Genomic DNA, 55,602 nt, shown 5'->3' on the forward strand with positions numbered 1-55,602 from the left:
ATGGTGACGTTCGTCTCCAGGTCGCCCTTCCACCAGCCCTCGGCGTCCTGCCGGGCGAGCAGGAAGTCGGTGGCGCGCTGCATCGCGCGTGCGGCGGCTTCTTGTACCCCGGCCGCCACGGGGACGGTGATGTCGGTTTCGCTGGCCGCGGCAGCGCGGGGCGGCAGGGCCCCGGTGCTTCCGTCGGTCGTCGCTGTCATGGCTTCCCCTTCGTGCAGTGTGCATGGCGTTGCGTCTGCTGTGGGTCCGCCGTCGGCCGGTGTCCTCTTCCTCGCACACCGGCCGGCGACTACGCGAGGGCTATTCGACCGATAGTGATCATCTCTTTCGTACGACGACGAAGTCCGCGAGGGCCGTGAACCGGTCCCGCACCTGCTCGGGCATGTCGACGGCGTTCAGGGCCTCGACCGCGACGGTGTGCTGACGGCGCGCCTCGCCGGCGGTCCAGTCACGGCCGCCCGCCTCCTCGATGAGGGCCGCGCGCGCCGCGAACTCCTCCTCGGAGAAGTTCTCGAAGTCGTTGCTCTTGGCGTCGGCGGCGAGCATCTCGCCGAGCCGCTCGGAGGCCGCGCCGCCGGCCGCGAGGGCGGCCACCACCGGCAGGGACTTCTTGCGCTGGCGCAGGTCGCTCCAGGTCTGCTTGCCGGTGGCCTCCGGGTCGCCCCAGATGCCGAGCAGGTCGTCGACGGCCTGGAAGGCGAGGCCGAGGTGGTAGCCGTACCTCTCCAGCGCGTCGGCGGTGGGGTCGTCCGCGCCGCCGAGCACCGCGCCGATCGAGGAGGCGCAGGCGAGCAGCGCGCCGGTCTTGTTGCCCTCCATCTCCAGGCACTCCTCGACGCTGACGCGGTCGCGGTGCTCGTAGGAGATGTCCTGGGCCTGGCCGTCGATGAGGGCGCGGCTGGCCGTCGTCAGGCGGCGGGTGGCGCGGCCGGCCGCCACCGTGCCGAGTTCGAGGAGGACCTCGTTGGCGAGGGCGAACAGCGCGTCGCCGACCAGGATGGCCTGGGCCGGGCCGTGCACCTTCCAGACGGTGTCGCGGTGGCGGCGCTGCTCGTCGCCGTCCATCAGGTCGTCGTGCAGGAGGGAGAAGTTGTGGACCAGTTCCACGGCGACCGCGCCGGGAACGCCGACCTCGGGGCCGGCCCCCGCGACCTCGGCGGAGAGCACGGCGAGTGCCGGACGCACGGCCTTGCCGCCGTCGCCGTCGGTGGGGTTGCCCTGGGCGTCGATCCAGCCGAAGTGGTAGGCGGCGACCGTGTCCATGGGCGGGGCGAGTCGGTCGACGGCCGCCCGCAGCACCGGTGTGGCCAGGGTGCGGCCGCGCTCCAGGAGCGCGGTCACGTCCACCGCGGTCCGCCGAGCGGCCGGTGAGGCCTGGGGCACAGTGGGCACATTTTCTCCTCTTGTCGCGGTGCCGGAGGGGGTGCGGCGGTGTGCCGGGCCGTGCTGATCGAACGTCACCGGGCGCCCCCTCGCAGGGGAACGCCGGTTCCCTCCGGCGCGCGGCCGGAGGCGCGGGGGGTGTCCCCCGCGACGATGCAGTAGGCCGTCTCCTCGGATGCGAAGCGACGGCGGGGTCGGGGCCGGCCGAGGGCGCTCAGCGCGGCGTCGGCCGCGTTCACGCCGCTGCGGACCGCACTCTCCATGGTCGCGGGCCACCCGGTGGCGGTCCACGCTCCGGCCAGGTACAGGCCGGGGGCTTCGGTGCGGGCGCCGGGGCGCAGGCGCCCGACGCCGGGGTCCGGGGCGAACGTCGCCGTGCGCTCCCGGGTGACGAAGAAGTCCCGCACCTCGGCGCGGCGCGCGCCCGGCAGCAGCCTGCGCAGTTCGGGCAGGTAGCGCTCGCGCAGGGCGGAGACGGGCTCGTCGATGTCGTCCTGTGCGGCGGACTGGGACAGGGCGAGGTACTGGCCCTCGCCCAGCCCCGAGGCGTGGGTGCGGTCGAAGACCCACTGCACGGGGGTGCCGAGCGCCGCGAGGAAGGGCGCGTCGAGCACCTTGCGGTCGTAGACGACGTGGACGTTGAGGATCGGCGCGGTGCCGATCTCCAGCAGCCGTCCGGCGTCGTGGAGCGCGCCCTCGGGCAGCAGGTCGTGCGCCTCGCGCTGGGGGACGGCGAGGACGACCGTGTCCGCGTGGAGCGTCTCGCCCGCGGTCCGCACGCTCCACGCCCCGTCCCCGGCGCGGGCCAGGGAGGTGACGCGGGCCCGGACCTCGGTGCGCACGCCCGCCGAGTCGAGCGCCCTGCGGGCGAGCCCGTCGTGCAGGTCGCCCAGCGGGACGTGCGCCCAGCCGATGTCGGCGGCGCCCGGAGCGGAGAGCAGACCGGTCTTGAACACCATCGCGGCGAGAGCGAGCGAACAGTCGCCGGCGACCGCGTTGAGGGTGGCGACGCCGACCAGGTCCCACAGCGCCTCGACGGCGCGCGGCGACTGGCCGTGCGCGGTCAGCCAGCCGCCGAAGTCCTGGGCGTCCAGGGCGGGATCGGCGAGGTCGAGCGCGTTGAGGGCGAGCGCGGCACGGCCGACCGCGAGGCGCTCGGCGAGGGAGAGATGGGGGTAGGCGGCGAGGCTGCGCCCGAGGTGCAGGGGCACGGGCAGCGCGTCGCGCCGCAGCCTGCCGAGCCGTCGGCCCTCGGGCTTGGCGACGTCGACGACGGGCACGTCGAGACGACGTTGCAGGGGCGCCAGCGCACTGCCCCCGATGCGGTCGAGGAACCAGCGGTAGGCGGTGCAGCAGCGCAGGTAGACGTGCTGTCCGTTGTCGACGGTCAGCTCGCCGCGCCGGAAGGAGAAGGCCAGGCCGCCGAGCCGGGGCCGGCCTTCGAGCAGGGTGACGCGCACACCCGAATCGGCGAGCGCGAGCGCGGCGGTGACGCCGGCGAGCCCGCCCCCGACGACGACGGCGGTGCGCCCCGGGGAAGGGGGCGTCTGCCCGGCGTCCGCCTGCTGCTCGTCGTTCATCGTGCACCCTCCCGTGCGGGCCCGCCATGGTGCTTGAACTGTGCACCGCGGGCCGTCGCAGTCAGGGACGCCGCGCCGCATCGGAGGGTTGCGCGCCGCTTTTCCCCGGCGGCGCCGCCCCGTCCGTGCCCGTCGCCCGCCGCGTCCATCAGGGGTGCCTCCTGACGGTCCGCCGCGACACGTGCCGGGCGTCCAGGCCCGACAGTCCGCGGACGGCGACGTAGGCCTTCTCCCGGCCGGGCAGCGAGACGCGGCCGCGCAGCACGGCCTCGGGGTCGCGCTCGATGCGGTCCAGCAGCCGGCGGTAGATGCCGGCCATGGCGGCGACGCAGGCGCCGCTGCGCCGGTCGAGCAGGGGCAGCAGCCGGTAGCCCTCGGCGAAGAGGGTGCGGGCCCGGCGCACCTCGAAGTGGACGAGGCCCGCGAAGTCGGAGCCCTCCGGCGGCTTCGGACCGTCGAACCCGGCCGAGCAGCCGAACTTGGCGAGGTCGTCGGCGGGCAGATAGGTGCGGCCGCCCTCCGCGTCCTCGCGGACGTCCCGCAGGATGTTGGTGAGCTGGAGCGCGAGGCCCAGGGTGTCCGCGTACTCCGGCGCGCGCTCGGCGCCGCGCGCCCCCGGCTCGGTGCCGAACACGCCGAGCGAGAGGCGCCCGATGGCGCCCGCCACGCAGCGGCAGTACGTCTTCAGGTCGTCCCACGTCTCGTAGGTCTCGCCGCGCACGTCCATGAGGACGCCGTCGATCAGCTCGTCCAGGCCGCCCAGCGGAACCGGGAAGGCCCGGGCGGTGTGCGCGAGGGCGACGGCCACGGGATCGGTGTCGTCCTCGTCGACCTCGCCGGACCGGACCCGGGTCAGCAGCGCCCGGGTGTCCTCCAGCCTGGCGGCCTTGACGTCGTCGTCCAGCGCGCCGTCGCCGATGTCGTCGACGCGGCGCGAGAACGCGTACAGCGCGGACATCGCGCGGCGTTTCGGTGTGGGCAGCAGCCTGATGCCGTACGCGAAGTTCCGGGCCTGCTGCCCGGTGACGGCCTCGCAGTAGCTGTAGGCGGCGAGTACCGGTGCGGACGCGTGCGGTGACGACTCCACGGTCCGGATCACCCCTCTCCTCGCAGAGTCACGCCCGCCTCGCGCAGCAGCCGGAGCTTGCCGGGCTTGGGCGGGCCGGGAAGTACGTCGTATTCGGCGGCGGCGATCGCTCGGATCGCCGCCCTTCCCCCCGCCACGAACCCCGCGAGCAGCAGCCTCAGCCTGCCGTGGACGCTACCCACCAGGGGGGCGCCTTCATTCAGGAGATCGCTCGCGCGTTGCGCCTCGAACGCGACCAGCGCGCGCACCGAGGCGCCCGCGGTCGGCTGGGCGAGGTCCGCCTCCCGGACGTGGAAGCGCTTCATGTCCGCGGCAGGCAGGTAGACGCGGTCGCGGCCGAGGTCCTCGGCCACGTCCTGCAGGTGTTCGACGATCTGAAGTGAGGTGCAGATCGCGTCGGAGCGCCGGATCCGCTCGGGGGTCGCGGCGCCGGTGACGGCGAGGACGAGACGGCCGACGGGGTTGGCGGACAGTTCGCAGTAGGCCAGCAGGTCGTCGTAGGTCTCGTAGCGGGCGACGAGCTGGTCCTGGCGGTTGGCGGCGATCAGGCCGAGGAAGGGCTCCGGGGTGAGCGAGCGGCGGCGCACGGTCGGCAGGAGGCGGCGCAGCAGGGGGTGCCGGGGCGGGCCGTCGGCGTCGCCGAAGACGCGGCGCAGGTCGGCCTCGAAGGCGTCCAGCAGCACGAGGCGGTCCTCGGCCTCGGTGGCCGACACGCCGAGCAGGCGGGCGTCCGCGCCGCCCGGGGCCAGGTCGCCGTCGCCGATGTCGTCCACGAGCCGGGCGAAGCCGTACACGGCCACGAGGTCCTCGCGCCAGGCCCTGGGCAGGAAGAACGGGGCGACGGGGAAGTTCTCGTGCGCCGCCTTGCCGAGGGTGCTCCGTTCGGGGTCGCCGGTGCGGGGCGCCGCGGCGGCCGTCACCGTCGCCCGCCCGTGGCCGGGACGGCGCGGCCCGCGTCGAGCTGGGGAGTTTCCGTAGCCATTGCCGTCACATCTCCCGTTCTACACTGCCGACCCAATAGGCACTATTTCGGACACGCCGCCCGGCGGTCCGCGCGGCCGCCCCGGCCGGGGGCGCTGCGCATTATCGCCCCACTTGCCGCGTTTCGGGACCGGTCCAGCTTACGTTGTACAACGCGGTGGGGATCTCGGGGGTGTCCCGGACATCACAACAACACACCGATTGGCGTCAAGATTCCTGGGGACAGCCCGAGTTGACGCTTCCTTTGCAGACGCGGGGCCCCGTCGGACGGTTCCGACGGGGCCCTGGCCGAAACGCGCTACTTGCCGGTGAACTTCTCGTACGCCCTGAGGACCTCTTCGGTCGGACCGTCCAGGCGCAGTTCGCCCCGTTCCAGCCACAGGACGCGGTCGCAGGTGTCACGGATGGACTGGTTGCTGTGGCTGACGAGGAACACCGTGCCGGCGTGCTCGCGCAGCTCGCGCACCCGCGCCTCGGACCGCCTGCGGAACTTGGCGTCGCCGGTGGCGAGGGCCTCGTCGATCATCAGGACGTCGTGGTCCTTGGCCGCGGCGATGGAGAACCGCAGCCGGGCCTGCATGCCGGAGGAGTAGGTGCGCATCGGCAGCGTGATGAAGTCGCCCTTCTCGTTGATGCCGGAGAAGTCGACGATCTCCTGGTAGCGCTGCTTGATCTGCTCGCGGGACATGCCCATGGCCAGGCCGCCGAGCGTCACGTTGCGCTCGCCGGTCAGGTCGTTCATCAGGGCCGCGTTGACGCCGAGGAGGGAGGGCTGGCCGTCGGTGTAGACCTTGCCGCGCTCGGGCGGCAGCAGCCCCGCGATGGCGCGCAGCAGCGTGGACTTGCCCGAGCCGTTGGAGCCGATCAGGCCGATGGCCTCGCCGCGGTGGGCGACGAAGGAGACGCCCCGCACCGCGTGCACCTTGCGCACCCCGCGCTGCGTGTCGTCGTCGGAGCCCCGCCGCACGATCCGGCTCAGCGCGGCGGTGGCGCTGCCCCGGGAGGACTTGACGCCGTTGACGCGGTAGACGATGTGGACCTCGTCGGCGATGACGGTCGGCACCCGCCCGCCCGTGCGCTGCGCCGGGAGCGACTCAACCACGGCCGTACCTCTCCTCGGCCTTCCAGAAGTACACGAAGCCGCCGACGGCGACCAGCGCCGCCCAGCCGCCCGCGACCGCCCAGACGTGGTCGGGGAGGTTCGCGGCGTCGTACTCCTCGATGAGCGCGAAGCGCATCAGGTCCATGTAGATGGCGGCCGGGTTCCACTGAAGGATGTTCGCCGCCCACTGCGGCTTGTCCGCGAGGAAGACCGGGATGGAGAACATCACGCCGGACGCGTACATCCACGTCCGCATCACGAACGGCATCAGCTGCGCGAGGTCCGGGGTCTTCGCGCCGGCGCGGGCGAAGATCAGCGCCAGCCCGGTGTTGAAGCAGAATTGCAGGGCGAGCACCGGGACGATCAGCGCCCACGACAGGTCCGGGTAGCTGCCCATGCCGATCACCACGAGGAAGAGCACGAGCATGGAGTACAGCAGCTGCTGGAGCTGTTGCAGGGCGAAGGAGATGGGCAGCGAGGCGCGCGGGAAGTGCAGGGCGCGGACCAGGCCGAGGTTGCCGGAGATCGCGCGCACGCCGCTCATCACCGAGGTCTGCGTGAAGGTGAACACGAAGACGCCGGTGACCAGGAACGGGATGTAGACGTCCTTGGGCATCCCCCTGCCCGCGCCGAGGAGCAGGCCGAAGATCATGAAGTAGACGGCCGCGTTCAGCAGCGGCGTGGCCACCTGCCACACCTGGCCGAGCTTGGCCTGGCTGTACTGCGCGGCCAGCTTCGCCCGGGAGAACGCCAGGATGAAGTGCCGGCGGCCCCAGAGCTGGCGGACGTACGCCGGCAGCGGGGGGCGGGCGCCGCTCACGGCCAGCCCGTACTTGGCGGCCAACTGCGCCGCCGTGAGGCCCTCGTCGGGCGACGGAGGCGCGCTCACGGCGACTCCGACGTCATGCGTTGTCTCACTCACAAGTAGGAACTTTCGTCTTCGGGATGCGCGGCCTGGACCGGGCCGGCATGGGCCGGAAGGCCCGCGGTGGGGCCCGGAGTGTCCTCGGGGACGAGCTTGTCAGATGACCGGAGGCCGGCCCAGTCGGGTGAGCCGCCACACCGTGCGCCACTTCATGGGCCGACGAGGTCCGCACGACGTGGTCCAGCCCTCCCGGAAGCCGCCGAACCACGCCTTGAGCGCGGCCCCCGAGGGGCGGCGGGCGAGCGTGAGCAGCAGCCAGACCCCGAGGTAGACGGGGACCAGGGGGGCCGGAAGGTTGCGGCGGGCCAGCCAGACGCGGTTGCGGGCCACCATGCGGTGGTACACCGCGTGCCGCGAGGGCGCGGTCGTCGGGTGGTGGAGCACCATGTCGGACCGGTAGTCGATCATCCAGCCCGCGTCGAGGGCCCGCCATGCGAGGTCGGTCTCCTCGTGGGCGTAGAAGAACTCGTCCGGGAGCCCGCCGACCTGCGCGAAGACCTTCGTGCGCACGGCGTTGGCGCCGCCGAGGAAGGTGGTGACCCGGGAGGAGCGCATCGGGTCGGAGGCGCGCAGCCGGGGCACGTGGCGGCGCTGGGTGACGCCGGTGTCCGGGTCGGCGATCCGGAAGCTGACGATGCCCAGCCCCGGGTCGGCCTCGAAGGCCCGGCGGCACAGTTCGGCCGTGTCCTTGTGGGCGAGGAGGCCGTCGTCGTCGAGGAACAGCAGGACGTCGACGTCGCGGCCGCCGGGGCCGAAGGCCTCGATGCCCACGTTGCGGCCGCCGGGGATGCCGAGGTTCTCGGGCAGTTCGACGGTGCGGACGCCCTCGGGGACGTCCGGGACGGGGGCGCCGTTGCCGACGACCACCACCTCGACGCGGTCGCCCTCCTGCTCGGCTATGGAGTCGAGCAGGGCGCGCAGCTCGTCGGGGCGGTCGCCCATGGTGATGACGACCGCGCCGACCTTGAGTGCGGCGCTCACTTCAGCCTGCTCGACGCGAGGATGGACACCAGGTGCAGCACGGTCTGCAACAGCGCGATGCCCGCGAGCACGGCGACGCCGAGCCGGGAGTAGAACAGGTCGCCGTGCACCTGGTCGAGGACGGCCAGCACCAGAATCAGCAGGGACGCCTCGATGCCGAGGATCAGCCGGTGGAACTTGAGCGCCGAGGCGGCCCGGCGGGCCAGCGCCATGCCGGAGGAGCGCGGCTCGGACGCCGTCTCCTTGACCGGCGGCAGGCCGCCCTGGTGACGGGCGACGCCGACGAGGTCGGTCTCGGCCTTGATCAGGATCGCGCCCAGCGCGGCCAGTGTGCCGAGGAAGGCCCACAGCCAGTCGATCCGCCCGCTGCCCCACAGGTCGGCGGCGCGCAGCCCGAACCCGACGAGGACCGCCGCGTCGGTGAGATACGCCCCGACCCGGTCCAGGTAGACGCCGCCGAGCGAGTACTGCTTCTTCCAGCGCGCGATCTCGCCGTCGACGCAGTCGAGCAGCAGGTACATCTGCACGCACACCACGCCGAGGACGGCGCCCCAGATCCCCGGCACCAGCAGTGCCGGGGCCGCGAGGACGCCGAAGACGGTCATCAGATACGTGAGCTGGTTGGGCGTGACCCTGGTGTTCACCAGGTAGCGGTCGACCCGCAGGGACACCTCGCGCATGTAGAGGCGCCCCATCCAGTGCTCACCGCTGCGCCGGTCCTTCACCCCCGGAGGGTGGACGACCGGTCTGAGTTCAGCTACCGATGGCCTTGACATAGTCGGCGTAGACGTCCTTGATCTGTTCGGTCTTGAGGTCGAGGTGTTCGAGGATCGTGTAGCGGCCGGGCCGGGTCTCCGGGGCGAACTCCACGGCCCGGACGAACTCGTCCGCCGTGAAGCCGATGTCCTCGGGCAGGACCGGCAGTCCGTGGCGGCGCAGCACCTGCGCCATGTAGGCCGACTCCTCGTGGGCGCCGCGCAGGTACATCGCGAAGGCCGCGCCGAGGCCGCACTGCTCGCCGTGGGCGGCCGCCCGCCGGGGGAAGAGCAGGTCGAAGGCGTGGTTGATCTCGTGGCAGGCGCCGGAGGACGGGCGGGAGTCGCCCGACACCGACATCGCGATGCCGCTGAGCACCAGCGCCTCGGCCAGGACCTGGAGGAAGTCGGTGTCCTGGATGCCGCCCGGGTGCCTGAGCACCGCCTCGCCGGCCTGGCGGGCGATCGCGGCGGCCAGCCCGTCGATCTTCTCGCCCTTGACGCGGTTGGCCAGTTCCCAGTCCGCGATGGCCGAGATGTTCGACACCGCGTCGCCGATGCCGGCGCGCACGAACCGCACCGGGGCCTCGCGGATGACGTCCAGGTCGATGACGACGGCGATGGGGTTCGGGACGCCGTAGGAGCCGCGTCCCGCGTCGTTGTCGAGGGTGGCGACCGGGGAGCACAGGCCGTCGTGCGCGAGGTTGGTCGGCACGGCGACGAGCGGGAGGCCCACCCGTGCCGCGGCGAACTTCGCGCAGTCGATGATCTTGCCGCCGCCCAGGCCCACGACGGCGTCGTAGTGGCCGGCCTTTATGTCGCCGGCCAGCCGGACGGCGTCGTCCAGGGTGCCGCCGCCCACCTCGTACCAGGTGGCGCCCGGCAGGGCCGGGGTGAGGCGCTCGCGCAGCCGGGCGCCCGAGCCGCCGCTGACGGCGATCGCGAGCTTGCCGGAGTGCGAGATCCGCTCGTCGGCGAGGACCCCGACCAGGTCGTCGAGGGCGCCCGGGCGGATGTCGACGACGACGGGCGAGGGGATCAGCCGGGTCAGTACTGGCACGCGATCTCCCGTCCGCGGGCGAGGTCGTCGTGGTTGTCGATCTCGACCCACGCGACGTCGCCGATCGGCGCCACGTCGATCCGGAAGCCGCGGTTCACCAGCTCCTGGTAGCCGTGCTCGTAGAACTGCTGCGGGTCGGTCTCCCACACGGTCTTGAGCGCGTCGGCCAGCTCGGGGGCCGCGTCGCCCTCGATGAGGGTGACGCCGATGTACTCGCCGGTGGCCTCGGCCGGGTCCATCAGCTTGGTGATCCTCGTCATGCCCTTCTCGGGGTCGACGACGACCTTCATCTCCTCGTCGGCGAGGGACTTGACGGTGTCCAGCGCGAGGATGATCCGCCGGCCCTCGCCGCGCGCGGCGAGCAGGGTCTTCTCCACGGAGACGGGGTGCACGGTGTCGCCGTTGGCGAGGATCACGCCGTCCTTGAGGGCGTCACGGCCGCACCACAGGGAGTAGGCGTTGTTCCACTCCTCGGCCTTGTCGTTGTCGATGAGGGTCAGCTTGAGGCCGTACTTGGCCTCCAGCGCCGCCTTGCGCTCGTACACGGCCTCCTTGCGGTAGCCGACGATCACCGCGACCTCGGTCAGACCGATCTCGGCGAAGTTGCCGAGCGTCAGGTCCAGCACCGTGGGCTCGCCCTCTATGCCCGCAGGTCCCACCGGCACCAGCGCCTTGGGCAGGCTGTCGGTGTAGGGACGCAGACGCCGTCCGGCGCCGGCCGCCAGCACGAGGCCGATCATGCGGGTTCTCCTTCGTCGTGTACGGCGGGGGCCCCTGCGGACACCCAGAAGCGGATGCTCTCCACGAGCACCACCAGGGCGACGGCCACGGCGAGCACCGTGAGCGCGACCTCGAACTGCGAGGCGGTGAGCAGCGCGGCCAGCACGGCCACGAGCAGCGTCCGCCCTTCCTGCCCCCCGACGGCGCGCACCAGCCAGGCCGGCGGCGCTCCGGCGTTGCCGCGGATGCGGTACACCGTGTCGTAGTGATGGTAGGCGACGGCGGCCACCAGGCCGAATGCCGCCGGAAGCGCCGCACCGCCCCCGCTGCCGGCCGCCAGGACGAGGACCGTGCAGTATTCGGCGGCCCGGAAGAACGGCGGGATCAGCCAGTCGAGGGAGCCCTTGAGGGGGTGCGAGAGCGCCTCGGCGGACAGGGCGACGTAGACCACCGCCGCCAGGACGAGCCACCAGCTCGGTCCCCACACCCAGGCGCCGGCCGTCATCAGCACGGCGCCGGCGGCGGCGGAGAGGGGGGCGGTGCGGCGGGGCCTGCCCGGCGCGAAGCGGATCAGCGGCTCGGCCAGCGGGCCGGTGTCCGCGAGGTCGGCCAGCGCCTGCGCCGCCCGGTCGGTGCGCCGGGCCTTGCGGGTCAGCGAGCGCAGCACGCGTCCGGCGGTGGTGTAGGTCGCCGCGAAGGCGCAGCCGATCAGCAGCACGACGAAGGTGACGCGCGGGGTCGTCACGGCGGTGAGCACGGCGATCATGGCCCATCGTTCGCCGATGGGCAGCACTATCATCCGCCGCACCCAGACCGTCCAGCCGACGCTGTCGAGCTTGTCGGAGAGGGCGGCGGTGGGGCTGGTGTTGGCGGTGGCGTCGTGGTTGGCCTCGTTGAAGGAGAAGTCCACGACGTGCCGGCAGGTCTGAAGGATCATCGCGCCCAGCGCGAGCGCCCACACGTCGTCGCCGCCGCGGGCGGCGCCGAGCGCGAGGCCGGCGTAGTAGGCGTACTCCTTAGCCCGGTCGAAGGTGGCGTCGAGCCACGCGCCGAGCGTGGAGTACTGGAGGGAGTAGCGGGCGAGCTGGCCGTCGGTGCAGTCCAGCACGAAGGACGCGATGAGCAGGACGCCGGCCGCGACGAACCCGGTGCGCGTGCCGGTGGCCGCGCAGGCCGCCGCCATGAGCGCGGTGATCAGCGACGCGGTGGTGACCTGGTTGGGCGTGAGGCCGCGGCGGGCGCACCAGCGCGCGATGTAGCGCGAGTACGGGCTGATGAAGTGGGTGGTGAAGAAGCCGTCGCGGGCCTTGACGGCCGACTTCAGCCGGACGGCCTCGTCGTCCACGGCGGCGACGGCCTGCCGTGCCTCGTTGCGGGCCTGCGGATCGGCGGGGACCTCGGCGACCAGACTGCCGAGCTCCGGGCGGTGCACGTCGACGCCGTCGGCGTCGAGGGAGGCGACGATGCGGTCGGCGAGGCTGTCGACGTCCTCCACGCTCGACGTGGTCCGCGCGAGGGCGCCGCCTCCGGCGCCGCCGCCGGAGGCGGAGTTCTCCCGGGCCATCGCGCGGGTCAGGGCCTGCCGGCCGGCCGGCTGCGCGGTCAGCGCGCCCGGGATCGCGGCGAGCGGGAAGCGGGGGTCGGTCAGGCCGAGACGCAGCGCGTGCTCGTGACCCACGAAGCGGGCGTCCACGACGGCGACGCGCCGGTCGCCCGGGACGGCGGCGAGGAGGGCCTCGGCGTCACCGGCGTCGGCGGCGGTCCGGACGTCGAAGCCGAGGGACCGCAGATCGCCCTCGATCGACGATCCGGGGACCGGCGAGCCGGTGAGGATGGCGGTCGACAACCGAACTCACTCCCTGGTCCGGCGCGCACGCCGGTCATGTACAGAATGGGGGGCGCCCCTTGGCCGCACCGGCGGTCTCACCGGTGGCCGCGCCAGGCGGGCGGCATGTCGGCTGAGGCTATCGGATGCCGACGGGGCCGTGTTCACCGCCCGTTCGGGCCCGATCGGCCCCGATCCGGCGGCCCGGGCGCGAACCCGGTCCGGCCCCGGCTTGAACCTGCCTTTGCCGAGATCATCATCGGTGATCGGCGGCCCGGCCGACAAACCCGTGCCGCGCAGAGCCGACATCGCCGACAAACCCCACCCCGGCGGGGTGCTCACGCGTCGGCATAGGGTCTCAGGCATGACGTGGCTGATCACCGGCGGAGCCGGATACATTGGGGCGCACACCGCACGGTCCATGACCGAGGCCGGCGAGCGCGTGGTCGTGGTGGACGATCTCTCCACGGGCTCGGCCGTGCGGCTCGGGGCGGACGTCACGCTCGTGCGGGGCTCGGCCCTCGACACCGCCCTGGTCGAGCGGGTGCTCGCCGAGCACTGTGTGACGGGCGTGGTGCACCTGGCCGCGCACAAGCAGGTCGGCGAGTCCGTGGCGCAGCCCACCCGCTACTACCGGGACAACGTCGGCGGTCTGGCCGCCCTGCTCGACGTGGTCGCCGCGGCCGGTGTCCGGCGGTTCCTGTTCTCCTCCTCCGCCGCCGTCTACGGCAACCCGGACGTGGACCTCATCACGGAGGACACCCCGTGCTCGCCGGTGAACCCCTACGGCGAGACCAAGCTCGCGGGCGAATGGCTGGTGCGGGCGGCCGGACACGCGCACGGCATCGCGACGACGTGCCTGCGCTACTTCAACGTGGCCGGGGCCATGGCGCCCGAGCTCGCCGACACCGGCGTCTTCAACGTCGTGCCGATGGTGTTCGACCGGCTCACCCGGGGCGAGGCCCCGCGGATCTTCGGCGCGGACTACGACACCGCCGACGGCACCTGCGTCCGCGACTACATCCATGTCGCCGACCTGGCGGAGGCGCACCTCGCGGCGGCCCGGCGGCTGTCCGCGCCGGACGCGGTGGGCGATCTCACGGTGAACATCGGCCGCGGCGAGGGCGTCTCCGTGCGCGAGCTGGTCACGCTCATCGGCGAGGTCACCGGCGACGCCCGGCCCGCGGTGGTCGAGGGCCGCAGGCCCGGGGACGCGCCGCGCGCGGTGGCCTCGGCGGAGCTGGCGGCCCGGGAACTGGGCTGGACGGCCCGGCGGGGCGTGCGCGAGATGGTCGAGTCGGCCTGGCGCGGCTGGCAGCTGCACCGCGCCTGAGCGGGCGGGCGCCCGGACCCCCGCGCCGAGCCCTCCGGGAACGCCCTGACCTGGGCATCGTTTCCGCAGGTCAGGGCACATGACAACGGTATTCGGTGCCGCGTTGCCGGATACCCCCCACCCGTAGTTGACTGTGGTCCCGGGCGGACACGACCGATCACGAAGGGGCGGCTTCCATGGGGGCTGGGCACGACCACGGCCACACCCACGCGCACGCGCCGACCACCGGCACGGCCGCGGCGGCGTACCGCGGCAGACTGCGGGTCGCGCTGTCGATCACGCTCGGCGTCATGGTCGTCGAGATCGTCGGCGGGGTCCTCGCCGACTCCCTCGCGCTGATCGCGGACGCCGCGCACATGGCGACGGACGCGCTGGGCCTGGGCATGGCGCTGCTCGCCATCCACTTCGCCAACCGGCCGCCGAGCACCCACCGCACCTTCGGACTGGCCCGCGCGGAGATCCTGGCCGCCCTCGCCAACTGCCTGCTGCTGCTCGGGGTGGGCGGTTACGTCCTGTTCGAGGCGGTCCAGCGGTTCCTCACGCCGGCCCCCACCGAGGCCGGCCTGATGGTCTGGTTCGGCGCGGTCGGCCTGGTCGCCAACATGGTCTCCCTCACCCTGCTGATGCGCGGCCAGGCGGAGAGCCTGAACGTGCGCGGGGCGTTCCTGGAGGTGGCCGCCGACGCGCTCGGCTCGGTGGCGGTGATCGTCTCGGCCGTGGTGATCCTGACCACCGGCTGGCAGACGGCGGACCCGGTCGCCTCGCTCGTCATCGGCCTGATGATCGTGCCGCGGACCGTGAAGCTGCTGCGCGAGACGCTCGACGTGCTGCTGGAGTCGGCCCCCAAGGACGTCGACATGGCCGAGGTGCGGTCCCACATCCTGGCCCTCGACGGGGTGCAGGACGTCCACGACCTGCACGCCTGGACGATCACGTCGGGGATGCCGGTGCTGTCGGCGCACGTGGTGGTGACCTCGGACGCGCTGAACGCGATCGGCCACGAGAAGATGCTGCACGAGCTCCAGGGCTGCCTGGGCGACCACTTCGACGTGGAGCACTGCACCTTCCAGCTGGAGCCCGTCGGGCACGCGGAGCACGAGGCCCGGCTCTGTCACTGAGCGTGCGCTGTCTCCCACCCGGGGTATCCGCACTGGCGTTCCGGGCGGTTCCCCGCGCCCGCGGCCGGGCAAGATCAGCTACCGGGTCCCCTGCCGCGCGCGGGACATGCGCGCGTTCGCGCGAAGTGCCGGGAGTGCCGGACGCGTACGGCAGACTGGGGACGCGAGGACCGATGCTTAAGGATGGGTATGCCGATCACACCTGCGACCGCGACACACAACTCGTCGAACGGCACCGCTGACGCGATCTTGCTGGAGCTGGTCGACGAGGACGGCGTCACGATCGGCACCGCGGAGAAGCTCGCAGCCCATCAGCCGCCGGGACAGCTGCACCGCGCTTTCTCGGTCTTCCTCTTCGACGAACGCGGCAGGCTGCTGCTGCAACAGCGGGCGCTCGGCAAGTACCACTCCCCCGGCGTGTGGTCGAACACCTGCTGCGGTCACCCCTACCCCGGCGAGGCCCCCTTCGCCGCGGCCGCGCGCCGCACGTTCGAGGAGCTGGGCGTCTCCCCCTCGCTGCTCGCCGAGGCCGGCACCGTCCGCTACAACCACCCCGACCCGGACTCCGGCCTGGTGGAGCAGGAGTACAACCACCTCTTCGTCGGGCTGGTGCAGGCGCCGCTGCGGCCGGACGCGCAGGAGGTCGGCGACACGGCCTACGTCACGGCCGCCGAGCTGGCCGAGCGCCACGCCGAGGCGCCGTTCTCGTCCTGGTTCATGACCGTGCTGGACGCCGCGCGGCCCGCGGTCCGCGAGCTGACGGGCCCGTCGGCCGGCTGGTGACGCTCAGGGCAGCCGCACCGGCTTGAGCGGCAGGGCGGCCCAGATCACCTTGCCGCCGCTCGCGGTGTGCTCGACGTCGCACACCCCGCCCGCCTCCCTGGTGATCTCCCGCACCAGGAGCAGTCCGCGGCCGCCCGTGCGGCCGTGGTCGGTCTCCAGGGCGGTCGGGCGGTAGGGGTGGCTGTCCTCGACGGAGACCCGCACCCACTCGGCCCCGACGGCGATCTCCACCGCCAGCGTGGGCGACAGCACGGCCGCGTGCCGGACGGCGTTGGTGACCAGCTCGGAGACGATCAGCAGCAGCCCCTGGGCCACGTCGTCGGTGATCGGCACGCCCTGGCGGTACAGCAGGTCGCGCACGGCGTGCCGCGCCTGCGGGACCGAGGCGTCGACGGCTGCCGCGCCGAACCGCCACACGCCTTCGTAGGGCAGTGATCGCGCTTCGGGCTCCTCGGGAAGTTCGGAAGGTGCGGCCGGTCCGCCCGCTGGGCGTGGGTCGGGCCCGCGCCCGTGATCGTCCATCGTCCGGTCGCCGCCCTCGCGCTCGATTGTCGCCACACGTCGAGTGTGGGAACGAGACGCTTGTCACCACAGCACTGAACAGAAGTCAGCGGTTAATGAGCGTTTCCGACCCCATGAGAAGGACGGCGTCGGGCGCAGGACCGTTTCTGTCGCCTCTGCGCCGTCTTCGCGCACTCTTCGGGTTGTACGGGTTCGACGGCGCCGCTCGTCCCGTCCGGCCGCTTCGCCGCCCCGCCCGCCCCGCGCGCCGGCGGCCTCGCGCGGACCGCCCGCCGGCGCCGGAGGCCGGGTGGTTAGCATCCCGGACATGGAGCCCGAACTGCTGCACGGCGTCACCGACCAGGTCGCCACCGTCGTCCTGCACCATCCCGCGAAGCGCAACGCCATGACCGCCGCGATGTGGGCGGCGCTGCCCCCGCTGCTGGACGCCCTGGCCGCGGACCCCGGCGTGCGGGCGCTGGTGCTGACCGGCGCCGGCGGCACCTTCTGCGCCGGGGCCGACATCTCCACGCTCCAGGACTCGCCGCAGGAGGCCCAGACGCTCGCCGTGCGCGCCGAGGACGCCCTCGCCGCGTTCCCCAAGCCGACGCTGGCGGCCGTGCGGGGGCACTGCGTGGGCGGCGGCGCCCAGCTCGCCGCCGCGTGCGACCTGCGGTTCGCCGAGGAGGGCGCCCTGTTCGGGGTGACGCCGGCGAAGCTCGGGATCGTCTACCCGTCCTCCGCCACCCGGCGACTGGTGTCCCTGGTGGGCCCCGCCACCGCCAAGTACCTGCTGTTCTCCGGCGAGTTGATCGGTGCCGAACGGGCGCTGCGCACCGGACTGATCGACGAGGTGCTGCCCGCCGACGAACTCGACGACCGGGTCGAGGAGTTCACCCGGATCCTGGTCTCCCGCTCCCAGCTCACGCAGGCCGCCGCCAAGGAGTTCGCCGACGGGCGCACGGACCGCGACGCCCACTGGAGCGCGCAGGCCCGCGGCAACGGCGACACGGCGGAGGGCGTCGCCGCGTTCCTGGAGCGCAGGGAGCCGCGGTTCGCCTGGTCCGCGTCGGGGTGACCGGGCCGGGCGGGCGACAGGCCGCCGAGCGGGCGGACCCCGGCACGGCGGCCGCGCCCTGATCCCCGGGTGTCGGCGCCACCTGCCACAATTGCCGCGCAACCTCAGTGGAGAAGGCGGTACGGGATCGTGACGACACCCGGGTCCATCCAAGCGGGATCCATCGAAGGCAGGATCGCCGAAGAACTCGGCGTACGGGAACGGCAGGTCAAGGCCGCCGTGGAGCTGCTCGACGGCGGCTCGACGGTGCCCTTCATCGCCCGCTACCGCAAGGAAGCGACCGAGATGCTCGACGACGCGCAGCTGCGCGCCCTCGAGGAGCGGCTGCGCTATCTGCGGGAGCTGGAGGACCGGCGCACGGCGATCCTGGAATCGGTGCGCGAGCAGGGCAAGCTCACCGACGCGCTGGAGGCGCAGATCCGGGGCGCCGAGACCAAGGCGCGCCTGGAGGACGTCTACCTGCCGTACAAGCCCAAGCGGCGCACCAAGGCGCAGATCGCGCGGGAGGCGGGCCTCGAACCGCTGGCGCAGGGGCTGCTCGGCGATCCCTCGGTCGACCCGCTCACGGCGGCCGCCGCCTTCGTCGACGCCGACAAGGGCGTCGCCGACGCCCAGGCGGCCCTGGACGGCGCGCGGGCGATCCTGACCGAGCGGTTCTCGGAGGACGCCGACCTGATCGGCGAGCTGCGCGAGCGCATGTGGGGCCGCGGCCGGCTGGCGGCGAAGGTCCGGGAGGGCAAGGAGGAGGCGGGCGCGAAGTTCGCCGACTACTTCGACTTCGCCGAGCCCTTCACCGCGCTGCCCTCGCACCGGATCCTGGCCATGCTGCGCGGCGAGAAGGAGGAGGTCCTCGACCTCGTCCTGGAGCCGGAGGAGCCTTCCGAGCAGCCCGGTCCCTCCTCCTACGAGGGCATGGTCGCGGGCCGGTTCGGCATCGCCGACCGCGGCCGCCCGGCCGACAAGTGGCTGACCGACACGGTCCGCTGGGCCTGGCGCACCCGCATCCTGGTGCACCTCGGCATCGACCTGCGGCTGCGCCTGCGCACGGCGGCCGAGGACGAGGCCGTGAACGTCTTCGCCGCCAACCTGCGCGACCTGCTGCTCGCCGCGCCGGCCGGCACGCGTGCGACGCTGGGCCTGGACCCCGGCTTCCGCACGGGCGTGAAGGTCGCCGTCGTCGACGCGACCGGCAAGGTCGTCGCGACGGACGTGATCCACCCGCACGTCCCGGCGAACCGGTGGGACGAGGCGATCGCCAAGCTGGCGCGGCTGTCCGCGGAGCACGCCGTCGACCTGATCGCCATCGGCAACGGCACCGCGTCCCGCGAGACCGACCGGCTCGCCGCCGACCTCATCGCCAGGCACCCGGAGCTGAACCTCACCAAGGTGATGGTGTCCGAGGCGGGCGCCTCCGTGTACTCGGCCTCCGCGTTCGCCTCGCAGGAGCTCCCGGACATGGACGTCTCGCTGCGGGGGGCCGTCTCGATCGCCCGCCGGCTCCAGGACCCGCTGGCCGAGCTGGTGAAGATCGACCCGAAGTCGATCGGTGTCGGCCAGTACCAGCACGACCTGTCCGAGGTGAAGCTGTCGCGTTCGCTGGACGCGGTGGTGGAGGACTGCGTGAACGGCGTCGGCGTCGACGTCAACACGGCGTCCGCGCCGCTGCTCGCCCGGGTCTCCGGCATCACCTCGGGCCTGGCGGAGAACATCGTGGCGCACCGGGACGCCAACGGGCCGTTCACGTCCCGCACGGAGCTGAAGAAGGTGCCGCGGCTCGGCCCCAAGGCCTACGAGCAGTGCGCGGGCTTCCTGCGCATCCGCGGCGGCTCCGACCCGCTCGACGCCTCCAGCGTGCACCCGGAGGCCTATCCGGTGGTGCGGCGCATGGTGAAGACCTCCGGGCAGGAGGTGGCCTCGCTGGTGGGCAACACGGCGGTGCTGCGCTCGCTGCGGCCGACGGACTTCGTGGACGAGACGTTCGGTCTGCCGACCGTGACCGACATCCTCAAGGAGCTGGAGAAGCCCGGGCGCGACCCGCGGCCCGCGTTCAGGACGGCCGTGTTCAAGGAGGGCGTGGAGAAGCTCTCCGACCTCGCCCCGGGGATGGTCCTGGAGGGCGTCGTCACCAACGTGGCGGCCTTCGGGGCGTTCATCGACGTCGGCGTCCACCAGGACGGACTGGCGCACGTCTCCGCCCTGTCGAAGACGTTCGTCAAGGACCCGCGGGAGGTCGTCAAGCCGGGTGACATCGTCAAGGTGAAGGTCCTCGACGTGGACATCCCGCGCAAGCGGATCTCCCTGACGCTCCGGCTGGACGACGAGGCGGCCGCGCCCGGCGAGCAGGGCCGGCCCTCCGGCGGCGGACGGCAGCAGCGGGGCGGCGGGGGACGTCCGCCCCAGCAGCGCCAGCGGCAGCAGCAGGGCGGCGGGCAACAGGGCGGCGGACAGCGCGGGGGCGGCTCGCGGCAGGCCGCGGCGCCGCCCGCGAACAGCGCGATGGCCGACGCCCTGCGCAAGGCGGGCCTGCTCGACCCGAAGAAGGGCCGGGGCTGAAGCACGCGGTGACGGGACGGCCCGGGCCGGCGGCGCACGCGCCGTGGCCCGGGCCGCTCGTACAGTGACCGTATGGATGCTTCGCGGGTCCTCAGTTGGAGCGTGTCGGCGAGCGGCGGGTACGAGACCGCGTGGACCGAGGCGGACGACGGCGCGCTGCGGGCCCGGGGGCGGGCGGTCGGCGCCACGCCGCAGCCCTACTGGGTGTCCTACGCACTCGACACCGCCGACGGCTTCGTAACGCGCCGCCTGCACGTCACCGTCGAGACGGCCGAGCGCACCCGCTCGCTCGATCTGCGGCACGACGGGCGGGGCGGCTGGACGGCCGACGGCGAGCGCCTGCCCGGCTTCGGCGAGGCCCTCGACTGTGATCTCGGCCTGTGCCCGCTCACCAACACCATGCCGGTGCTGCGGCACGGGCTGCACCGGTCGCCCGGCGAACGACGGCTGCTGACGGCGTGGGTGTCGGTGCCGGCGCTGACCGTGCGGCCGTCCTGGCAGACGTACACGCATGTGGGCGCGCACGCGCGGGGCGGCGCGGTGGTCCGCTTCGCGTCGGGGACCTTCCGCAGCGACATCGTCTTCGACCCGGACGGATACGTCCTGGACTACCCCGGACTGGCGACCCGGCTCGTCCCCGGCGACGACCCGGGGCGCACGGTCTAGCGCTCCGTCACCTTGCCGTCGGCGACCTCGAGCCGGCGGGTGACGTGGACGGCGTCCAGCATGCGCCGGTCGTGCGTGACCAGCAGCAACGTGCCCTCGTAGGCGTCGAGGGCGGACTCCAGCTGTTCGATGGCCGGCAGGTCGAGGTGGTTGGTCGGCTCGTCGAGGACGAGCAGGTTGACGCCCCGCCCCTGGAGCAGGGCGAGAGCGGCCCGGGTGCGCTCGCCGGGCGACAGGGTGCCCGCGGGGCGCATGACATGGTCCGACTTCAGGCCGAACTTGGCGAGCAGGGTGCGCACCTCGACCGGCTCGGTGTCGGGGACGGCGGCCCGGAACGCCTCCAGCAGCGGCTCCGTACCGTGGAACAGCGCCCGCGCCTGGTCGACCTCGCCCACCAGGACGCCCGAGCCCATGGCCGCGTGTCCGGCGTCCAGCGGGATCCGCCCGAGGAGCGCGCCGAGCAGGGTGGACTTGCCCGCGCCGTTCGCGCCGGTCACCGCGACCCGGTCGGCCCAGTCGATCTGCAGGGTCACCGGTCCGAGACGGAAGTCGCCGCGCCGCACCTCGGCGTCGCGCAGGCCGGCCACGACCGCGCCGGAGCGCGGGGCGGCCGCGATCTCCATGCGCAGCTCCCACTCCTTGCGCGGCTCGTCGACCACCTCCAGGCGCTCGATCATGCGCTGCGTCTGCCGGGCCTTCGCGGCCTGCTTCTCGCTGGCCTCGCTGCGGAACTTGCGGCCGATCTTGTCGTTGTCGTTGGCCGCCTTGCGGCGCGCGTTCTTGACGCCCTTGTCCATCCAGGAGCGCTGGGTCTGGGCTCGCTCGTGCAGGGCGGTCCTCTTGTCCGCGTACTCCTCGTAGTCCTCGCGGGCGTGCCTGCGCGCCACGTCACGCTCCTCCAGGTAGGCGTCGTAGCCGCCGCCGTAGAGGTTGATCTGCTGCTGGGCGAGGTCGAGTTCGAGGACCTTGGTGACCGTGCGGGTGAGGAACTCGCGGTCGTGGCTGACGACGACCGTGCCCGCCCGCAGGCCGGTCACGAAGCGTTCGAGGCGCTCCAGGCCGTCGAGGTCGAGGTCGTTGGTCGGCTCGTCGAGGAGGAAGACGTCGTAGCGCGACAGCAGCAGGGAGGCGAGGCCCGCGCGGGCGGCCTGTCCGCCGGACAGCGAGGTCATCGGCTGGTCGAGGCCGACGCCCAGGCCGAGCGACGCGGCGACTTCCTCGGCGCGCTCGTCGAGGTCGGCGCCGCCGAGGCCGAGCCAGCGCTCCAGGCTCGTCGCATAGGCGTCGTCGGCCCCCGGCGCGCCGTCGACCAGGGCCTGGGTGGCCTCGTCCATCTCGCGCTGCGCCTCGGCGACGCCGGTGCGGCGCGCGAGGAACTCCCGCACGCTCTCGCCGGGCCGGCGTTCGGGCTCCTGGGGCAGATGGCCGACGGTCGCGGTGGGCGGGGAGAGCCGCAGCTCGCCCTGCTCGGGCGCGGTGAGGCCGGCCAGCAGCGACAGGAGGGTGGACTTGCCCGCGCCGTTGGCTCCGACCAGCCCGATCACGTCCCCGGGGGCGACGACGAGGTCGAGCCCGGAGAAGAGGGAGCGGTCGCCGTGTCCGGCGGCGAGGTTCTTGGCGACGAGGGTGGCAGTCATCAGACGGTAGATCCTAGTGGGCGTGGGCCGCCCCCGGCGTCCGGGGTTTCCCGGCGGCGCACTCCCCGCGACGCCGTGGCCCGGCGTCGGTTACCGTCCCCCGCGTGGACATTCAGCGGGGCGGCGGGATCGTCGTCGTCGGGAGCGGGGTCATCGGCCTGACCACGGCCGTCGTCCTGGCCGAGCGCGGCCTGCGGGTACGGGTGTGGACGCGGGAGCCCGCGGAGCGGACCACGTCCGCCGTCGCGGGCGCGCTGTGGTGGCCCTACCACATCGAGCCGAAGGCGTCGGCACGCGCGTGGGCGCTGCGTTCCCTGGAGGAGTACCGCAGGCTGGCCGAGCGGCCCGGGGAGACCGGCGTGCGGCTCGTCGAGGGGGCCATGGGCGAGGTGGACCCGGCGGGCGTCGAGGGCTGGGCGGCGGGCCGGCTGCCCGTGCTGCGCCGGGCCACCGCCGCGGAGCACCCGGCGCGTGACGCGGTGTGGACGCGGCTGCCGCTGATCGACATGGCGGCGTACCTGCCGTGGCTGCGGGCGCGGTTGCTGCGGGCCGGCGGCACGGTCGAGGAGCGCGCCGTGTCGGACCTGGCGGCGGTGGACGCGCCCGTCGTGGTCAACTGCACCGGGCTGGGCGCCCGCGACCTGGTCGGCGACGCCTCGGTGCGGCCGGTGCGCGGGCAGCTGGTCGTGGTGGAGAACCCGGGCGTGGACACCTGGCTCGTGTCCACCACCGCGGCCGGGGAGCTGACCTACCTCTTCCCGCAGCCGGGGCGGCTGCTGCTGGGCGGCACGTCCGAGGACGGCGTCCACTCCCTGGAGCCGGATCCGGCGCGGGCGGAGGCGATCGTGCGGCGGTGCGCCGCCCTGCGCCCGGAGGTGGCCGGGGCGCGGATCCTGGACCACCGGGTGGGCCTGCGGCCGGTCCGGCCGGCGGTACGGCTGGAGCGGCAGACGCTGCCCGACGGACGCACGGTCGTCCACCACTACGGGCACGGCGGCGCCGGGGTGACCGTGGCCTGGGGCTGCGCACAGGAGGCGGCCGCGCTGGCCGCCCCCGGCGGCTGAACCGTTCTGCCGCTCCGACCTGCTGAACCGTCCGCCGGCCCGGCCTGCTGCCCCGTCCTGCGTACGGAGGCGGCCGGAGCCGACCGGAGGTGGCCGGAGCCGACCGGGGGCGGTCGGCCCCCGGTCGGCCCGGCTGTCGTCGGTGCACCGGTCAGGGGATCCGGACCCCGCCCTTCGGCGCGCCCGGGCCCGCGCCCGCGGGCGGGGCCGCGTGCGCGGCGGTGGCGGGCGCTCGGGCCCCGGCCGTCGCGGCGGCGAACGCCTTCGCCCCGCCCACGAACGGGACCCGGGCCGAGGTGCGGGACAGGTCCACGGTGAGCGTCGGGGTGTCGGCGGGCGGGTCGATGAGGTCCTTGTCGGTGCCCGCCACGATCAGCGCGAGGCGGTGACCGGCCGGCACGACGTGGTCGGTGGCCGCGAGGTCCAGGGTGATCGTGTACGCCCGCCCGGGTGTGAGCGGCACGCCCCTGCCGGGGTCGGCGTACGTGCCGAGGTCGGCCCAGCCCCGGCTGACGACGGTGGCGCCGACGTCGGCCGTCGTGGCCTTCGTCTCCTTGAAGCAGGCGCTGTCGCCCTCGGTGCTCTCGCCCCAGCAGGTGCGTTCGGCCAGGGTCGTGATGCCCTCTCCGCTCGCCGCGTAGTCCCGGACGGTGTCGGGGCCGAGGTCGACGAGGACGGCGCTCAGGTGGGCCGTCGCCGTGGTGGGCGTGGCGGTGACGGTGACCCGGGAGGAGCCGGACAGCCGCAGGGGGCGGGTGAGGGCGCCGGTGGCGAAGCCGGCCTTGTCCGGGGTCGGCGTGTCGATCCGGGCGGCCCAGTCGGTCTCGTCGAGCCGCGGGTCGTCGGTGAAGGTCGCGCTGCCCGTGCCCCTGCGCAGGCCGAGGGCGCCGACGCCGGGCCGTGCACCGGCGGTCGGGCGCAGGGTCGCGGTCCGGGTGCCGTGCGGCGGCCAGGACGTCGAGGTGACCCACTGGTCGGGGTGGCGTTCGACGTCGGCCATGGGTTCGCGGTCGATGCCGTTGTCGTAGCCGAGGAGTTCGTGGTCGAACCAGCGGTGCAGGGTGTCGACCCAGTGGGCACGGCGGAAGTCGAAGGGGTCGACGTGCCCGGTCTGGGAGAGCCAGATCTTGCGCTCGACGCCGTTCTTCGCGAGGGCGTCCCACCACTGTCCGAGGTGCTTGGTGCGGACGTTGAGGTCCTGCATGCCGTGCACGAGGAAGACGCTGGCCCGCACCTTGCGGGCGTCCTTGACGTAGTCGCGCTCGGTCCACAGCGGCGTCCGGTCGCCGGTGCGCGGGGCGTCGTCGACGAGGCGGCGCCGGACGGTCGTGCACCGGGCGCGCGCGTCGGGCGAGGTGACGTAGTCGGAGAGGGCGTCCGGGCCGGAGTCGTAGAGGGGCGCGCCCTGGGCGAAGTAGTAGTCGTACCAGGAGGAGATGGCGCTGATCGGCACGATCGTGCGCAGGCCGCGCACGCCGGTGGCGGCGACGGCGTTGGCTATGGTGCCGTCCCAGCTCTTGCCGATCATGCCGGTCGTCCCGTCGGTCCAGCCCGCGGTGACGGTGGTGCCGCCGGTGCGCGTGGTGTACGCCCTGGCACGGCCGTTCAGCCAGTCGACGACGGCCTTGGCGGACTGCACCTCGAAGCGGCCGCCCACGTCCTCGCAGCCGTCGGAGCGGCCGGTGCCGGCCAGGTCGACGCCGACGACGGCATAGCCGCGCGGGACGAAGTAGTTGTCGTAGAACAGCGGCATCCGGACGACGTTGCCGGCCGCGTCGTACGTCTTGAGCTGCCCCTCGTTGCCCCGCCCGCAGCAGGAGTAGTAGGGGCTCGCGTCCATGATCACGGGCACCTTGCGGCCCCGGGCGGCGGGTTCGCGGGGGCGGACGATGTCGGCGGCGACCCGGTCCGTTCGGCCGTCGCCGTCGGCGTCGAGCCCGGTGTCGACCCAGACGGCTTCGCGGACGGCGTTCGCGTAGGAGTACACGGGCCGGCTCTCGCGGGGGGCGCCGTGGGCCGCTGCCGGGGTGAGGAAGGCGGCCACCAGGAGGGTGATGACGGCGGTCGCGAGCGTTCTCCAGGTCGTGAAGCGCATGCGTGTCGGCATGCGCGGGACGGTACTCCCGTCAACTCCCGTGCAGAAGGTGGCACATGGTGGCCGCCGGGGCACGGGCGGGGCCGTGGCCGAAAACCCGACCGTGCGGACGGGCCGCGCATGAAGGCCGAATGGCGATCGTGTGACAGGGGTGGCGATGGGCAGGTCCTGGTCACGAGGAGTCCATAGGCTCCCGGCAGTTCTCCTGCCCCCACGACTTGGAGCTTTCGTGCAGCGCACCGTCCTCACGCCCGGCGCACTCGCCGCCGCGTCCGTCCTGCTGGCGATCCCGGCGTCGGCCGCGGGCTTCTCCCCCGGCGCCCCGGGAATCGGCGACCCCTACTACCCGGCCTACGGCAACGGCGGATACGACGTCTCCCACTACGACCTGCGGCTGAAGTACCAGCCCGCCACGGACGAGTTGGAAGGGACGGCGACCCTCCTCGCGACGACCACACAGGAACTGTCGCGCTTCGACCTGGACTTCCTGCTCGATGTCAGCGAGGTGCGCGTCGACGGCGTGAAGGCGGCCTTCGCCTCCTCGGGCGAGCACGAGCTGGAGATCACGCCGAAGACGGCGCTGCCCAAGGGCGCGGCGATCACCGTCGTGGTGCGCTACCGCGGCGTCCCCTCGTCGAAGCAGGCGTACGGCTTCACCAGTTGGCACCGCACCCCGGACGGCGGGGTCGGCGCGAACGAGCCCGAGTCGGCCTGGTGGTGGTTCCCCAGCAACGACCACCCCCTCGACAAGGCCACCTACGACGTGTCGGTCCAGGTGCCGGACGGCGCCCAGGCCGTCTCCAACGGCACGTTGCAGTCCACGAGTTCACGGGCCGGCTGGACCCGCTACAACTGGCGGTCGAACAAGCCGCAGGCCACGTATCTGGCCACCCTCGCGGTCGGCAGGTTCGACATCACGACCGGCACGACCGAGAGCGGCATCCCGGTCGTCAACGCCTACAGCACCGCCCTGGGCGACAACGCCGGAGCGGCGCGGGCGAGCGTCGGGCGGACCGGGGAGATCGCCGACTGGCTGAGCGGCTACTTCGGCCCGTACCCCTTCGACGCGCTCGGCGGGTACGTGCCGAACACCACCACCGGGTACGCGCTGGAGACGCAGACCCGGCCCTACTACAGCCCACGGCAGTTCGCGAGCGGCTCGAACACCTCCGTGGTGGTGCACGAGCTGGCCCACCAGTGGTACGGCGACTTCGTCTCCGTGGCGGGCTGGAAGGACATCTGGCTGAACGAGGGCTTCGCCCGGTACGCGCAGTGGCTGTGGTCCGAACACGAGGACGAGGGGACGGCGCAGGAGCTCGCGGACTACGTGTACGCCTCGCACCCGGCCGACGACGCGTTCTGGACGGTCGAGCCCGGCGACCCGGGCCCGGAGAACCAGTTCGACGTCGCCGTCTACGACCGCGGCGCGCTGGCCGTGCAGGCGCTGCGCAACGAGATCGGCGACGACGCGTTCTTCGCCGTCCTCAAGGGCTGGCCCCGGCAGCACGCGTACGGCAACGCGACCGTCGCCGACTTCCGGCACTACGCCGAGCAGGTCTCCGGCAAGCGGCTGGACGCCCTGTTCGACACCTGGCTGTTCCAGCCGGTCAAGCCCGGGGCGCCCGCGGCGCGCACGGCGTCGATCGCCGGGCCCGCGGCCGCGCCCGTGGCGCCGAAGTCCTGGAAGAGGATCGCCGCGACGAACGCCGTCCACGCGCACTGACCCCTTCCCCGTCGGCCGCGGCCGGGCGGTTTCGGTGCGAACTCCTGTCTGACGGCGGGCGGTCATGGGTAACAAGCCGTTCAGGCGGAGACCGGAGAGAACGGGGAGCGGGTCATGGCGACTGCACGCAACAACAACGAGGGTCTGGGCGTGTGGCGGGTGCTGCCGCTCGTCGGGGCTGCCGTCCTGGCCGTCGGACTGATCGGCGGGGCGCCGCTGCTCACCCTGCTGGGCGCGGTCGTCGCCCTGGTCGGGGTGGTCGGCCTGGCGGTGGCCAGACGCAAGCAGAACTGACGCGGGGCGACTGGGCGTCGGCGGACCCGCTTCCCGTCCCGCCGACGGGTCAGCCCACGTCTCCCGGGCTGTCGGCGGCCGGGGCCGTGCCGGCCGGGGAGGCCGCCGCGGCCAGCAGGGCGGTGCGTGACAGGGCGGCGCTCCGGGTGGCCGGCACCGTGCAGGCGTACGCCCCCGCCAGCGCGCCGTACTCGGCGCACCGCAGGGGTGGTTCGCCGCTGAGGCGGCCGAAGAGGTAGGCGGACGCGAAGGCGTCGCCCGCGCCGTTGGAGTCGACCACCGGCGCCGCCGGGGCGACGGCGGGGACGTGGGTCAGCTCGCCGTCCGTCAGCAGATATGCCCCTTGCGCGCCGGCCGTGGCGACGACCGCCTCGGCTCGGCCGCGCTCGGCGATCCGGCGCATGGTCGCGTGCGGGTCGCGCAACGCGGTGACGGAGACGAACACGACGTCCGCCGCGTAGGCGAAGGCCTCGTGGTAGGGGTTCTCGCCGTCCCAGTTGTGCAGGTCGGTGGAGATGCCCACGCCCGCCGCGCGGAGCACGGGCAGCGCCTCGGCGCAGGGGTGGGTGATGGACACGTGCGCGTGGCGGCTCGCCTCGGCCAGGGCGCGCAGCGTGTCCTCGGGGAAGCGGTCGTCCGGGCGGCTGCGGCTGTTGTCGTACAGCGACAGCCGCCGCCCGTCCGGGCTCACCATGTTGACCGCGCGCTTGGTGCCCGCGGGCTGCGGGATCCCGGTGAGGGCGATGCCCCGGTCCCGGTGCAGGGCGCGCACGAGGTCGCCCTCGGGGTCGTCGCCGAGGAAGTCCAGGTGGTGGGTGCGCAGGCCGAGCGCGGCGAGGCCGAGGGCGACGAAGTCGCCGGTCTGCCCGGCGCGGGCGCGGATGCCGCTGTCGATCATGTAGCTGTCGGCGTACGGGAGCGGCAGCTCCGGCACGTACACGATGGTGTCCACGCCGGCCCCGCCCAGCACCAGGACGTCGACGTCTTTTTCGACGCCCCCGTCGATCTGCGCGCCCATGTGCGTCATCCTCCCCCGTGGTCGTACACCGTCGCCGCGACGCACCGCGCCACCAGCCGCCCGGCGACGAGCGGCTCCCCACGGGACCACTCGCCTCCGGCCGGCCCGCAGCCTATCGGCGGCATGTGGACGGACGCGCCGAGTTCCCGCAGGGACTACTTCCGGAGCTCGGAGAGCTCCGCGTCCGCCGCCCTGGACACCCGGTCGCGGACCGCGAACCAGCCGGCGACGAGGGCGGCCGCCACGACCGGGATCAGCAGCAGCGTCTTGCGGCCGACCTCGGGGTCGTTCCACATCAGGCCGAGGACGGCGACCAGGAAGACGATCGTGACGGTCTCCGTGACCGGGCTGCCCGGGAGGCGGAAGGAGGGCCGCCGCACCAGTCCGGCCCGCGCGCGGCGGACGAAGACGAGGTGGCAGACCATGATGATCACCCAGGTGCTGATGACGCCGAGAGAGGCGATGTTCAGCACGATCTCGAAGGCCTGGCTGGGCATGAGGTAGTTCAGGCCGACGCCGAGGACGCACACCGAGCAGGTGAGCAGGATGCCGCCGTAGGGGACCTGGCTGCGGTTCATGCGGGCGGTGAACCTCGGCGCCGAGCCCGCCGTCGCCATGGAGCGCAGGATGCGCCCGGTGGAGTACAGGCCGGAGTTCAGCGACGACATGGCGGCCGTCAGGACCACCAGGTTCATCACGTCGCCGGCGCCGGAGACGCCGATCTTCGACAGGACGGTGACGAAGGGGCTCTCGTCGGCCGAGTAGAGCGAGCCGGGGAGCAGGAGGGCGAGCAGGACGACGGAGCCCACGTAGAACAGGCCGACGCGCCACATGATGGAGTTCACCGCGCGCGGGACGACCTTCTCCGGCTCGGCGGTCTCGCCCGCGGCGACGCCGACCAGTTCGAGCGCCGCGTAGGCGAAGATCACGCCCTGCATGACGAGGACCACGGGCATCGCGCCGTGCGGAAGGAGGCCGCCGTGGTCCGTGATCACGCCCATGCCGGGGGTCTGACCGGCCACCTCGTGCCGGGTGGCGAGCAGGTAGATGCCGATGCACATGAAGGCGACGAGGGTGGCGACCTTGACGATCGCGAACCAGAACTCCATCTCGCCGAAGATCTTCACCGAGATCAGGTTCACCGCCAGCACCACCGCGAGCGCGACGAGCGCCAGCACCCACTGGGGGATGCTCGTGAACATGCTCCAGTAGTGCGTGTACAACGCGATCGCCGTGATGTCGGCGATGCCGGTCGTGGACCAGTTCAGGAAGTACATCCAGCCGGCGACGTAGGCGCCCTTCTCGCCGAGGAACTCGCGCGCGTACGACACGAAGGAGCCCGAGGACGGCCGGTACAGGACCAGCTCGCCGAGGGCGCGGACCACGAAGAAGGCGAAGACGCCGCAGACCAGGTACGCGAGCGCCAGAGCCGGGCCGGCGCTGTGCAGGCGTCCTCCCGCGCCCAGGAAGAGGCCGGTGCCGATGGCGCCGCCGATGGCGATCATGTTGACGTGGCGGTGCTTGAGGTCCTTGCTGTAGCCGGCGTCGCCCGCGTCCGCGGGTGTCGCGCTCGTCCGGGGCGGGGCGGCGACGTCGGCCGTGCGCACGCTGTCCTTGCTCACGGGTGGTTCCACTCTCTGGTGCGCCCGGGCCTGGTACGCCCGGGTGTCCGTACGGTCGTGGCCCGCGGCACCCGGGTAGGGGCACAGACCAAGGCAGCACCTTCCCAGAACGCAGGGTGAGCATGCGGTGGGCGATGTCACACAGCGTCGCTTCTCACAGGACCCACACCGCTGCTCCGCACTCCGCCGCCCCGGGTTTCACAGCACCGGTGTCACAGCGATACTGCTGCACATGACGATCGAGACCGACGAGCCGGCCCTCACGGTCGACGAGCTGGCGGCCCGGGCGGGGGTCACGGTGCGCACCGTGCGCTTCTACTCCACCAAGGGGCTGCTGCCGCCGCCGGTCATCGGTGCGCGCCGGGTGGGTCACTACGGGTCGGGGCACCTCGCCCGTCTCGCGCTGATCGAGGAGCTGCGCGAGCAGGGCCTGACCCTGGCGGCGATCGAGCGGTACCTCGACCGGCTGCCGCCCGGGCTCGACGCCCGTGACCTGGCGGTGCACCGGGCCGTGGTGGCCTCCTGGGCGCCCGACGCGGTGGAGACGGTGTCGCGGGAGGAACTGGTGCGCCGGGCGGGCCGCCCGCTGGGCGAGGAGGACGTGGACCGTCTCGTCGCAATGAACGTCGTACGCCGCGAACAGGACGGGTACGGGGTCGATCCGGGTCTGCTGCGCCTCGGCGTGCGGCTCCTGGACGTGCCGCTGTCGCAGGAGTCGATCCGCGCTGCGCGCGGCGTCCTCCTCGACCACGCGCGCGCCGCGGCCCACGAACTGTCGCGGCTGCTGCGCGAGGAGGTGCCCGAGCGCGACGCCCGGGCGGTGCGCTCGCTGTCGGCGCACATGCAGCCGCTGGTCGTGCAGGCCCTGCTGACGGCCTTCCAGCGCTCGCTCACCGAGGAGCTGCGGGAATGGCTCGGGGAGCCGCCTGCGGACGGCTCCCCGTGAGACGGCCGACGGCTCAGCGCGCGTCGGTGAACGTCTCGCCCTTCTCCGCCTTGGCCACCAGCAGCGCGGGCGGGGTGAAGCGGTCGCCGTAGCGCTCGGCGAGCTCCCGCGCGCGTGCCACGAAGCCGGGGAGCCCGCCCTCGTAGCCGTTGACGTACTGCAGCACGCCGCCGGTCCAGCCGGGGAAGCCGATGCCGAACAGGGAGCCGATGTTGGCGTCGGCGACCGAGGTCAGGACGCCCTCCTCCAGCAGCCTGACGGTGTCGAGGGCCTCGGAGAACAGCATGCGTTCCTGCATGTCCTCGAACGGGATCGCGGCCCCCTCGCGCGTGAAGTGCTCGCGCAGCCCCGGCCACAGTCGGGCCCGCGCGCCGTCCTCGGCGTACTCGTAGAAGCCCGCTCCCCCGCTGCGCCCGGTGCGCCCGAACTCGTCGACCATGCGGTCGATGACGGCCTCGGCGGGGTGCGCGGTCCAGGTGCCGCCGGCCTCCTCGACGGCCCGCCTCGACTCCCGGCGGATCTTCTGCGGCAGGGTGAGCGTCAGCTCGTCCATCAGGGAGAGCACCTTGGCCGGGTAGCCGGCCTGCGCGGCCGCCTGCTCCACGGAGGCGGGCTCGATGCCCTCGCCGACCATGGCGACGCCCTCGTTGATGAAGTGGCCGATCACCCGTGAGGTGAAGAAGCCGCGCGAGTCGTTGACGACGATCGGGGTCTTCCTGATCTGGCGGACCAGGTCGAAGGCGCGCGCGAGCGCCTCGTCGCCGGTGCGCCCGCCCCTGATGATCTCGACGAGGGGCATCTTGTCGACGGGCGAGAAGAAGTGCAGGCCGACGAAGTCGTCCTGGCGCTCGACGCCCTCGGCCAGCGCGGTGATCGGCAGGGTGGAGGTGTTGGAGCACAGCAGGGCGTCGGGGGCCACGATGTGCTCGATCTCCTGGAACACCTTGTGCTTGAGGGCGGTGTCCTCGAAGACGGCCTCGATGACGGCGTCGCAGCCGGCCAGGTCGGCGGGGTCCGCGGTGGGCGTGATGCGGGCCAGGAGCGCGTCCGCCTTCTCCTGGGTGGTGCGGCCCCGGGCGACGGCCTTGGCACAGAGCTTCTCGGAGTAGCCCTTGCCCTTGACGGCGGCTTCCAGGGAGACGTCCTTCAGGACGACGTCGATGCCCGCGCGGGCGCACGCGTAGGCGATGCCCGCGCCCATCATCCCGGCGCCCAGGACGGCGGCCTTGCGGACCGTGCGGGGCTCGACGCCCTTGGGGCGGCTGACGCCGGAGTTGACGGCCTGGAGGTCGAAGAAGAACGCCTGGATCATGTTCTTCGACGTCTGTCCCGCGGCCAGCTCGACGAAGTAGCGGGCCTCGATGACCTGCGCGGTGTCGAAGTCGACCTGGGCGCCCTCGACGGCGGCGGCGAGGATCGCGCGCGGCGCCGGGTAGGGCGCGCCGTTGGTCTCCTTGCGCAGGCTGGCCGGGAAGGCGGGGAGGTTGGCGGCGAACCGGGGGTTCGACGGGGTGCCGCCGGGGATGCGGTGGCCCGGCTCGTCCCAGGGCTGGCGCGACTCGGGGTGGGCGTCGACGTAGGCGCGGGCCTTGGCGAGGAGCTCCTCGGGGGTGGCGGCGACCTCGTGGACCAGGCCGTTCTCCAGGGCCTGGCGGGGGCTGTACTGGGTGCCCTTGAGGAGGACCTTGAGCAGGGCGTCGGTGATGCCCAGCAGGCGCACGGTGCGCACGACGCCGCCGCCTCCGGGGAGGAGGCCGAGGGTGACCTCGGGGCAGCCGATCTTCGAGCCGGGGGCGTCGAGGGCGACGCGGTGGTGGCAGGCGAGGGCGAGTTCGAAGCCGCCGCCGAGGGCCGCGCCGTTCAGGGCGGCGACGACGGGCTTGCCGAGGGTCTCGATGCGGCGGAGGTTGCGCTTGATCTCCAGGCCGCCCTCGAAGAGCTCGCGGGCGGTGTCGGGGGTGACACGGATCAGGTCGCGCAGGTCGCCGCCGGCGAAGAAGGTCTTCTTGGCGGAGGTGAAGACGATGCCCCGGACGGTGTCCTGCTCGGCCTCCAGCCGGTCGGCGACCGCGGCGAGCGAGGCGCGGAAGGCCGCGTTCATGGTGTTCGCGGACTGGTCGGGGTCGTCGAGTACGAGGGTGACGAGGCCGGTGCGGTCCTGTTCCCAGCGGATGGCGGTGCTCTGTGTCATGTCGGGGTCTCCGGAGAAGTCGTGGGTTGCCGCTGGGGTGGTCAGACGCGTTCGACGATCGTGGCGATGCCCATGCCCCCGCCGACGCAGAGGGTGGCCAGGCCGTAGCGCTTGTCCTGGCGCTCCAGTTCGTCGACGAGCGTGCCGAGGATCATCGCGCCGGTGGCGCCGAGGGGGTGGCCGAGCGCGATCGCGCCGCCGTTGACGTTCACCTTGTCCAGGGACAGCCCCATGTCCTTGACGAAGCGCAGGACGACGGCCGCGAACGCCTCGTTGATCTCGACCAGGTCGATGTCGTCGATGGTCAGGCCGGCCTTCGCGAGGGCCTTGCGGGCGGCGGGCGCGGGGCCGGTGAGCATGATCGTCGGCTCGGAGCCGGACACGGCCGCGGAGACGATCCGCGCGCGGGGGGTGAGTCCGTGGCGCTCGCCGACCTCCTTGGTGCCGATCGCGACCAGGGAGGCGCCGTCCACGATGCCGGAGGAGTTGCCCGCGTGGTGGACGTGGTCGATCTTCTCCACCCAGTGGTACTTCTGGAGCGCCACCGCGTCGAACCCGCCCAGTTCTCCGATGTCGGCGAAGGAGGGCTTCAGCCGGCCCAGCGAGTCGGCGGTCGTGCCGGGGCGGAGGTGCTCGTCGTGGTCGAGGACGACCAGGCCGGCGCGGTCCCTGACCGGGACGACGGAGCGGTCGAAACGGCCCTCCTTCCAGGCCGTCGCCGCCCGCTCCTGCGACAGGGCGGCGTACTCGTCGACGTCCCGGCGGGAGAAGCCCTCGATGGTCGCGATGAGGTCGGCGCCGATGCCCTGCGGCACGAAGTTCACGGCCAGGTTGGTCATGGGGTCGTTGAACCAGGCTCCGCCGTCCGAGGCCATCGGCACCCGGGACATCGACTCCACGCCGCCCGCGAGGACCAGGTCCTCCCAGCCCGAACGGACCTTCATCGCGGCCAGGTTGACCGCTTCCAGACCGGAGGCGCAGAAGCGGTTCTCCTGTACGCCGGCCACGGTGTCGGGCAGGCCGGCCGCGAGGGCGGCGATGCGCGCGATGTCGGAGCCCTGGTCGCCGACCGGGCCGACCACGCCGAGCACGATGTCGTCGATCGCGGCCGGGTCGAGGCCGGGGAAGCGGTCGCGCAGCTCGTGGATGAGGCCGACGACGAGGTCGATGGGCTTCGTGCCGTGCAGGGCGCCGTTGGCCTTGCCGCGGCCGCGCGGGGTGCGGATCGCGTCGTAGACGTACGCTTCGGTGCTCACAGGTCAAGCCTTTCGGGAGGGTGGGCCGAACCGGGCGGGGTCAGTCGCCCCGGGACGCGGTGTTCGGGGAGGGCTGCTCGGGGTCCGTCACGAGCTCGGGTATGTCCCAGTCACGGGCGATCTCGCGGGTGTGGGCGCCGGGCAGGGCCGGCCCGGTGCGCAGGGCCGTGGGCGTCGCGGAGAACCGCGGCGCGGGGGCCGGCTGGGTGATGCCGCCGTGGTCGGCGAAGGTGCCGCGGGCCGCGAGGTGCGGGTGACGGGGCGCCTCGCGCAGCGACAGGACGGGCGCCACGCACGCGTCGGAGCCGTCGAAGACCGTCGTCCACTCGGCGCGGGTGCGGGCCTTGAAGCGGGCGGCGACGGCCTCGCGCAGCTCGCCCCAGCGGGTCCAGTCCCTGCGGGCGTCGCGGAAGTCCTCGAGGCCCAGCAGGTCCACGAACGCGTCGTAGAACTGCGGCTCCAGCGCGCCGACCGCCATGTGGCCGCCGTCGGCGGTCTCGTACGTCCCGTAGTACGGGCAGCCGCCGTCGAGGAGGTTGGCGCCGCGCCGGTCCTGCCAGCCGCCGGCCGCGAGCATGCCGTGGATCATCGCGGAGAGGTGGGCGACGCCGTCGACGATGGCCGCGTCGACCACCTGGCCCACGCCGTTCTCGCGCGCGTGGTGCAGGGCCGCGAGGACGCCGACCACGAGGTAGAGCGAGCCACCCGCGTAGTCGCCGAGGAGGTTGGCGGGGGCGGGCGGCGGCCGGCCGGGGTCGCCGATCATGCTCAGGGCGCCGGTGAGGGCGATGTAGGAGACGTCGTGGCCCGCGCGGTCGGCGAGCGGGCCCTGCTGGCCCCAGCCGGTCATCCGGCCGTAGACCAGTCGGGGGTTGCGGGCGTGGCAGTCGGCGGGTCCGACGCCCAGGCGTTCGGCCACGCCCGGCCGGTTGCCCTCGATGAGGACGTCGGCCCGGGAGGCGAGGTCCAGGACGCGCGCGGGGCCGTCCGGCGCCTTCAGGTCGATGACCACGGAGCGCTTGTTGCGGTTGGTGACGTCGCGGGCGGGGTCGATGCCGAGGGAGGCTCCGCCGGGGCGGTCCACGCGGACGACGTCGGCGCCCAGGTCCGCCAGGAGCATGCCGGCGAAGGGGCCGGGGCCGATCCCGGCGAGCTCCACCACCCGCACGCCCGTCAGCGGGCCCTGCCCGGTCGTCCGTTCCGTCGTCATCCAGCCCCCTTGCTGTGACACAACCGATGTAACACCAGTGATGCTATGAACGCGACGGAGCGGACACAAGAGCAGAACGAGCAAGCGCTTGGACACATTGGGGACACCTGCCGTCGGGCTCCGCACTCCTCACGCTAGCCTCAGCCACCGACAGCGGCGCGGGCTGCACGGCAAAGGGGTGTCATGAGCAGGCTGAAAAGGTCGGACCGTCCGTACGACATCGTGCTCTTCGGGGCCACCGGCTTCGTCGGGACGCTCACCGCGGAGTACCTCGCGGCGCACGCGCCCGCCAACGTCCGCTGGGCGATCGCCGGACGCGACGGGACGAGACTGCGACGGCTGCGCGAGCGGCTCGGCGTGGACGTCGGGGTGCTGCGGGCCGACGTCTCGGACCCGGCGTCCCTGCGCGCCCTCGCGGAACAGGCGCGGGTGGTGGCCACGACGGTCGGCCCGTACGTGCGCTACGGCGAGGAGCTCGTGGCCGCCTGCGCGGACACCGGCGCCGACTACCTCGACCTCACCGGCGAGCCGGAGTTCGTGGACCTGATGTACGTGCGGCACGACGCACGCGCGCGGGAGACGGGGGCCCGGCTGATCCACGCGTGCGGCTTCGACTCGGTCCCGCACGACCTGGGCGCGTACTTCACCGTCCGGCAGCTGCCCGAGGGCGTGCCGCTGACCGTGGACGGCTTCGTGACCGCCGACGCCTCCTTCTCGGGCGGCACGTTCGCCTCCGCACTGGGCCAGTTCGCGCGCGGCCGGCAGATGGTGGCCGCGGCGCGGGAGCGGGGACGGCACGAACCGCGGCTGGTGGGGCGGCGCGCCGCCGCACCGGTGGGCGCGCCCCGGTTCGCCCCCGAGGTCGGCGCCTGGGCGCTGCCGCTGCCGACCGTGGACGCGCAGATCGTCCTCCGGTCGGCCCGGGCCCTGCAACGCTACGGACCCGACTTCCGCTACCGGCACTACGCGGCGGTGCGGCGGCTGCCGATGGCCGTGGGCGGTGTCGCGGCCGTCGGCGCGCTGGCAGCGGCGGCCCAGGTGCCGCCGGCCCGGCGCTGGCTGTCCGACCGGTTCAAGCCGGGCGAGGGGCCGAGCGCGCAGAAGCGGGCGCGCAGCTGGTTCTCGGTCCGGTTCGTCGGCGAGGGCGGCGGCCGCCGGGTCTACACCGAGGTCGCGGGCGGCGACCCCGGCTACGACGAGACGGCGAAGATGTTCGCCGAGGCCGCGCTGGCCCTCGCCTGCGACGCGCTCCCGCCGACGGCGGGGCAGGTCACCACCGCGGTGGCGATGGGGGACGCGCTGACCGGACGGCTGACCCGGGCGGGCATCCGGTTCCGCGTCGCGGCGCGCCGCTGACGCGCGGCGGCCTCAGAGCGGCCACTGGACGAGCGTGTAGACCATGCCGACGATCCAGCCGAGTCCGGCGAGGACCGCGAGGACCAGCGCGGCGTTCACGGCACGCTCGACCGGTCGGGAGGGGTCGGCGAGGGGCTTCGGAGCACGGTGCGTCGTCATGCGCCCCAGCCTGCCGATCGCCCGCCCGTGCGGGCATCCGTCCGCGTACTCAGACGCCCTACTCAGACGGCGGGCGGACGCGCGCGCCGCTCTCGCCCGCCCCTTGTCCCCCGTTTGAGGCTTTGCGGCCGACCGCCCGGCGCCTGCGCCGCAAAGTGCCAACCAGCACTTCGATGAAACGATTGAAGCAGCTGAAGGCAGCGATCGGACGAGAAGGGGAGCAGCATGAAGTTCGTTCTCGAAGTCACCGTCGACGAGGGCGCGTTGGCCCAGGACCCGGTGGGCGAGCTGGGGCGCATCCTGCGCTATTGGGGCGGCAACCTCAAGCACTACGCCCTGGAGGCCGGGGACGGCTCGGCGGTGTACGACTCCGCCTACGCCGAGGTGGGCCGGTGGCGGATCGTCGCCTCCTGAAGAGCCCGGCGGCACAGTGAGTCCGCCCTGCGGGTGGTCTCCGGGAGGCGGAACCGCGGGGTGAGGGCGAGGGTGTGGGCGCAGGCGCCGTCCAGGTCGACGCCGTGGCCCACGGACACGAAGACGGGCTTCACGCCCGCCCGGGTGCGCAGCGCGCGCCCCACCTCCTCGTCGCCGGCGAGCAGCGGGGACGCCGATCCGCGCGGCGCGTCGGGGTCGTCGTAGGTGAAGACGAAGGGGTTCTTGGCGACGCCGATCGTGGGCGCTCCGGTGAGGACCCCGAGATGGCTCGCGAGCCCGAAGCGGCGGGGGTGGGCGCGACCGTAGCCGTCGCAGACGACCAGACCGGGCGCGCAGGGCAGGGCCTCCAGCGCGGCGAGCACCGTGGGGATCTCGCGAAACGCGAGCAGTCCGGGGACGTAGGGGAAGGAGATCCGCCCGACGGCGGTCGCCTCGGCGACGACGTCGAGGCTCGCCGCGTCCAGGACCACGGCGGCCGCCGCGACGAGGTCGCGCTCGTCGTCGTAGGCGACGTCGACCCCCGTCACGTGTCCCGTCCCGGCGGGCGGCCCGGGCCGGTCGAGCACCACGTCGGCGCGCAGCTCGTCCTGGACGGCGCGGGCCTCCTCCTCGGTCGCGGGCCAGCCCGCGGGAATGCGTACGGTCGTCATGGTGGTGACGAGCGTACGGCTCCCGCGGACCGGCCCGCGATCGTGTTTCCCGCGCCGTCGCCCGTGCTGTCAGCCCTTGTCGTCGAGCGCGCGCCGCAACTGGCCCTTGTTCATGTCCGAGCGGCCCTTGACCCCCCGTCGCCTGGCCTCCTCGTACAGCTGGTCGTACGTGGGCCCCCGGGAGCCCTTCCCGGACCGCCGGCCGCCCCGCTCGCCGGACGACATGTCCTGCGTGGAGGTGCGGCCGGCGGTCTTCGACTCGCCGGAGCGGGCGCGCTCCTTGTTGACGGTCCGGGCGGCGATCTCCTCGGCGCGGCCGGCGCTCTCGCCCCGGTCCTGCGCGCTCTCCTTGATGTGCTCGTACTGGCGCTCCCGCTTGGGGCTGGAACCGCGTGGCATGGACGCTCACTCCTTTCGCGTTCGCGCCCCGCGAGTACCCGGAAAACCGTTCACCTCTCCAGGCGTGCCACCCGGCCCTGTTCGCCCGCGGCCCAGCAGCCGCCGTCGGAGACGCAGTCCACGGTGTCGTACGAGCCGGTGTCGACGGTGCGCCAGGTGCGGCCGCCGTCGGTGGTCAGGTCGGTGCCGGTGGGGCCGACCGCGAGGGCCGCCGAGCGGCTGTGCGGGATCCAGGCGACGCCGGAGCGGTAGGCGGGCGGGGGCGTGGCGGCGGGTCGCCAGGTGCGGCCGCCGTCCCCGGTCGTGGCGGCGGCCCGGGGGGACGGCTGGTCCGGGCGGTAGTCGCCGCCGACGGCGAGGCCGTGGGCGCGGTCGCGGAAGCCGAGGGCGAAGACCCCGCGCGCGGGGTCGCCCGCCGGCAGGGGCGCGTCGGCGGCCGTCCAGGTCCGCCCCCGGTCGAAGGAGTGCAGCACCCGCGCGCGTGCGGCGCCGCCGGTCGCCAGCCAGACGTCGGTGCGCCCGGAGGCGACCAGACACTGCCCGCTCGCGGCGAACCCGGCCTCTCCTTCCTGCGCGGTCGGCATCCCGCGGCCGGGCAGCACCTTCCAGGAGCGACCGCCGTCGCTCGTCGACAGGATGCGGAACCGGCCGTCCACCGGATCGCTCACGGCGAGACCGTGACGGCGGTCGAAGAAGGTCATGCAGTCGTAGAACGCGCGGGCGTCGGTGTTGCGGAAGGACTCCGTCCACGTCGTCCCGCCGTCCTGGGTGCGGTAGACGCGCGACGCCTCGCCCTCGCCGATGGCGAGGACCACCGCGTGACGTGCGTCGAACGCCTCGACGTCGCGGAACTGGAGGGCGCCGGCGCCGGGCGGGGAGACGTCACGCCAGCTCGCGCCGCCGTCGACGGTGCGCAGGACCGTGCCGCCGGTGCCGGCCACCCACGCGGTGTCGCGGTCGACGGCGGCGAGTCCGCGAAAGCGCGCGGCGGCGGTCCCGGTGTCCTTGAGGGCCCAGTGCGGCGGTGCGGGGGCCCGGGTGTGCGCCTGGGCCGGGAACGCGGTCAGAACCGCGAGCACCGCCCCACAGGCCGCGGCGGCCGCCCGCGCGCTCGTACGTGCCGTCCGAATCGTGCGTCGCGTCTTCCCCAAGGGCCTCATGGCGGGCGAAGCTAGCCCACGGCTTTCACCGGCGTCCAGACGCCGCGATCGCCTCAGCCGCCCCGCAGGGCACGGGAGGAGTGGTGCGTCACTCCCGCGCATGAAGGCGGTGACCGAGGTCACTAGGAATGCGTGTGCACGGATCGGCCGGTTCCGGCGTCTCTTCCAGTGTCCGGACGCACCGCCCGGAATTTCGTCCCGCCGTCACGAGGGAGCAAGGCGTTGTCCACCGTCATCGAGCAGCCCGTCGAGGCCCGCCTGGTCGCCGCCGCGCCGCGCATGCAGAGCATCCCCGCCACCTTGCACTACGACCGCCAGGACCCCTTCGCCGTCCGGATGACGTTCCCCGCTCCGGCCACCCTGGAAGGCGTCGAGGTCTGCTGGACCTTCGCCCGCGAACTCCTCTCCGCCGGGCTGCACGACGCCGAGGGCCACGGCGACGTCCGGGTGCGCCCCTACGGGTACGACCGCACGGTGCTGGAGTTCCACGCCCCGGAGGGCACCGCCGTGGTGCACGTGCACTCGGCCGACATCCGCCGCTTCCTCCAGGCCGCGGGCGAGCTGGTGCCCGCCGGCACCGAGTACCGGCAGCTCGACCTCGACCACGACCTGGCGGAGCTGATGCGCGACGCCTGCTGAGCTGCGCTCCTCGGCGCCCGGATCGCCCGCTGATCCCTGCTCGCCCCCGGTGGTCCCCGACCCCCGTTAATCCTTTGACAGCTCTCCCGAGCCCTCCTACGGTGTAAACGGTTCTGTTGCCGCCGATTGGAGAAGGACGTTGCTCGTCTGAGGTCCTGAGACACCGCGCCACACGTCTACCGTGTGTGCGCCGCGTGCGACCTCGGCCTGCGAGCCGTCCCCGCGGAGCGGGACTCTTCCGCTGTCCCTCCGTGCTCCCCCGCCCTCGGCGGTGGTCGCCGCCTTCCGGTGTCTCGACACGTGTTGCCCTGACCGCACACGCAACCGCGAGGCCCGCTTTGAATCATTCCATCACCTGTACCTCCCTCGCCTTCTCCTGGCCCGACGGCACCCCCGTCTTCGAGGGGCTCGACGTCGCCTTCGGCCCCGGCCGCACCGGACTGGTCGGCGTCAACGGCTCCGGCAAGTCGACCCTGTTGAAACTCGTCGCCGCGGAACTCACGCCGGCCGACGGCACGATCCGGGTCGCGGGCGAGATCGGGTACCTTCCGCAGAACGTCACCCTCGACACCGCCCTGCGGGTGGACGTCGCGCTCGGCATCGCCGCCCGGCGCGCCGCCCTGCACGCCATCGAGGCCGGTGACGCCTCCGAGGAGCACTTCGAGACCATCGGCGACGACTGGGACGTGGAGGAACGCGCCCTGGCCACCCTCGGCGAGCTCGGGCTCGGCCACATCGACCTCGACCGCACCGTCGGCGAGGTGTCCGGCGGCGAGTCGGTCCTGCTGCGGCTGGCAGCCCTGCTGCTGGGCCGGCCGGACGTCCTGCTGCTGGACGAGCCGACCAACAACCTCGACCTGCACGCGCGGCGGCGGCTGTACGCGGCCGTCGCGGCCTGGCCGGGCGTCCTGGTCGTCGTCAGCCACGACCGGGAACTGCTCGACCTCGTCGACCAGATCGCCGACCTGCGCTCGGGTGAGGTCACCTGGTACGGCGGCAACTTCTCGGCGTACGAGGAGGCCCTGGCCACCGAACAGGAAGCCGCCGAGCGCATGGTGCGCGTCGCGGAGGCCGACCTGCGCAAGCAGAAGCGCGAACTGGCCGACGCCCAGGTCAAACTGGCCCGGCGCAGGCGCTACGGGCAGAAGATGTACGAACAGAAGCGCGAGCCGAAGATCGTCATGGGGGCGCGCAAGCGCGCGGCCCAGGAATCCGCGGGCAAGCACCGCATCATGCACGAGGAGAAGCTCGCCGAGGCCAAGGAACGGCTCGACGACGCGGCCGAGGCGGTGCGCGACGACGACGAGATCCGCGTCGACCTGCCCCACACGGCCGTGCCGCCGGGGCGCGAGGTCCTCACCCTGATGGACCTGCGGCTCGCGTACGGCGCGCGCGTGGAGGGCGGTTTCGACCTGCGCGGTCCCGAGCGGATCGCGCTCGTCGGACGCAACGGCGCGGGCAAGACGACACTGCTGCGCACGATCGCCGGGGAACTGGCGCCGGAGTCGGGCGAGGCGCACGCGCGCGTGCCGCTGCGCTTCCTGCCGCAGCGTCTCGACGTCCTCGACGGCGAGCTCACCGTCGCCGAGAACGTGGCCCGCTTCGCACCGGGAGCCACCAACAACCGGGTGCGGGCCCGGCTGGCCCGCTTCCTGTTCCGGGGCGCGCGCGCCGACCAGAAGGCGGCGACGCTGTCGGGCGGGGAGCGCTTCCGGGCGACCCTGGCGGCGCTGATGCTGGCCGAGCCCGCGCCGCAGCTGCTGATGCTGGACGAGCCGACCAACAACCTCGACATGGCCAGCGTGCGGCAGCTCACCACGGCCCTGGAGTCCTACGAGGGGGCGTTGATCGTGGCCAGCCACGACCTGCCGTTCCTTCGGTCCATCGGCATCACCCGGTGGCTGCTGCTGGACGGCGAGCTGCGGGACACGACGGCGGAGGAGGTGGCGGGCCCGGTGTAGACCTGCGCGCGCAGCCCTGCGCGTCCCGCGCGCGGGACGCGCGGGTCTCAGGAGGGGCACATTGTTACCGCGGGGTTTCGTCGTGGCGGCCCCGCCCTGCATGATGGCTGACCGGCGCCGTCTCGAAAGCGCCGGTCGTGCCACCCGATTCGGAGACCTGGACGTGCCCAGCAAGAAGGCCCTCATCCGCCGCCCCAGCCCACGCCTCGCCGAAGGCCTGGTCACGCACGTCGAGCGGGAGAAGGTCGACGTGGAGCTCGCCCTGGAGCAGTGGGAGGCGTACGCCGAGGCGCTGCGCACGCACGGCTGGGAGACCGTCGAGGTCGACCCGGCCGACGACTGCCCGGACTCCGTGTTCGTCGAGGACACGGTGGTGATGTACAAGAACGTCGCCCTGATCGCGCGCTCCGGGGCCGAGTCGCGGCGCGACGAGACGCTCGGGGTCGAGGAGGCCGTGGCGCGCCTGGGCTGCTCGGTGAACTGGATCTGGGACCCGGGCACGCTGGACGGCGGCGACGTCCTCAAGGTCGGCGACACCATCTACGTCGGCCGGGGCGGGCGCACCAACGCGGCCGGCGTCCAGCAGGTGCGGGCGGCCTTCGAACCGCTGGGGGCACGGGTGGTGGCCGTGCCGGTGAGCAAGGTGCTGCATCTGAAGTCCGCGGTCACGGCGCTGCCGGACGGTACGGTGATCGGTCACATCCCGCACGTGGACCGGCCCTCGCTGTTCCCCCGCTTCCTGTCGGTGCCCGAGGAGCCGGGCTCGCACGTGGTGCTGCTCGGCGGCCCGCGGCTCCTCATGGCGGCGAGCGCGCCGAAGACGGCGGACCTGCTCGCCGATCTCGGCCACGAGCCCGTCGTGGTCGACATCAGCGAGTTCGAGAAGCTGGAGGGATGTGTGACGTGCCTCTCGGTGCGTTTGCGGGACCTTTACGCCTGACCGGGTGATCCGTTCACCCTTTCGGCCCTGGACCTGCGGATCCCCGGGCGAGTCGGGCCGTACGCGACGTCGAGCGCAACATTGCTGATCAGCGAGGTTTACGTCGCACTTAACCTACGGTTTCGTAACCTACGGACACGTAGCCTACGATTCCGTAAGTTCCGGCCTCGCTCGCCGGAGTGTTCCGCTCCGCTTCACGTCCCCCTGGAGTTCTCGTGACGATCACCTCCCCTCACCTCGGCAGCCCCGCCGTCTGGACCGACGCCAAGCTGCTGTACGCGCTGGAGGAAGTGGTCGAGACGGAACTCAACCGGCACCTGAAGGTCACCAAGGACTGGATGCCCCACGAGTACGTGCCGTGGAGCGACGGCCGCAACTTCCCCGGCTTCTTCGAGGACGGCGAGGCCTGGGACAAGGAGCAGTCCAAGGTCACCGAGATCGGCCGGATCGCGCTGGTGGTGAACCTGCTCACCGAGGACAACCTGCCCAGCTACCACCACGAGATCGCCTCGCTCTTCGGCCGGGACGGCGCCTGGGGCACCTGGGTGCACCGCTGGACGGCCGAGGAGGGCCGCCACGGCATCGTCATGCGCGACTACCTGCTCGCCTCGCGCGCGGTGGACCCGGACAAGCTGGAGCAGTTCCGCATGTCCCACATGAGCGAGGGCTTCGAGTCCGACAACCGGCACTCGATGCTCCACTCGGTCGCCTACGTCGCCTTCCAGGAGCTGGCGACCCGCGTCTCGCACCGCAACACCGGCCACCAGTCCGGCGACCCGGTCTGCGACCGCATGCTGGCGCGCATCGCGACCGACGAGAACCTGCACATGGTCTTCTACCGCAACCTCCTGAAGGCCGCGTTCGACCTCGCCCCCGACCTGACCATGCAGGCCGTGCGCGATGTGCTGGTCAACTTCCGCATGCCCGGCCACGGCATGCCCGGCTTCGAGCGGTTCGCCGCGCAGATGGCCATCGGCGAGGTCTACAACCTGCGCATCCACCACGACGACGTCATCCAGCCGGTGCTGCGCTTCCTGAAGGTCATGGAGATCGACGGTCTCGGCCCGGAGGGCCGCAAGGCGCAGGAGGAGATCGGCCTGTACATGGGCGGGCTGGACGCCGAGGCGCTGAAGTTCGACGAGAAGCTGGCCACCCGCAAGGCCCGCATGGCGGCTCGCGCCGCGGGCTGACCGCTCCACGGCGGGACGGCCCGACGGCTCGACGGCTCGCACCGGGAGAATGGCTGCCCGGTGCGGGCCGTCTCGCGTCCTCACGGGTTGCCGGAGGAGGCCAGGGCGGTCTCAGGGGCACACCGCGCGCACCCTGGCTGCAGGGCGCCGGCTCGCCCGCCGCGCCGCCCTCCCGTCGCACCCGTCGCACCCGTCGCACCCGTCGCACCCGGCCCCGGGATCCCCGACCGCGCCCCCGCGACGCGGTCGTACGGATCCCCCGGCCCTCGTGGTCGGGACCGCTCGCCCGTTCAGCGGGCCGTCCGCCTGATCTCCAGACGCTCCTTCTCGGAGAGGCCGCCCCAGACGCCGAAGCGTTCGTCGTTGGCCAGGGCGTAGTCGAGGCAGGCCGGGCGCATCTCGCACATGCCGCAGATGCGCTTGGCCTCCCGTACCGAGCTGCCGGGTTCGGGGAAGAAGAAGTCCGCGCCGGTCTGTGCGCACAGCGCCTCCCGCTGCCAGGTGAGGTCGGGTGTGGGAATCGTGTCGGTGTACATGGCGAGGATCGTGCCCGGCGGCGCAAAACGTTCGATCAACGCCGGATATACGCGCGCTCGGGCGGGGCCCGGCCCGGGTGTCACGGGCACCGGTGCCGGCGTCGGTGTCACGGGCACCGGTGACAAGAGCCCCGGCGTCCAGGGCCCCGGCGCCGAAAGCCCCGCCGCCCCGATGATGGCCGGGCGACCGCCGCGGCGCACGGCGGCGCGCGCAGCCGCGGCGTCCGCGCCCCGCCGCCCGCGAGGGGGACCGCCGACGTCCGCGGGCGCGCTCCGGCAGCGTTTGTCAGTGGTCGGTGCAAGACTCGGCAGTGCATTGGACGGGACCCCTGCGAGGAGGGCGAAGATGCTCACCACCCGTTTCGTCGACGGCGCTCCGAACTGGATCGATGTCGGCACGACCGACATCGACGGCGCCACCGCGTTCTACGGCGCCCTCTTCGGCTGGACCTTCCGGTCGGCGGGGCCCGACGCCGGCGGCTACGGCTTCTTCCAACTGGACGGAAGGACCGTGGCCGGCGGCATGCAGACCACGCCCGAGCAGGGACCGCCGTCCTGGACGGTCTACTTCGCGACGGCGGACGCCCGGGCCACGGCCGCGGCGGCCGAACAGGCGCACGGCCGAGTCGCCCTCGCGCCGATGGACGTCATGGGCGAGGGCACGATGGCGGTCCTGGCCGACCAGGCGGGAGTCCCGTTCGGCCTCTGGCAGCCCGGCCGCACGAGAGGCGTCGACGTGGCGAACGAGCCGGGCTCCCTGTGCTGGGTCGAGCTCTACACGCCGGACATCGCCGCCGCGGCCGCCTTCTACCACGCGACACTGGGCCTGGAGACCTACGCCGTCCCGTTCCCCGGCGGCACGTACACCTGCGTCAACCCGGCCGGGGCCGACGAGGACGCGATGTTCGGCGGCATCGTCCCGCTGGCCGACGACCCTGCCGAGGCGGGATCGCCGGCGCACTGGCTGCCCTACTTCGAGGCCGCCGACGTGGACACGGTGGTCGCCAGGGCGGAGGAACTCGGCGCCACCGTGCGCATGCCCGCCACCGACGTCGAGGGCGTCGGCCGCATCGCGCGGCTCGCCGACCCGTACGGCGCGCGCTTCGCGGTGATCAGGAGCGCGCCCCGGGAGCGGTGAGAGCCCGGCCGGCCCGAGCGGCAGGCGTGGGCGGCTTCTATGCCGAGGCCCGGCGCACCAGCGTGGTGGGCAGGACGACCGCGCCGCCCGGTTCCTCACCGCCGCCGCGCCGGTCGAGCCGGCGCAGCAGGAGACGGGCCATGATCCGCCCCATCTCCTCGATGTCCTGACGGACCGTCGTCAGCGGCGGGTCGCTCTGTTCGGCGACGGGCAGCATGTCGTCGAAGCCGACCACGGCGACGTCCTCGGGCACGCGCCGCCCGCGTTCGCGCAGCACCCGCAGGACGCCCGAGGCCATGAGGTCGTTGGCGGCGAACACGGCGTCCACGTCGGGGCAGCGGTCGAGGAGTTCGCGCATGGCGCGCTCGCCGCCGCCGGGAGTGAAGTCGCTCTCGACGACGAGGAGTCGTCCGTCGCCCACCACCTGCCGGTATCCGTCGAGCCGGTCCGCCGCCGAGGTCTGGTCGAGGGGGCCGCTGATGTGGGCGACACGGCTGCGCCCGAGGCCGGCCAGGAGGCGCACGGCCTCGCGGGCGCCGCCGCGGTTGTCGCTGTCCACGTAGACGACGTCCCGTGTCCCGTCGCTCCAGCCGGGACGGCCGCCGAACACGGTCGGCACGCCGACGTCCTGGATCAGGCCGGGCAGCGGGTCGTCGAGATGCAGCGAGAAGACCAGCGCCCCGTCGACGTGGCCGCCGGCGAGGTAGCGGGCCACCCGGGCGTGGTCGTCGCGGCCCTCGGTGAGCAGCAGCACCAACTGGTTGTCGTGCGCCGTCAGTTCCTTGCTGATGCCGCGCAACTGGAGGGCGAAGAAGGGGTCGGCGAAGACGCGGGTCTCCGGTTCGGCGATGATGACGGCGACCGCGTCGTGCCGCTTGGTGACGAGGCTGCGCGCGGCCTGGTTGGGCACGTAGCCGAGTTCGTCCACGGCCTGGCGCACCCGTTCGACGAGCGGCTCCCGTACGCCGTCCCCGCCGTTGACGACGCGCGACACGGTCGCCCGGGAGACCCCGGCCCGGGCGGCCACGGCCTCCAGCGTGGGACGCGACGCTGTCTCGCTCACTTCGGGGCTCCTCCTGGCCGGCTGCGGATCAGGATAGCTCCGCGGGAGAGCCCGGGTGGGAGCGCTCTCGCCGACGGTCCCCGGCCGCCGCGCCCCGGGGGACCGCCGGGGTGCGCCGGGGCTTCGTCATCCGCCCGGGGCGTCCTCGTGCCGGGCCCGGCTCGGCTGCACCCGCTTGGGCTCCCCCGGCATCTTCGGGTACTCCGGCGGATAGGGCAGGTCGCCCAGGCCGTGCTCGTGTTCGTCCCGGCGGGCCAGGTCGAGCAGGGTGTCGAGGGAGAAGGCGTGGTCGTCCATGTCGGCGTGCACGTCGCCGAGTTCGGCGAACCGGGCCGGCATGGTCGCGATGTCGAAGTCACGGGGGTGCGCCTGGCCCACCTCGTCCCAGCGCAGCGGCGCCGAGACGGGGGCGTGCGGGCGGGGACGCACGGAGTAGGCGGAGGCGATGGTGCGGTCGCGGGCGGTCTGGTTGTAGTCGACGAAGATGCGTTCGCCGCGCTCCTCCTTCCACCACTTGATCGTCACCTGCTCCGGCATCCGGCGTTCCATCTCCCGGCCGACGGCGATGGCGGCGCGCCGGACCTGGGTGAAGGTCCAGCGGGGCTCGATCGGCACGAAGACGTGCAGGCCGCGGCCGCCCGAGGTCTTGGGCCAGCCCCGCAGTCCGCCGAACTCGTCGAGGACCGCGCGCAGTTCGTGGGCCGCGCGGACCGCGTCGTCGAAGTCGGTGCCGGGCTGCGGGTCGAGGTCGATGCGCAGTTCGTCGGGGCGGTCGACGTCGGCGCGGCGCACCGGCCACGGGTGGAAGGTCAGCGTGCCGTACTGGGCCGCCCACAGGACGGCCGCCTCCTCCGTCGGGCACATCTCGTCGGCGCTGCGTCCGCTGGGGAAGGTGATGTGCGCGGTGGGGATCCAGTCGGGCATGTTCTTCGGCGCCCGCTTCTGGAAGAAGGACTCGCCGGTCACCCCGTCGGGGTAGCGCTCCAACGTGGTGGGGCGGTCGCGCAGCGCGCGCAGGATGCCCGGGGCGACGGCCTGGTAGTAGCGGGCGAGGTCCAGCTTGGTGAAGCCGCGCTCCGGGAAGAAGACCTTGTCCGGACTGGACAGCCGCACCGTCCGGCCGGCCACTTCCAGTTCCACCGCATCGCCCATGCGAGCCACGGTAGACATACCGCCGACACCTCGCATCACCGGCATACCAGGATGCAGTAACGCGTCACCACGCATTCCGGAGCACACCGGGCGATTCCGGTGGACGTCGCGCAGAATCGGAGCATGGATCTGCCGGTGATGCCGCCCGTGAAGCCGATGCTCGCCAAGTCGGTGGCGGCCATCCCGCCGGGCATGCAGTACGAGGCGAAATGGGACGGGTTCCGGGCGATCGTGTTCCGCGACGGGGACGAGATCGAGCTGGGCAGCCGTACCGGAAAGCCGTTGACCAGGTATTTCCCCGAGCTGGTGGAGGCGTTGCGGGAGCGGGTGCCGACGCGGTGCGTGCTGGACGGGGAGATCGTGATCGCCCGGGAGGGACGGCTCGACTTCGACGCCCTGACGGAGCGCATCCATCCGGCGGCCTCCCGGGTGCGCACGCTCGCCGAGCGCACCCCGGCCTCGTTCGTGGCCTTCGACCTCCTGGCGCTGAACGACTCCTCGCTGCTCGACGTCCCGCTCACCGACCGGCGCGAGCTGCTGGCCCGGGCGCTCGCCGGGGTGACGGCGCCCGTGCATCTGGCGCCGGCGACGACCGACGTCGAGGTGGCCCGGCAGTGGTTCGAGGAGTACGAGGGCGCGGGCCTGGACGGGGTGATCGCCAAACCGCTCGCCCTGCGCTATCTCCAGGACGAGCGCGCCATGTTCAAGGTGAAGCACGAACGCACCGCCGACGTCGTCGTGGCCGGTTACCGCCTGCACAAGAGCGGGCCGGTGGTGGGCTCGCTGCTGCTGGGCCTGTACGACGGGCGGGGCGTGTTGCAGCACGTCGGCGTGTCGGCCGCTTTCACCATGAAGCGGCGGGCGGAACTGGTCGAGGAACTGGAGCCGCTGCGCCTGGCGGACGCGGCCGACCATCCCTGGGCCGCCTGGTCGCAGGAGGCCGCCCACGAGACGGCGCGACTGCCGGGCGCGCCGAGCCGCTGGTCGGGGAAGAAGGACCTGTCCTGGGTGCCGCTGCGGCCCGAGCGCGTCGCCGAGGTGGCCTACGACCACATGGAGAACGGGGCGCGCTTTCGGCACACGGCCCGCTTCCGGCGCTGGCGTCCCGACCGCACCCCGTCCAGTTGCACGTACGCGCAGTTGGAGGAGCCGGTGCGCTACGACCTGTCGGAGATCCTGGGGGCACCGCCCGCGAGCTGAACGGTCCCGGGCGCTCGGCCCGTGGGCCGGGGCCGAGCGCCCGGCGCGCTGCACGGGACGCCGACGGCAACGCGGCGGCGCGCCACGGCGGCCGCGCGGTTCGGGGGGTCAGGGGGTCAGGGGGTCATCAGGACCTTGACCGCGCCGTCCTGCTTGCGCTGGAACATCTCGTACGCGTGCGGAGCGTCCGAGAGCGGCACGCGGTGGGTGGCGAAGTCGTCGACGCCGAGGGGGTCCTCGTCGGTGAGGTAGGGCAGGATCTCGTCGGCCCAGCGGCGGACGTTGGCCTGCCCCATGCGGATCTGGAGCTGCTTGTCGAACATCGTGAGCATCGGCAGCGGGTCGGCCGTGCCGCCGTAGACGCCGACCAGGGAGAGGGTGCCGCCGCGGCGCACGAGGTCGATGGCGGTGTGCAGGGCGGCCAGCCGGTCGATGCTGAACCGTTCCGCGAACGGGCCGCTGATCTTCCGCGGCAGCAGCGCGGAGGCGTTCTGGACCATGCGGGCGGCCGCGCTGCCGTGCGCCTCGGTGCCGACGGCGTCGATCACTGCGTCGGGACCGCGGCCGTCGGTCTCGTCGCGGATCGCGTCGACGAGTTCCTTCTCGCTGTCGTAGCTGCGCAGATCGAACGCCTCGACGCCCCGCGCGCGGGCCCGGCGCAGCCGGTCGCCCACCAGGTCCACGCCGAAGACCCGGCCGGCGCCGCGCACCTGGGCGACCCGGCAGGCCATGTCGCCGATGGGGCCGAGGCCGAGCACGGCGACGCTGCCGCCCTCGGGGATGTCCGCGTAGGCGACCGCCTGCCAGGCGGTGGGAAGGACGTCGGAGAGGTACACGAAGCGGTCGTCGGGCGGGCCCTCGGGCACCTTGATCGGGCCGAACTGGGCCTGCGGCACCCTCAGGTACTCGGCCTGCGCCCCGGGCACGGCGCCGTACAGGCGGGTGTAGCCGAACAGCGCGGCGCCCATGCCCTCGGCGGTGACCTGGGTGGTCTCGCACTGGGTGGGCAGCCCGTTCAGGCACATCCAGCAGGCGCCGCAGGCGATCTGGAACGGCACCACCACCCGGTCGCCGACCCGCAGATCGGGCACCCCCGCGCCGACCTCCTCGACGATGCCCATCGGCTCGTGGCCGATGATGTCGCCGGGCGTCATGAACGGGGTGAGCACCTCGTAGAGGTGCAGGTCCGAGCCGCACAGTCCACTGGTCGTGACGCGGATGACGGCGTCCGTCGGCTCCTGGATCGTCGGATCGGGCACGGTGTCCACCCGCACGTCGCGCTTGCCCTGCCAGGTCACTGCCCTCATCGTGCCGCGCTCCTTCCGCCGTCCGGGTGAACCCCGGCAGGTCCGGGGTCCCGGATCGTGGCTGCGCCCCGGGTACCCGAGCGCCCCGCCCCGAACCGCCGGGCCGTGGCCCGGCCGTCGCACGGCCGCCGGGCCATCGATGGCCACACTCGAACGGACGAGCGCACAATCGAGGGACGGAACGGGGGTGCCCATGAGGGACACGAATCGTTCGAGACGCGGGGCGCGCACGGAGCGCGCCCGGCATCCGTCCACCGCTGCGACGGCGGTCTCGGCCGTGGCCGTCGCCCTGGCGGTCTCGCTGGCCGCCGCGGGCTGCACGTCCGGCGGGTCCTCACCGCCCGACGACGGCCGCAGCGCCTCGCAGAGCCCGACCGGCACCGGCACGAGCGCCGCCGTGGGCCCGGTCCTCGCCGTGAAGATCGACAACGCGCCGGACGCCCGCCCGCAGACGGGCCTCGACGCGGCGGACGTCGTGTACGCCGAGCAGGTCGAGGGCGGGCTGAGCCGGCTGATGGCGGTGTACGCGAGCCGGCTGCCGAAGGCCGTGGGGCCGGTGCGCAGCGCCCGGGAGTCCGATCTGGAACTGCTGCGGCAGTTCGCGCGGCCGGTGCTGGCGTTCTCCGGGGCGCAGGGCAAGCTGCTGCCGCTGATAGACCGCGCGCCGCTGGACGCCGTCACGCCCGAGAAGAAGTCCGACGCCTACTTCCGGGGCGGGGAGCGGGCCGCGCCGCACAACCTGTATCTGCGCCCGAGCCGCCTGCTGCCCGCCGCGCCGGGTAAGGCGGCGCTGACCACGGGCTTCCGGTTCGGCCCCGCGCCCGCCGGAGGCCGGGCCGAGGCCTCGCGGACCGTGCGGTACCCGGCGGCCGGCTTCACCTTCACCTGGTCCCCGAGCCGGGCGCGCTGGCTGGTCTCGACGGACGGCAGGCCCACCGTGGCGACCGACGGACAACGGCTGGCCCCGGCCACCGTGGTCGTGCAGTACGTGCGGATCCGCGCCTCGGGATTCCACGACTTCCTCGGCAACAACACGCCCTACACGCAGACGGTCGGCTCGGGGAAGGCGGAGGTGCTGCGCGACGGGCGCGCCTACGACGTGAACTGGAAGCGGGCGAAGGCCGGGGACGGCACGCGGTTCACCGCGGCGGACGGCAGCCCGGTCGCGTTCGCCGAGGGGCAGGTGTGGGTGGTGTTCGCGAAGGCGCCGTGAGCGAGCCCGCCGTCGTCACGGCCCTTCCCCGGCCGTGCCCGCTCCCCCGGCCGGCCCTGCTCCCTGGCCGGACCGCTCCCCCGGGCCGACCCGCTCCCCGGCCGGACCGCTCTCCTGCCGGTCTGCCGTCAGTCCTGGCCGGCCAGGGGTTCGGCCGGGTTGCGCAGTCCCTCCGCCGCGTCCGAGACGCGCTGGATCAGTTCGAGGAACAGGGTCTGCTCCCCGGCCGACAGCGGGGACAGGAAGACCTGGTTCATCCGGGCGGTGCGCACCGTCAGCCGGCGGTGGGTGCGCAGCCCGTCCTCGGTGAGCCGCAGCAGGAAACGGCGTCCGTCCTGCGGGTCGCGGACCTTGTCGAGGAGGGCCCGGCGGGTGAGGCGGCTGATCACCTCGGCCACGGTGGAGCGGTCGAGGCCCACGCGCTCCCCCACCGTGCGCTGGTCGAGTCCCGGCTCGGCGACGAGCGCGTTGAGGACCGCGAACTGCGGCGAGGTGATCTCCTCGGAGACCATCGTGTTCCACAGCAGGTAGTGCGCCTGCTGGAGACGCCGGGCCAGGTGCCCGGGGTGGCTGGTGAGGTCCACCGCGGCCATGAGCGCTCCTCCGCTGGAAAGGGGTCGGTGTCCGGAAGGGGTCGGTGCACGGATCGGGTCGTGGTCCGGAAGGGGTCGTCGTCCGGGACGGCTCAGTGCCTGGAATTGAACGGTGCACTGAACGATACCGCCCGTTCGGCCGGTGCGTCCCGCCTCCTGGTGAACCTCCTCCCTGGTGCCGCCTGGGGTCTTGACTGGTTCGGTCGCCGGTGGCACCGTGTGGGCCATCCCGAAGAAATGCTCAGTGCGCTGACTATCAGGTCGTCGCATCAGGTGCGCGGAAGGGGCTTCACGGATGGACAAGGTGGTCGCCACAGCCCTGGAGGCGGTGGCCGACGTGCCGGACGGCGCGTCGCTGGCGGTGGGCGGATTCGGCCTGAGCGGCGTGCCCGGCGTCCTCATCGGAGCCCTGTACGAACGAGGCGTCACCGGGCTGTCGGTCGTCTCCAACAACTGCGGGGCGATGGAGTCGGGCCTCGCGGTCCTGCTGGCCGCCGGGCGGATCGCCCGCGTGACCGGCTCCTACATCGGCGCGAACAAGGAGTTCGCCCGGCAGTACCTGGCCGGCGAGCTGGAGGTCGAGCTGATCCCGCAGGGCACGCTGGCCGAACGGCTGCGGTCCGGCGGCGCCGGCATCCCCGCCTTCTACACGCCCGCCGGGGTGGGCACCCAGGTCGCCGAGGGCGGACTGCCATGGCGCTACGACGGCGCGGGCGGCGTCGCGCTGGCCTCGCCGCCGAAGGAGGTCAGGGAGTTCGACGGGGTGGAGTACGTGCTGGAGCACGGCATCCGCACCGACTTCGCGCTGGTGCGGGCCGCCCGCGGCGACCGGCACGGCAACCTCGTCTTCAACAAGGCCGCCCGCAACTTCAACCCGCTCGCCGCGATGGCCGGACGCGTCACGATCGCGGAGGTCGAGGAGCTCGTGGAGCCCGGCGCGATCGACCCGGACGCGGTGCACGTGCCGGGCGTCTTCGTGCAGCGCGTGGTCGCCCTGACCCCGGAGCAGGCCGCCGACAAGAAGATCGAGCAGCGGACGGTGAGCAGCTGATGGCCTGGACCCGCGAGCAGATGGCCGCCCGCGCCGCGCGCGAGCTGAGGGACGGCCAGTACGTCAACCTCGGCATCGGCCTGCCGACGCTCATCCCCAACCACCTCCCGCCGGACGTCGAGGTGGTGCTGGAGAGCGAGAACGGCATCCTGGGAACCGGCCCCTACCCCGCCGAGGACGCGGTCGACCCGGACCTGATCAACGCGGGCAAGGAGACCGTGACGGTACTGCCGGGCGCGTCCTTCTTCGACTCGGCGCTGTCCTTCGGCATGATCCGCGGCGGCCACATCGACGTGGCCGTGCTCGGCGCGATGCAGGTCTCCGAACACGGCGACCTGGCGAACTGGGCCGTCCCCGGCAAGATGATCACCGGCATCGGCGGGGCGATGGACCTGGTGCACGGGGCCCGCACGGTCATCGTCGTCATGACCCACACGGCCAAGGACGGCAGCCCCAAGATCGTGGCCGAGTGCGCGCTGCCGCTGACCGGAAGGCGCTGCGTCGACCGGATCATCACCGACCTCGGCGTCCTCGACGTCACCGGGGAGGGCCTGACGCTCGTGGAGACCGCGCCGGGCGTCGCCGTGGAGGAGATCGCGGCGAAGACGGCCGCGCGCCTCCGGGTCGCCGTACGCACGCAGGCCTCGTCGTGAGGGCCGGCCCGAGGACGGTCTACGTGGTCGACGCCGTCCGCACCCCGTTCGGCCGCTACGACGGCGCGCTGGCCCCGGTGCGTCCGGACGATCTCGCCGCCCACGTGATCCGCGAACTCCTGGCCCGCACCCCCGCCCTGGACGCCGCGCGCGTGGACGACGTCTACTTCGGCAACGCCAACGGCGCGGGCGAGGAGAACCGCAACGTCGGCCGGATGGGCGCGCTGCTGGCGGGGCTGCCCACCTCGGTGCCGGGCGTCACCGTCAACCGGTTGTGCGCCTCCGGCCTGGAGGCCGTGATCCAGGCGGCCCGCGCGATCGCGGTCGGGGACGCCTCGGTCGCCGTCGCGGGCGGTGTGGAGTCGATGACCCGCGCGCCGTTCGTGCTGCCGAAGTCGGACCGGGCCTTCCCCGCCGGGCATGCCGAGCTGTACTCGACCACCCTGGGCTGGCGGATGGTCAACCCGCGGATGGCTCCGCAGTGGACGATCCCGCTCGGCGAGTCGGCGGAACTGATCGCCGACAAGCACGGGATCGGCCGCGAGCAGCAGGACGCGTTCGCCCTCGCGAGCCACCGCAAGGCAGCCGCGGCCCGGCAGGCGGGGCTGTTCGACGCCGAGCTCACGCCCGTGCCGGTCCCCCGCCGCAAGGGCGACCCGGTCGTGTTCGACGCGGACGAGTGCGTACGGCCGGACGCCTCGCTGGAGGCGATGGGCAGGCTGAAGCCGTCGTTCCGCACTCGGGGCGGCACGGTGACGGCGGGCAACGCGTCGCCGCTGAACGACGGGGCCGCGGCCCTGCTGCTGGTGGACGAGGAGGGGCTGCGGGCGACCGGTCGCGAGCCCCTCGCCCGGGTGTCCGCGACCGGGGTGTCCGCGCTCGACCCGCAGTACTTCGGGCTCGCCCCCGTCGAAGCCGTCCACCGCGCACTCGGCAGGGCCGGCCGCGGTTTCGGCGACCTGTCGGTGCTCGAACTCAACGAGGCGTTCGCCGCGCAGGTCCTCGGCTGTGTCGCCGAGTGGCCCGAGTTCGACCCGGCAGTCCTCAACCCGCAGGGCGGCGCCATCGCCCTCGGCCACCCGCTCGGCGCCTCGGGCGCCCGCCTCGCCGGCACCGTCGCCCACCAGCTCGCCCGCCGGGGCGGCGGCGTCGGGGTCGCCGCCCTGTGCATCGGCGTGGGCCAGGGCCTCGCCCTCGTCCTCGAACGATAGGAACCCCGGGAACCCCCATGACTCTCACGCAATCCGACATCGACCGGGAGATCGCGGCCGAGCGCGCCGCCTACGACAAGCGGCGCGCCGAGGGCGCGCCCGTCGAGCA

53 protein-coding genes and 1 pseudogene (2 of these 54 cut by a window edge) are annotated in these 55,602 nt (G+C 73.3%); 23 read left to right on the forward strand and 31 right to left on the reverse strand.

The features are described 5' to 3' along the window. The 13 genes from shc to KMS84_RS07890 form a co-directional block, all read right to left on the reverse strand. Positions 1–200: the 5' portion of a squalene--hopene cyclase gene (gene shc / locus KMS84_RS07835; RefSeq protein ID WP_256915344.1), read on the reverse strand. Its footprint begins 1,822 nt before the window's first position; only the first 200 of its 2,022 coding nucleotides appear in the window; it begins with the start codon at positions 198–200; the stop codon falls past the left edge of the window. A 118-nt stretch (positions 201–318) separates the two neighbouring features. Further along, complete coding sequence (locus tag KMS84_RS07840; RefSeq protein WP_256915421.1) at positions 319–1,383, reverse strand: polyprenyl synthetase family protein; 1,065 nt, start codon at positions 1,381–1,383, stop codon at positions 319–321. Between the two features lie 74 nt (positions 1,384–1,457). Then, positions 1,458–2,963, reverse strand: a complete 1,506-nt coding sequence (gene hpnE / locus KMS84_RS07845) for a hydroxysqualene dehydroxylase HpnE (protein ID WP_256915345.1) — start codon at positions 2,961–2,963, stop codon at positions 1,458–1,460. Next, positions 2,960–3,112 (reverse strand): DUF6380 family protein, encoded by a 153-nt coding sequence (locus KMS84_RS41870; protein ID WP_361355548.1) that lies wholly within the window; start codon positions 3,110–3,112, stop codon positions 2,960–2,962. The genes hpnE and KMS84_RS41870 overlap by 4 nt, the downstream gene beginning before the upstream one ends. Continuing rightward, the gene (gene hpnD / locus KMS84_RS07850) at positions 3,112–4,062 is read right to left on the reverse strand and encodes a presqualene diphosphate synthase HpnD (protein ID WP_256915346.1); all 951 of its coding nucleotides are present in this window, start codon (positions 4,060–4,062) and stop codon (positions 3,112–3,114) included. The genes KMS84_RS41870 and hpnD overlap by 1 nt, the downstream gene beginning before the upstream one ends. Next, complete coding sequence (gene hpnC, locus KMS84_RS07855; RefSeq protein WP_256915347.1) at positions 4,059–4,970, reverse strand: squalene synthase HpnC; 912 nt, start codon at positions 4,968–4,970, stop codon at positions 4,059–4,061. The genes hpnD and hpnC overlap by 4 nt, the downstream gene beginning before the upstream one ends. 359 nt (positions 4,971–5,329) lie before the next feature. Next, entirely contained in the window at positions 5,330–6,133 is an 804-nt protein-coding gene (locus KMS84_RS07860) for an ABC transporter ATP-binding protein (RefSeq protein ID WP_256915348.1), read from the reverse strand. After that, the gene (locus KMS84_RS07865; protein ID WP_256915349.1) at positions 6,126–7,055 is read right to left on the reverse strand and encodes an ABC transporter permease; all 930 of its coding nucleotides are present in this window, start codon (positions 7,053–7,055) and stop codon (positions 6,126–6,128) included. Before KMS84_RS07865 ends, KMS84_RS07860 begins: the two co-directional genes overlap by 8 nt. Before the next feature lie 99 nt (positions 7,056–7,154). Continuing rightward, positions 7,155–8,039, reverse strand: a complete 885-nt coding sequence (locus KMS84_RS07870) for a glycosyltransferase family 2 protein (RefSeq protein ID WP_256915350.1) — start codon at positions 8,037–8,039, stop codon at positions 7,155–7,157. After that, entirely contained in the window at positions 8,036–8,815 is a 780-nt protein-coding gene (locus KMS84_RS07875; RefSeq protein WP_256915351.1) for a CDP-alcohol phosphatidyltransferase family protein, read from the reverse strand. Before KMS84_RS07875 ends, KMS84_RS07870 begins: the two co-directional genes overlap by 4 nt. Next, positions 8,793–9,854 carry an iron-containing alcohol dehydrogenase family protein gene (locus KMS84_RS07880; protein WP_256915352.1) on the reverse strand — a complete coding sequence of 354 codons (1,062 nt, stop codon included), beginning with the start codon at positions 9,852–9,854 and terminating at the stop codon, positions 8,793–8,795. Before KMS84_RS07880 ends, KMS84_RS07875 begins: the two co-directional genes overlap by 23 nt. Further along, positions 9,842–10,594 carry a phosphocholine cytidylyltransferase family protein gene (locus tag KMS84_RS07885; RefSeq protein WP_256915353.1) on the reverse strand — a complete coding sequence of 251 codons (753 nt, stop codon included), beginning with the start codon at positions 10,592–10,594 and terminating at the stop codon, positions 9,842–9,844. Before KMS84_RS07885 ends, KMS84_RS07880 begins: the two co-directional genes overlap by 13 nt. Beyond that, on the reverse strand, positions 10,591–12,420 hold the full coding sequence (locus KMS84_RS07890) for a DUF5941 domain-containing protein (protein ID WP_256915354.1): 1,830 nt from the start codon (positions 12,418–12,420) through the stop codon (positions 10,591–10,593). The genes KMS84_RS07885 and KMS84_RS07890 overlap by 4 nt, the downstream gene beginning before the upstream one ends. A 343-nt stretch (positions 12,421–12,763) precedes the next feature. Between KMS84_RS07890 and galE the strand changes: the two genes are divergently transcribed. The 3 genes from galE to idi all read left to right on the forward strand — a co-directional run bounded on the left by galE (position 12,764) and on the right by idi (position 15,633). Next, a complete protein-coding gene (gene galE / locus KMS84_RS07895; RefSeq protein WP_256915355.1) occupies positions 12,764–13,732 on the forward strand; it encodes a UDP-glucose 4-epimerase GalE in 969 nt (322 codons plus the stop codon). 176 nt (positions 13,733–13,908) lie between these two features. Beyond that, positions 13,909–14,850, forward strand: coding sequence for a cation diffusion facilitator family transporter (locus KMS84_RS07900; RefSeq protein WP_256915356.1), 942 nt, complete (start codon positions 13,909–13,911; stop codon positions 14,848–14,850). Between the two features lie 189 nt (positions 14,851–15,039). Beyond that, entirely contained in the window at positions 15,040–15,633 is a 594-nt protein-coding gene (gene idi, locus KMS84_RS07905; protein WP_256915357.1) for an isopentenyl-diphosphate Delta-isomerase, read from the forward strand. A gap of 3 nt (positions 15,634–15,636) precedes the next feature. On the opposite strand, the gene KMS84_RS07910 is transcribed toward idi, so the two are convergent. Further along, positions 15,637–16,155, reverse strand: a complete 519-nt coding sequence (locus tag KMS84_RS07910; protein WP_256915422.1) for an ATP-binding protein — start codon at positions 16,153–16,155, stop codon at positions 15,637–15,639. 307 nt (positions 16,156–16,462) lie between these two features. Here KMS84_RS07910 and KMS84_RS07915 point away from each other — a divergent pair, with 307 nt between their 5' ends. The 3 genes from KMS84_RS07915 (at position 16,463) to KMS84_RS07925 (ending at position 20,431) form a co-directional block, all read left to right on the forward strand. Next, positions 16,463–17,212 (forward strand): enoyl-CoA hydratase/isomerase family protein, encoded by a 750-nt coding sequence (locus tag KMS84_RS07915; protein ID WP_256915358.1) that lies wholly within the window; start codon positions 16,463–16,465, stop codon positions 17,210–17,212. A gap of 129 nt (positions 17,213–17,341) precedes the next feature. Then, positions 17,342–19,765, forward strand: a complete 2,424-nt coding sequence (locus KMS84_RS07920; protein WP_256915359.1) for a Tex family protein — start codon at positions 17,342–17,344, stop codon at positions 19,763–19,765. 72 nt (positions 19,766–19,837) lie between these two features. Next, entirely contained in the window at positions 19,838–20,431 is a 594-nt protein-coding gene (locus KMS84_RS07925) for a putative glycolipid-binding domain-containing protein (protein WP_256915360.1), read from the forward strand. Here KMS84_RS07925 and KMS84_RS07930 read toward each other — a convergent pair. Next, entirely contained in the window at positions 20,428–22,068 is a 1,641-nt protein-coding gene (locus tag KMS84_RS07930; protein WP_256915361.1) for an ABC-F family ATP-binding cassette domain-containing protein, read from the reverse strand. The two genes, KMS84_RS07925 and KMS84_RS07930, sit on opposite strands and share 4 nt — an antisense overlap. Positions 22,069–22,172: 104 nt before the next feature. Between KMS84_RS07930 and KMS84_RS07935 the strand changes: the two genes are divergently transcribed. Further along, entirely contained in the window at positions 22,173–23,132 is a 960-nt protein-coding gene (locus KMS84_RS07935) for an NAD(P)/FAD-dependent oxidoreductase (protein ID WP_256915362.1), read from the forward strand. Between the two features lie 151 nt (positions 23,133–23,283). Here KMS84_RS07935 and KMS84_RS07940 read toward each other — a convergent pair whose 3' ends face one another. Continuing rightward, positions 23,284–25,239: a Xaa-Pro dipeptidyl-peptidase gene (locus tag KMS84_RS07940; RefSeq protein WP_256915363.1), complete on the reverse strand. Its 1,956-nt coding sequence runs from the start codon at positions 25,237–25,239 to the stop codon at positions 23,284–23,286. A 193-nt stretch (positions 25,240–25,432) separates the two neighbouring features. Between KMS84_RS07940 and KMS84_RS07945 the strand changes: the two genes are divergently transcribed. Together KMS84_RS07945 and KMS84_RS07950 are read left to right on the forward strand one after the other, a co-directional pair. After that, positions 25,433–26,950 carry a M1 family metallopeptidase gene (locus KMS84_RS07945; RefSeq protein WP_285893268.1) on the forward strand — a complete coding sequence of 506 codons (1,518 nt, stop codon included), beginning with the start codon at positions 25,433–25,435 and terminating at the stop codon, positions 26,948–26,950. A gap of 114 nt (positions 26,951–27,064) precedes the next feature. After that, positions 27,065–27,244: a hypothetical protein gene (locus KMS84_RS07950; RefSeq protein WP_256915365.1), complete on the forward strand. Its 180-nt coding sequence runs from the start codon at positions 27,065–27,067 to the stop codon at positions 27,242–27,244. Positions 27,245–27,293: 49 nt separating this feature from the next. Here KMS84_RS07950 and KMS84_RS07955 read toward each other — a convergent pair whose 3' ends face one another. The 3 genes and pseudogenes from KMS84_RS07955 to KMS84_RS07965 all read right to left on the reverse strand — a co-directional run bounded on the left by KMS84_RS07955 (position 27,294) and on the right by KMS84_RS07965 (position 29,884). After that, on the reverse strand, positions 27,294–28,262 hold the full coding sequence (locus KMS84_RS07955; protein ID WP_256915366.1) for an adenosine kinase: 969 nt from the start codon (positions 28,260–28,262) through the stop codon (positions 27,294–27,296). Positions 28,263–28,267: 5 nt separating this feature from the next. Continuing rightward, positions 28,268–28,408 (reverse strand): annotated as a pseudogene (locus KMS84_RS07960) (Appr-1-p processing protein); the annotation flags it as partial. Positions 28,409–28,417: 9 nt separating this feature from the next. After that, a complete protein-coding gene (locus KMS84_RS07965; RefSeq protein ID WP_256915367.1) occupies positions 28,418–29,884 on the reverse strand; it encodes an amino acid permease in 1,467 nt (488 codons plus the stop codon). Between the two features lie 232 nt (positions 29,885–30,116). On the opposite strand from KMS84_RS07965, the gene KMS84_RS07970 reads away from it, so the two are divergent. Next, on the forward strand, positions 30,117–30,830 hold the full coding sequence (locus KMS84_RS07970) for a MerR family transcriptional regulator (protein ID WP_256915368.1): 714 nt from the start codon (positions 30,117–30,119) through the stop codon (positions 30,828–30,830). A gap of 13 nt (positions 30,831–30,843) precedes the next feature. Here the strand turns inward: KMS84_RS07970 and KMS84_RS07975 are convergent, their stop codons facing one another. From KMS84_RS07975 to KMS84_RS07985, 3 genes are read right to left on the reverse strand one after another with little or no spacing between them, the layout of a single operon-like run. Further along, positions 30,844–33,021: a 3-hydroxyacyl-CoA dehydrogenase NAD-binding domain-containing protein gene (locus tag KMS84_RS07975; protein ID WP_256915369.1), complete on the reverse strand. Its 2,178-nt coding sequence runs from the start codon at positions 33,019–33,021 to the stop codon at positions 30,844–30,846. 41 nt (positions 33,022–33,062) lie between these two features. Beyond that, positions 33,063–34,277: an acetyl-CoA C-acetyltransferase gene (locus KMS84_RS07980; RefSeq protein WP_256915370.1), complete on the reverse strand. Its 1,215-nt coding sequence runs from the start codon at positions 34,275–34,277 to the stop codon at positions 33,063–33,065. A gap of 40 nt (positions 34,278–34,317) precedes the next feature. Next, positions 34,318–35,487 carry a CaiB/BaiF CoA transferase family protein gene (locus tag KMS84_RS07985; RefSeq protein ID WP_256915371.1) on the reverse strand — a complete coding sequence of 390 codons (1,170 nt, stop codon included), beginning with the start codon at positions 35,485–35,487 and terminating at the stop codon, positions 34,318–34,320. A gap of 183 nt (positions 35,488–35,670) precedes the next feature. Between KMS84_RS07985 and KMS84_RS07990 the strand changes: the two genes are divergently transcribed. Beyond that, entirely contained in the window at positions 35,671–36,843 is a 1,173-nt protein-coding gene (locus tag KMS84_RS07990; RefSeq protein WP_256915372.1) for a saccharopine dehydrogenase family protein, read from the forward strand. A 12-nt stretch (positions 36,844–36,855) separates the two neighbouring features. Here KMS84_RS07990 and mmpA read toward each other — a convergent pair whose 3' ends face one another. Further along, entirely contained in the window at positions 36,856–37,002 is a 147-nt protein-coding gene (gene mmpA, locus KMS84_RS07995; protein WP_256915373.1) for a morphogenic membrane protein MmpA, read from the reverse strand. A 225-nt stretch (positions 37,003–37,227) separates the two neighbouring features. Here mmpA and KMS84_RS08000 point away from each other — a divergent pair, with 225 nt between their 5' ends. Beyond that, the gene (locus KMS84_RS08000) at positions 37,228–37,416 is read left to right on the forward strand and encodes a hypothetical protein (protein WP_069772555.1); all 189 of its coding nucleotides are present in this window, start codon (positions 37,228–37,230) and stop codon (positions 37,414–37,416) included. Here the strand turns inward: KMS84_RS08000 and KMS84_RS08005 are convergent. From KMS84_RS08005 to KMS84_RS08015, 3 genes are all read right to left on the reverse strand, one after another. Further along, the gene (locus tag KMS84_RS08005; RefSeq protein ID WP_256915374.1) at positions 37,377–38,087 is read right to left on the reverse strand and encodes an endonuclease V; all 711 of its coding nucleotides are present in this window, start codon (positions 38,085–38,087) and stop codon (positions 37,377–37,379) included. The genes KMS84_RS08000 and KMS84_RS08005 overlap by 40 nt on opposite strands. 69 nt (positions 38,088–38,156) lie before the next feature. Continuing rightward, positions 38,157–38,486, reverse strand: coding sequence for a plasmid stabilization protein (locus tag KMS84_RS08010; protein ID WP_256915375.1), 330 nt, complete (start codon positions 38,484–38,486; stop codon positions 38,157–38,159). A 50-nt stretch (positions 38,487–38,536) separates the two neighbouring features. Then, positions 38,537–39,646 (reverse strand): WD40/YVTN/BNR-like repeat-containing protein, encoded by a 1,110-nt coding sequence (locus KMS84_RS08015; protein WP_256915376.1) that lies wholly within the window; start codon positions 39,644–39,646, stop codon positions 38,537–38,539. 222 nt (positions 39,647–39,868) lie between these two features. On the opposite strand from KMS84_RS08015, the gene ssgD reads away from it, so the two are divergent. The 4 genes from ssgD to KMS84_RS08035 all read left to right on the forward strand — a co-directional run bounded on the left by ssgD (position 39,869) and on the right by KMS84_RS08035 (position 44,376). Continuing rightward, the gene (ssgD, locus tag KMS84_RS08020; protein ID WP_256915377.1) at positions 39,869–40,285 is read left to right on the forward strand and encodes a spore wall synthesis regulator SsgD; all 417 of its coding nucleotides are present in this window, start codon (positions 39,869–39,871) and stop codon (positions 40,283–40,285) included. Positions 40,286–40,623: 338 nt separating this feature from the next. After that, entirely contained in the window at positions 40,624–42,246 is a 1,623-nt protein-coding gene (locus tag KMS84_RS08025; RefSeq protein ID WP_256915378.1) for an ABC-F family ATP-binding cassette domain-containing protein, read from the forward strand. 163 nt (positions 42,247–42,409) lie between these two features. Then, the gene (ddaH, locus tag KMS84_RS08030; protein ID WP_256915379.1) at positions 42,410–43,186 is read left to right on the forward strand and encodes a dimethylargininase; all 777 of its coding nucleotides are present in this window, start codon (positions 42,410–42,412) and stop codon (positions 43,184–43,186) included. Positions 43,187–43,401: 215 nt separating this feature from the next. Further along, on the forward strand, positions 43,402–44,376 hold the full coding sequence (locus KMS84_RS08035) for an acyl-ACP desaturase (protein ID WP_256915380.1): 975 nt from the start codon (positions 43,402–43,404) through the stop codon (positions 44,374–44,376). Positions 44,377–44,666: 290 nt separating this feature from the next. Here KMS84_RS08035 and KMS84_RS08040 read toward each other — a convergent pair whose 3' ends face one another. Further along, positions 44,667–44,912 (reverse strand): WhiB family transcriptional regulator, encoded by a 246-nt coding sequence (locus KMS84_RS08040; RefSeq protein WP_256915381.1) that lies wholly within the window; start codon positions 44,910–44,912, stop codon positions 44,667–44,669. 346 nt (positions 44,913–45,258) lie between these two features. Between KMS84_RS08040 and KMS84_RS08045 the strand changes: the two genes are divergently transcribed. After that, positions 45,259–46,050, forward strand: coding sequence for a VOC family protein (locus KMS84_RS08045; protein WP_256915382.1), 792 nt, complete (start codon positions 45,259–45,261; stop codon positions 46,048–46,050). 37 nt (positions 46,051–46,087) lie between these two features. Here KMS84_RS08045 and KMS84_RS08050 read toward each other — a convergent pair whose 3' ends face one another. Both KMS84_RS08050 and ligD read right to left on the reverse strand, forming a co-directional pair. Beyond that, positions 46,088–47,113: a LacI family DNA-binding transcriptional regulator gene (locus KMS84_RS08050; RefSeq protein ID WP_256915383.1), complete on the reverse strand. Its 1,026-nt coding sequence runs from the start codon at positions 47,111–47,113 to the stop codon at positions 46,088–46,090. Between the two features lie 126 nt (positions 47,114–47,239). Continuing rightward, positions 47,240–48,265: a non-homologous end-joining DNA ligase gene (gene ligD / locus KMS84_RS08055; protein WP_256915384.1), complete on the reverse strand. Its 1,026-nt coding sequence runs from the start codon at positions 48,263–48,265 to the stop codon at positions 47,240–47,242. Positions 48,266–48,388: 123 nt separating this feature from the next. On the opposite strand from ligD, the gene KMS84_RS08060 reads away from it, so the two are divergent. Beyond that, positions 48,389–49,465 (forward strand): ATP-dependent DNA ligase, encoded by a 1,077-nt coding sequence (locus tag KMS84_RS08060; protein ID WP_256915385.1) that lies wholly within the window; start codon positions 48,389–48,391, stop codon positions 49,463–49,465. 116 nt (positions 49,466–49,581) lie between these two features. Here KMS84_RS08060 and KMS84_RS08065 read toward each other — a convergent pair whose 3' ends face one another. Next, positions 49,582–50,772 carry a zinc-dependent alcohol dehydrogenase gene (locus KMS84_RS08065; protein ID WP_256915386.1) on the reverse strand — a complete coding sequence of 397 codons (1,191 nt, stop codon included), beginning with the start codon at positions 50,770–50,772 and terminating at the stop codon, positions 49,582–49,584. A 193-nt stretch (positions 50,773–50,965) separates the two neighbouring features. On the opposite strand from KMS84_RS08065, the gene KMS84_RS08070 reads away from it, so the two are divergent. Then, positions 50,966–51,985 carry a DUF3048 domain-containing protein gene (locus tag KMS84_RS08070; protein ID WP_256915387.1) on the forward strand — a complete coding sequence of 340 codons (1,020 nt, stop codon included), beginning with the start codon at positions 50,966–50,968 and terminating at the stop codon, positions 51,983–51,985. A gap of 128 nt (positions 51,986–52,113) precedes the next feature. On the opposite strand, the gene KMS84_RS08075 is transcribed toward KMS84_RS08070, so the two are convergent. Then, on the reverse strand, positions 52,114–52,578 hold the full coding sequence (locus tag KMS84_RS08075; protein WP_256915388.1) for a MarR family winged helix-turn-helix transcriptional regulator: 465 nt from the start codon (positions 52,576–52,578) through the stop codon (positions 52,114–52,116). Positions 52,579–52,873: 295 nt separating this feature from the next. Here KMS84_RS08075 and KMS84_RS08080 point away from each other — a divergent pair, with 295 nt between their 5' ends. The 4 genes in view from KMS84_RS08080 to pcaH are tightly spaced (at most 17 nt apart) and all read left to right on the forward strand, a layout consistent with a single transcriptional unit that may run on beyond the window. Next, positions 52,874–53,629 carry a CoA transferase subunit A gene (locus tag KMS84_RS08080; protein WP_256915389.1) on the forward strand — a complete coding sequence of 252 codons (756 nt, stop codon included), beginning with the start codon at positions 52,874–52,876 and terminating at the stop codon, positions 53,627–53,629. Continuing rightward, a complete protein-coding gene (locus tag KMS84_RS08085) occupies positions 53,629–54,282 on the forward strand; it encodes a CoA transferase subunit B (RefSeq protein ID WP_256915390.1) in 654 nt (217 codons plus the stop codon). Before KMS84_RS08080 ends, KMS84_RS08085 begins: the two co-directional genes overlap by 1 nt. Beyond that, positions 54,279–55,493, forward strand: a complete 1,215-nt coding sequence (locus KMS84_RS08090) for a thiolase family protein (RefSeq protein ID WP_256915391.1) — start codon at positions 54,279–54,281, stop codon at positions 55,491–55,493. The genes KMS84_RS08085 and KMS84_RS08090 overlap by 4 nt, the downstream gene beginning before the upstream one ends. Before the next feature lie 17 nt (positions 55,494–55,510). Then, positions 55,511–55,602: the 5' end (the start) of a protocatechuate 3,4-dioxygenase subunit beta gene (gene pcaH, locus KMS84_RS08095; protein WP_256915392.1), read on the forward strand. Its footprint extends 682 nt past the window's final position; 92 of the gene's 774 nt are visible here — the first part of the coding sequence; the start codon lies at positions 55,511–55,513; the stop codon falls past the right edge of the window.

Source organism: Streptomyces hilarionis, assembly GCF_024539675.1.
GTDB lineage: Bacteria > Actinomycetota > Actinomycetes > Streptomycetales > Streptomycetaceae > Streptomyces > Streptomyces hilarionis.

Excerpts from the sequence above, each read along its gene's own strand:
- KMS84_RS07955 (WP_256915366.1), bottom strand. The coding sequence starts at position 28,262 with ATGGGCGCGCAGATCGACGGGGGCGTCGAAAAAGACGTCGACGTCCTG.
- mmpA (WP_256915373.1), bottom strand. The coding sequence starts at position 37,002 with ATGACGACGCACCGTGCTCCGAAGCCCCTCGCCGACCCCTCCCGACCG.
- KMS84_RS07875 (WP_256915351.1), bottom strand. The coding sequence starts at position 8,815 with ATGTCAAGGCCATCGGTAGCTGAACTCAGACCGGTCGTCCACCCTCCG.
- KMS84_RS07950 (WP_256915365.1), top strand. The coding sequence starts at position 27,065 with ATGGCGACTGCACGCAACAACAACGAGGGTCTGGGCGTGTGGCGGGTG.
- KMS84_RS07925 (WP_256915360.1), top strand. The coding sequence starts at position 19,838 with ATGGATGCTTCGCGGGTCCTCAGTTGGAGCGTGTCGGCGAGCGGCGGG.
- KMS84_RS08080 (WP_256915389.1), top strand. The coding sequence starts at position 52,874 with ATGGACAAGGTGGTCGCCACAGCCCTGGAGGCGGTGGCCGACGTGCCG.
- galE (WP_256915355.1), top strand. The coding sequence starts at position 12,764 with ATGACGTGGCTGATCACCGGCGGAGCCGGATACATTGGGGCGCACACC.
- KMS84_RS08065 (WP_256915386.1), bottom strand. The coding sequence starts at position 50,772 with ATGAGGGCAGTGACCTGGCAGGGCAAGCGCGACGTGCGGGTGGACACC.
- KMS84_RS08075 (WP_256915388.1), bottom strand. The coding sequence starts at position 52,578 with ATGGCCGCGGTGGACCTCACCAGCCACCCCGGGCACCTGGCCCGGCGT.
- KMS84_RS08005 (WP_256915374.1), bottom strand. The coding sequence starts at position 38,087 with ATGACGACCGTACGCATTCCCGCGGGCTGGCCCGCGACCGAGGAGGAG.
- KMS84_RS08045 (WP_256915382.1), top strand. The coding sequence starts at position 45,259 with ATGCTCACCACCCGTTTCGTCGACGGCGCTCCGAACTGGATCGATGTC.
- KMS84_RS07910 (WP_256915422.1), bottom strand. The coding sequence starts at position 16,155 with ATGGACGATCACGGGCGCGGGCCCGACCCACGCCCAGCGGGCGGACCG.
- KMS84_RS08010 (WP_256915375.1), bottom strand. The coding sequence starts at position 38,486 with ATGCCACGCGGTTCCAGCCCCAAGCGGGAGCGCCAGTACGAGCACATC.
- ligD (WP_256915384.1), bottom strand. The coding sequence starts at position 48,265 with ATGGGCGATGCGGTGGAACTGGAAGTGGCCGGCCGGACGGTGCGGCTG.
- KMS84_RS08070 (WP_256915387.1), top strand. The coding sequence starts at position 50,966 with ATGAGGGACACGAATCGTTCGAGACGCGGGGCGCGCACGGAGCGCGCC.
- KMS84_RS07990 (WP_256915372.1), top strand. The coding sequence starts at position 35,671 with ATGAGCAGGCTGAAAAGGTCGGACCGTCCGTACGACATCGTGCTCTTC.
- KMS84_RS08060 (WP_256915385.1), top strand. The coding sequence starts at position 48,389 with ATGGATCTGCCGGTGATGCCGCCCGTGAAGCCGATGCTCGCCAAGTCG.
- KMS84_RS07915 (WP_256915358.1), top strand. The coding sequence starts at position 16,463 with ATGGAGCCCGAACTGCTGCACGGCGTCACCGACCAGGTCGCCACCGTC.
- KMS84_RS07940 (WP_256915363.1), bottom strand. The coding sequence starts at position 25,239 with ATGCCGACACGCATGCGCTTCACGACCTGGAGAACGCTCGCGACCGCC.
- KMS84_RS08085 (WP_256915390.1), top strand. The coding sequence starts at position 53,629 with ATGGCCTGGACCCGCGAGCAGATGGCCGCCCGCGCCGCGCGCGAGCTG.
- KMS84_RS07930 (WP_256915361.1), bottom strand. The coding sequence starts at position 22,068 with ATGACTGCCACCCTCGTCGCCAAGAACCTCGCCGCCGGACACGGCGAC.
- KMS84_RS08000 (WP_069772555.1), top strand. The coding sequence starts at position 37,228 with ATGAAGTTCGTTCTCGAAGTCACCGTCGACGAGGGCGCGTTGGCCCAG.
- KMS84_RS07985 (WP_256915371.1), bottom strand. The coding sequence starts at position 35,487 with ATGACGACGGAACGGACGACCGGGCAGGGCCCGCTGACGGGCGTGCGG.
- KMS84_RS08015 (WP_256915376.1), bottom strand. The coding sequence starts at position 39,646 with ATGAGGCCCTTGGGGAAGACGCGACGCACGATTCGGACGGCACGTACG.
- KMS84_RS41870 (WP_361355548.1), bottom strand. The coding sequence starts at position 3,112 with ATGGACGCGGCGGGCGACGGGCACGGACGGGGCGGCGCCGCCGGGGAA.
- hpnE (WP_256915345.1), bottom strand. The coding sequence starts at position 2,963 with ATGAACGACGAGCAGCAGGCGGACGCCGGGCAGACGCCCCCTTCCCCG.
- KMS84_RS07900 (WP_256915356.1), top strand. The coding sequence starts at position 13,909 with ATGGGGGCTGGGCACGACCACGGCCACACCCACGCGCACGCGCCGACC.
- KMS84_RS08040 (WP_256915381.1), bottom strand. The coding sequence starts at position 44,912 with ATGTACACCGACACGATTCCCACACCCGACCTCACCTGGCAGCGGGAG.
- idi (WP_256915357.1), top strand. The coding sequence starts at position 15,040 with ATGCCGATCACACCTGCGACCGCGACACACAACTCGTCGAACGGCACC.
- KMS84_RS07970 (WP_256915368.1), top strand. The coding sequence starts at position 30,117 with ATGACGATCGAGACCGACGAGCCGGCCCTCACGGTCGACGAGCTGGCG.
- KMS84_RS07975 (WP_256915369.1), bottom strand. The coding sequence starts at position 33,021 with ATGACACAGAGCACCGCCATCCGCTGGGAACAGGACCGCACCGGCCTC.
- KMS84_RS07885 (WP_256915353.1), bottom strand. The coding sequence starts at position 10,594 with ATGATCGGCCTCGTGCTGGCGGCCGGCGCCGGACGGCGTCTGCGTCCC.